The organism is Nonomuraea sp. CA-143628 (assembly GCF_050942315.1).
Taxonomy (GTDB): Bacteria; Actinomycetota; Actinomycetes; order Streptosporangiales; family Streptosporangiaceae; genus Nonomuraea.
The window spans coordinates 166420-222583 of sequence record NZ_CP192072.1; the positions used below are offsets into that span (position 1 = coordinate 166420).

The following is a 56164-nucleotide window of genomic DNA, read 5'->3' on the forward strand; positions in this document are numbered from 1 at the left end:
TGCATGGACCTGGTCAGCGGGCGGGGGATCAGCCGGGATGCGTACGGTGACCACAGGAGGGGGCGGCTGATCGCCTCGGCGATCCTGCTGCTGGGGGACGCGGCGCCCGTCGCGGCGCGTACCCGCTGGCAGGGCATCGTCAAGGGCTGGGCGGTACGTGACACGGTCCAGCCGATGCTCGAAGAGGCCGACCTGGGGTTCCACGCCCGCCTGGCCGCGATCCTGGAGGACGAGACGATCCCCGCCGCGCCGGAACCGGAGGGGCACAGGCTGCTGCCGATGAGCGCCCGCGCCGTCCACCGGGGGCCGGGCTGGTGCGCGGCGCTCAGCATGGCCTCCTACCGGATCGGCCACTACGAGCACGGCAACGGCGAGAACTTACGCGGCTGGCACACCGGCTCGGGAATGCTCTACTGGTGGGCCAAGGGTCACGGCGACCAGTACTCCGACTCCTTCTGGGCCACCGTCGACCCCTACCGGCTGCCGGGCACGACCGTCTCCACCAAGCGGCTGGCCGACGGCGCCGGCGCGGCGTGGGGTGACACCTGCCCGCCGGGCCGCTGGGTGGGCGGCGCCACCGACGGCAGGTACGCGACGGTCGGCCAGCACCTGAACGGCCTCCAGAGCACGATGGAGGCGTTCAAGTCGTGGTTCTTCCTCGACGATGCCGTGGTCTGCATGGGCGCCGGGATCACCGGGCGGGACGGTGTGCCGGTCGAGACCATCGTGGACAATCGCCGGACCGGCGCGCTCCTCACCCTCGACCAGAAGGCGGGCTGGGCGCACCTGGCGGGGCACGGCGGCTACATCTTTCACGGCCTCCTGCGCACGCTGCGCGAGAACCGCGCCACCGACTCGGTGACCCGGAGCTATGTGACCCTCTGGCTCGACCACGGGACCGACCCGGACGCGGCCGGCTACTTCTACGTGCTCCTTCCGGGGGCGACCCCGGCACGGACCCGCGCCCGTGCCACCGATCCGACCTGGTTACGCGTCCTGGCCAACACCGCGCGCCAGCAGGGTGTCCAGGTGCCGTCGCTCGGCCTGACCGCCGTCAACTTCTGGAACGCCGGCGTGGCCGGCGGTCTGACCGCCTCCGCTCCGTGCGCGGTCCTCGTCAAGGAGGGCGGCGACGGCACGGCCACGCTGACGGTGTCGGATCCCCGGCGCGACCTGAGCGAGCTGACCGTGATCTGGGACCGGCCGGTGACCCGGGTGCTGCGCGGCCATCCGCTCCTGGTGAGCGCCACGACGGGCGCGCGGCTCACCCTCCGGTGGGGGCGGCTGTCGGACCGGGGCGGCAGCTCGAAGACGATCACCGTAAGGCTGGGCCAGGCCTAGAGGTCCAGGCGGACGCCGTAGGACTCGAGCCAGACGTTCAGGTCCAGGGCCAGCTCCAGGCTCATCCTCGACATCGTCGTGGTCGTCTTGCCGACCGGGGCCGCGGTGAGCTCCCTGACGGCCGCCGCGTCGAGCAGCGGCAGGATCGGCGCCTTCCCGGCGCGGACGAGGTCGCTCAACGTGTCGCGCAGTGCCTGCTCGTAGGCGACGTCCTGGGTCGCCGGGTACGGGCTCTTGACCCGCCGCAGGATCGACTCGGGCACCAGGTCGCCGGCGGCGGCGCGGAGCAGGCTCTTCTCCCGGCCGTCGAAGGTCTTCATGGCCCACGGCGTGTTGAAGACGTACTCGACCAGCCGGTGGTCGCAGAACGGCACCCGGACCTCCAGGCCGACGGCCATGCTCAACCGGTCCTTGCGGTCCAGCAGGACCGGCAGGAACCGGGTCAGGTGCAGGTAGCAGACCTCCCGCATCCGCCGTTCGAGGGCGTTCTGGCCAGGCAGGTACGGCACCTCGGCCAGAGCGCTCCGGTAGGTGTCGGCGGTGTACGACGCCAGGTCGAGCCGGTCGAACAGCGCCCTGTCGAGCAGATCGGCCGGGTCATGGTCGCGCATCACCATCGCCAGCCACGGGAAGGTGTCGGCCTCGACCGCCTGCGGCGCGTGGAACCACGCGTAGCCACCGAACAGCTCATCGGCCGACTCGCCGGACAGGGCCACGGTGGAGTGCTCGCGGATCGCCCTGAACAGCATGTACAGGGAGCCGTTCATGTCACCGAGGAAGTTGGGGATGTCGAAGGCGCGCACCACCGACGAGCGCAGGCGCGGGTCGGTCAGCTCCGCGGTGTCGAGCATGATGTCGGTGTGGTCGGAGTCGACGTAGCGAGCGAGCTCCTGTACGAACGGCGCGTCCGGATCACCGCGCAGCTCGTCGGGCTGGAACTGCTCGGCGTATCCGGCGAAGTCCACGGCGAAGGACCGGATCTGCCCGTGCTTCCTGGCCAGCGCGGTGATGGTGCTGGAATCCAGGCCGCCCGACAGCAGGCTGCACAGGGGCACGTCCGAGACGAGCTGGCGGCCCACGATGTCTTCGAGCAGGGCGCGGATCGTGCCGACGGTGACGTCGAGGTCGTCGGTGTGCTCGCGCGGCTCCAGCGCCCAGTAGCGGCGGATGGCCAGCCCGTCCCGGCGTACCCGCAGCAGGTGGCCGGGGCGCAGCTCGCGCATGCCCTTGAAGACGGCCCGCTCCGGGCTCCTGCCCAGGGTGAGCAGCTCGCGCAGGCCGTCGGTGTCGACCGCTGGCTCGACCAGTGGGTTGGCGAGGATCGCCTTCGGCTCGGAGCCGAACAGCACGCCGTCGCGCAGCGGGTAGTAGTAGAGCGGCTTGACGCCCAGGCGGTCGCGCACCAGCAGGAGCTCCTGGGCGTGGTCGTCCCAGATGGCGAAGGCGTACATGCCGTTGAGCCGGTCGGCGACGCCCGCACCCCATTCGAGGTAGCCGTGGAGCACCACCTCGGTGTCGCTCCTGGTGCGGAAGTGGTGCCCCTTGGCCGCCAGTTCGGCCCGCAGCTCGACGAAGTTGTAGATCTCCCCGCTGTAGGTGATGACGACCGGGCCCTCGGCCGTCATGGGCATGTGGCCGCCCTCGACGTCGATGACCGCGAGCCGCCGGTTGCCGAGTATGGCGTGCGGTGACAGCCACAGGCCCCGATCGTCCGGGCCGCGGCAGCTCATGGTCTCGGTCATGGCCTGGGCGGTGCCGTTTTCACTGGCCAGGTCGCGGCTGAAGTCCACCCATCCGGCGATTCCGCACATGCGAGAGTCCTCCCAAGAGTTTGGGGGTGTCGTCATATCGGGATACGTGCAACGTATCCGCGCGTAGGCGGTTGGTCTATGGACGGGAACGGAAGGACTCGTACAAATCAGGCGATTAGCCGCTGGAATGGCGGTATCGGGCGGACCTTTCAGTCCTAACTGGATTTGCCGAAATTGATCGACCCGAAAATGTCACCCGCTTGGAGCACCGGGCCGGTGATCCGGGCGTCGCCGCTGATCGTGTTGGACACGTCGTGCTTGATCTGGACGAGCCGGGCCGTCTCCGTGGTCCACGACGTGAGGTTCTGCCCGAATTCAACGTCTTCCTGGGCGCGTTCGACCAGGCTTTTGGCGGTTTCCTCCGGGGTTTGCGCTGTTTCGATGGCGGCCACGGCGTCGTCGCCGAAACGGCGGCGTACGAGGCCCGTCAAAGAGGTCCAGGCATTCTTGCCGGCTTCGCCCGCGGCGCCGCCGACAATCGCCGATATGACCGCCGCCAGAGCGGGAATGACGCTCGGATCCATCGCGCAGCTCTTTTCGTCAAGGACGTTCTCCCAGACTAGCGCTCCGCTTGCCACGATCCAGTGCGACGGGAACACTACTGAACCGTGGCTGGGCCGGAGAGCGGTGAGCAGGCGAACGACGCGGATATACGCAACGAGGTGTCCGGACAGGTGTCCGGCGGGGTGGTGCAGGCCAGGGACATAGGGTCCGTGACCATAGGCGCCACGCCTCCGCCGCCCCCCGTACGCATCCCCCGGCAGCTGCCCGCCGCGCCGCCCGGCTTCGTCAACCGGACCACCGAGCTGGCGCTGCTCGACCGCCTGCTTCTCCTTGAGGAGGGACCCGCGATCGCGGTGGTCAGCGGCCTCAAGGGGGTCGGCAAGAGCGCGGTCATCCGCCGCTGGGCGCACCAGGTGCACGAGCGGTTCAGCGACGGCCAGCTGTACGCCGACTTCGGCGCGCTGCGGCACCGGGGCGGCACCGAGGTCAGCGACGTCCTCGGTGGGTTCCTGCGCGCGTTCGGCGTCCACGAGGAGTGGATCCCGGCGGAACTGCCGGAACGGGCGGCCATGTTCCGCTCCATGACGGCCGACCTGCGGCTGCTCGTGCTGCTGGACGACGCCGAGCACGCCGCCGAGGTGACGCCGCTGTTCCCCGCCTCCGCCGCGAGCGCGGTCGTCGTGACCAGCCACCACCAGCTCGGCGAGCTGCTCGTCGCGGGGGCGCGGCCGGTCAGGGTCGCGCCGCTCCAGGACGAGGAGGGGGTACGACTCCTCTCGGGCATGCTCGGCGAGGACCGGGTCGCCGCCGAGCGGGAGCGGGTGAGCGAGCTCGTACGGCTGTGCGGCGGCCTGCCGATCGCCCTGCGGGTGGCCGGGGCGCGGCTGGTCCAACGGCCGACGTGGACGGTCGAGCGGCTGGTCGGCGAGCTACGGGACGCCGAACGACGGCTGGACCACCTGATGACGGAGGGCAGAGCGATCGTCGAAGCGGTTTTCGACTCCGCGTACACCGGGCTGCCGGAGCGGGCGGCCCGCCTCTACCGCCTGCTGGGCACGCTGCCCGGCCCCGGCTTCTCTGCCGGGGTGGCGCGGGCCGTCCTGGAGAGCGAGCCGGACCACGCGCTGGACCTGCTGCTCGACGCGAGTCTCGTCGAAGAGCTCGACGGCGACACCTACCGCTTCCATGACCTGGTCCGGCTGCACGCGGCCCGGTGCGCGCGGCGCGTGGACCCGCCCGAGGCGCGGGAGGCGGCGCTGCGGCGGGTGGCGGAGTGGTACCTGGGGCAGGTGGCCGCCGCCGATGCCGCCATGGGTCCCCGGTTGCGCCTGGCCGATCATCGGGAGCGGTTGTCGGCCGTCGGCCTGCCGTTCGCCACGCCCGGCGCGGCCCTCGACTGGCTGGAGAAGGAGCGCCCCAACGTGCTCGCGCTGCTGCGCGCGGTGGCGGCACATGAATGGGACGAGCTGGTCTGGCAGCTGGCCGAGGCCCTGTGGCCGCTCTATCACGAGCGCAAGCACTACGCGGACTGGATCGAGACCAACCGGCTGGGCGTGGCCGCGGCGCTCCGCGTCGGCGACCGCGCCGTGGAGGCCAGGATGCGAAACCAGGTGGCCCGCGCCCACCTGGAGCTCGGCGAAACCGACCAGGCCCAGGCCGAGCTGGTCCACGCGCATCAGGCGGCCCGCGAGGCGGCTGACCCGAGGATGGAGGCGGTCGTCCTGGAGTCGCTCGGACAGGTCGCCCTGGCCCGAGCGGTCGCCCTGGGCCCGCTCGGCCAGGCCGCCCACGACCCGCTCGGCCAGGCCGACCTGGAGCCGTCCGGGCAGGCCCGGGACCTGATGGAGGATGCCGCCGCCCGCTTCGCCGCCGCGCTGGCCATCCACGAAGGGTTGGGCAACACGCGGGGGATCGGCCTGCAGAGCTACCACCTCGGGCTGGTCCACAGCCGCGCGGGCCGGAACGAAGCGGCGACCGCCGCCTTCGACCGGGCTCTGGCCCTCATGATCTCGGCCGGTGACCGGCTCAGCCAGGGGAAGATCCACCTCGTCCTTGGCGAGGCCCACCGCGAGCTCGGCCACTCCGCACAGGCGCTGCACTCGGCGCGGATCGCCGCGGACATCATGCGCGAGCGCCGCATTCCGGCCAAGGAGACGCGTGCCCTGGAACTGCTGGCCGACCTCGACCGCAGGGACGCTGGGGACTATCTGCGGCGGGCCATCGCGGTCTGCCTCGCCTCCGGCAACCTGCCCAAGGCCGAAGAACTCCGCGCCCGCCTGGGCGACTGAGACGGCCGCTTCTCGCTCGCCTGAGTGAGGTCGGCGGCTCTTGCTCGCTCGCCTGAGCGGCTAAGCGAGGTCGATGGCCGCTTCCCGGTCGCCGACCCGGACGGTGGTCAAGGGGCCGTCGCCGTTGACCAGCCAGCCGTACACCGCGGACGGCAGGCACCGGGGGTCGAGGTCGCCGCGCGTTCCGGCGGAGGCGGTGACGTCGAACCGTCGCCCGTCCCGCAGCGCCAGACGAACCCGCCGCGCACCGGCCACCTCGGCCGCCATGAGACAGCCGGGGTAGCGCCGCAGGGTCTCCGCCGCCCAGCCGTCGGCCGCGTCGTTCCCACGGACGATGATGGCCGCCGTCTCCAGCCGCCGCCGGTCCGGCTCCTCGGCGTCCACGACGAGATGCGGGTCCCGTACGCGCTTCCCCTCGCAGGGCGCGGGAAAGCGCTGCCCCGCGCCGGTCACAGGGAAGCGGCGCAGGGACACGGTGCCGTCCTGGACCTCGGCTTCGACCAGGAACGACAGCACCTCGCCACGCTCCCCCAAGGGATCGGGCAGCGCGGTGGCGGCGGGCTCGGGCCCGGGTTCGAGGTCCATCAGCCGGTACGCGACGTGCCGTAACAACGTGCCCGCCCGGCCGGACTCGCCCAGCGTCCGCTCGGTGACCTCGTCATAGGCACCCGGCCGGTACGTGTCCATGATCCGCTCGATCTGCCCCAGCAGGTCCCGTCGCGGGTCGAGGCGGGGCAGCGCCCGGGACAGCGCGGCGGTGGGGGAGGCCGGATCGAGTTCTTCGGCCTCACGGCCGGACGAGGCCAGGAGGGTGGGGCGCCCCAGCGCGGCGCCGTAGAAGGTGACCGACCCGTGGTCCCCCACGACCACGTCCGCCGCCAGGAGCGCCGCCTGCCAGCCCTGCCGAGGAGGGAGCAGCACCAGGCCGGCGTCAAGGGCGTCCCCCAGCCACAGCCGGACCTGCAGGCCGCCGTGGCCGTACCAGACGTTCGGATGCGCGGCCAGGACCACCTGGTACTCGTCCACCGGCAACTCGGCCGTCAGCCGCGCGACCAGGTCGTCGTTGGCGCCGAGCAGGGAGTGCTCGCCCCAGGTGGAGCTGATCAGCACCAGCTTGCGGTCACCGGTGCCGAGGGCGCGCCGGTAGCGGTCGCGCCGAGCCGCGTTCGCCAGGATCCGGTCGAAGCACGGATCGCCGGTCACCACGGCCAGCGGCACCGCCTCCGGGCATTCGCCCGCCAACCGGGTCAGCTGCTCGTGGTGCGGCAGGGCGATGGCCGCCGGTACGAGCCGGCCATCGCGCACCAGCTGGCGCCGGGCGAGACCCGAGACGCCGCCCGTGGCGGGAAGCAGCCGGTTGTGCCCGGCGCCGTGCGGAACCAGCAGCAGCGGGGCCCTCAGCCGGTGCAGGTCGCCGTTGGCACTGGCGGAGACGGCCAGGTCGAAGGGAGTGTCCACGGCCTGCGCCCAAGAGACGACACGTGCCTCGACGTCCCGCAGATAGTCGCCGATCCCGTCGTCGAACGCCGAACCCGCGGCGACCGTGAACAGCACCTGGACACGAGGATCCGAACGGAACAGCGGCAGCACGTCCAGCAGCCGGCTCGCCGAGGTGACCGTACGTGCCACCGCGAGGATGTTCCGGCTGGTGCCGACCGTGCGCCAACGGCGAGACCCGGAGCCGATCGGTACACGAAGCCAACCCTCGCCGCTCACCACCACTCCGACCGGCCCGATTCCTCAGTTGAAAGCCCACCATATGACGATGGCCCGTCGTACAGGTACGCGGCCGTCCGATTCTTCGGGCGGTCCCGTCGATGCGGGCGTGCGGGAAGCCGGTCAGCGGGCGCGCTCGTGGTCGAGCACCGGGCAATCACCTTTCCCGTCATTTACCATATTCCTGGTATGTCGTTTAAGAGCTGAGGGAAGCGCCGATCACCTCTCCGGCGATGACGGTGAATTCCCGGTGCGATGCTTTGGGGCGCCTCGCCGCACGCAATCCCGCATTTCCCGACATATCCGGTGCATTCATATTATGTGGTGGCATGTTGTGAAATGAGGCTTTGCCTGTCGCCGGGAGACCGGGCCGCTCGCCGGGATTATGGTGGGAATGTTCATGCCGTATCGGCGTATCCCGGGGAAACCGAATCCGGCGCTCTCATCCGACCCTCAGTCATCAATCGGGGGACCGATCGTCATTCAGGGAGTGATCTCTGGTGCTCAAGCGTCTGCTTCTCACCGCCGCTCTGGCGGCGGCGTCCACCGTAATCGGCACCGGAACGGCCACCACGCAGGCCGCCAGCGCCGCGAGCGTCTGCCCGCCCACCGCCGAGCACGTCACCACGCCGCAGAGCGTGGCCAAGAAGTGCAAGTGGAAGTGGGACAGCCACCACCGCTACTGCAAGTACTGCTGGCACCACGACCACTGGTCCAAGGAGTGGTGCAAGAGCGGCGGCGGCGGTGGCGGCATGGGCGGTCACGGCCACGGTCACGGCCACGGCGATGACTGGTGGAATAACCACTGACCCACCAGCATCGACCCACGCACAACGGTCGCTCCGCGTGGCATCATCGCGCGGAGCGATCCCCCATGTGAAAGGCGCGTTCTTCGGCGCGCTTGGTGGTGAATTCCGGAATATCGCGTCGTCCGGAACCGGGCCCCTGCGGGGGAGTCAGGAAGTCGTGCTCGGGGACGACAAGCCGAGCATCCGGGTGGTGATCCGATGCAGGTGGATACGGAAGCGGTCCACGCTCCTTTCGCCTTCGGAGAAGCTGGAAAGAGGCGTGCTCATCGTGGCGTAGCGCACGAAAATGATGACGGACCAGGCGATCGCTCGCACACAGAGCTCCACGTCGGCCTCGGAGTCCATGAGGCCCGCCTGGGCGGCGCTGTTGAACTTGCTGTAGACCGCATGGACCAACGGCTCGTTGTAGATCTGCTCCAGGTTCTGCAGATCGGCGGCGTCGCCCAGCCAGCGGTGCATCAGCAGCGCGGAGATGTCGGGGTTGTCGAGGCAGAAGTTCAGGTAGTCGTCGACCAGCGCGTGGACGCTCGCCGCCAGCTGTGGCGCGCCCGACTCGTCGAGACGATCGAGGGCCCGCTCCAACAGGGCCTTCTGCGCGGTGTAACCGCGCCCCATCACCGCCAGATAGAGCTCCCGCTTCGACCCGGCGAGCTTCATGACGGTGTCGATGTCCAGGTCGGCGGCCTCGGCGATCTGCACCATCGTCGTCGCGTCGTACCCGAGGGCCGCGAACAAGCGCATCGCGGCCGAGATGATCCTTTCCACGCCGCTCCTTTCCTGAACACCTGCTTCCCGAACGCTGGCTGTCTGAACGGATGCGATTCGCGTCCTGAACGCCCGCGATCCGCGCCTCGGTCCGCGAGGTCGGCTAACCCCGTCCACTCCAACAGATCGGCTGTCAAGCCTCGGCAAAGCGACACGCGGCACGGCGGTCTGGCAGCATGGGATCATGCGGATCGGGACGCTCGGCGCAGCTCGCATCACCCCCATGGCGCTCGTCAAGCCCGCCCGCGCCGTGCCCGAGGTCGAAGTGGCGGCGGTGGCCGCCCGGGATCGGTCGCGGGCCGAGAAGTTCGCGGCCAAGCACGGCATCCCGCTCGTCCACGACTCCTACGAGCAGGTGATCGCCGACCCCTCCCTGGACGCCATCTACAACCCGCTGCCGAACGCCCTGCACGCCGAGTGGACGCTCAAGGCGATCGAGGCGGGCAAGCACGTGCTCGCCGAGAAGCCGTTCACCTCCAACGCCGCCGAGGCGCGGTCCGTCGCGGATGCCGCCGAGAAGTCCGGCGTGGTGGTCATGGAGGCGTTCCACTACCGGTATCACCCGCTGATGGAACGGGCTCTGGAGATCGTCGCCACCGAACTCGGCGAGGTCCGGCATGTCGAGACATGGATGTGCTTTCCACTCCCCAATTTCTCCGACATCCGCTACTCGCTGGAGCTGGGCGGTGGCGCGCTCATGGACGCGGGCTGCTACGCGGTGCACTGCCTGCGTACGCTCGGGCCTGGCGAGCCCTCGGTCGTGGGCGCGGCAGCCCTGCTGCGATCGCCGGGCGTCGACCGGGCGATGGCCGCCGACCTGCGCTTCCCCACCGGCGCGACCGGGCGGATCCACGCCTCCATGTGGTCGGGAAACCTGCTCAAGATCGCCGCGCGGGTCGACGGCGAACGCGGGTCGCTGCGCATCACGAACTTCATCGCCCCGCAGCTCTTCCACCGGATGACCGTGACCGTCGACGGCCGGCGGCGCCGCGAGCGCGTCGCGGGCGACGCGACCTACACCTGCCAGCTGCGCGCCTTCGTGGCGGCGGTGGAGCAGGGCACCCCGCCGCTGACCCCGCCGGCGGACTCCGTCGCCAACATGACGGTCATCGACGACATCTACCGCAAGGCGGGACTTCCCCTCCGCGGCATCCAGTAACCGGGGCCCCCATGGTGAGCATCCCCTGTCTAGTTCCCTACTTGAACGCCCTATATAACTGGTAGGAAATTAGATGTTAGGCGCCGGGATTTGGAGGGATGACCGTGGATATGCCGAACTTCCTGGTCGTAGGGGTCCCGAAGGCGGGAACGACGGCCCTGCACGCCGCTCTCCAGCGGCATCCGCAGCTCTTCCTGCCACAGGTGAAGGAGCCCAAGTACTTCCTCACTGACGGCCCGCCACCGGCCAGGGGCGGGCCCGGCGACGTGGAGACGTACCGGGAGCACGTCTGGAGGCGCCAGGACTACGAGGCGCTGTTCGCCGCGGCGCCCGCCGGGGCGCTGGCCGGCGAGTGCACGCCCTTCTACCTGTACGACCGGGACGCGCAGCGGCGCATCAAGGCGGCCGTCCCGCACGCCAGGCTCATCGTGATCGTGCGGGACCCGGTCGAGCGCGCTCACTCCAACTGGACCCACCTGTGGTCGGTCGGCCTCGAACCGATCGGCGACGTGGTACGCGCCTGCGAGGCGGAGGGCAGGCGGATCGCGGCCGGGTGGGCGCACTTCTGGCACTACGTCGGACTCGGCCGGTACGGCGAGCAGCTGGCCGTCCTGTACGAGCTGTTCCCGCGCGAGCAAGTGCTGCTCTTCCGATACCGGGACCTCGTCGACCGGCCGGCCGACACGCTCGACCGGATCTGTGGCTTCCTCGGGGTGGAGCGGGGGCTGCTGACCGAGATGCCGAGGGAGAACGTGACGGCGCATCCCGACGCGAGCCCCCGGCACGCGGTGCTGTCCTCGGTCCGGCGGCTCCTGCCCGGGACTCTGGCCGATCCCGTCGAGCAGCTGCTCCAGCGGCGGGCCGCCCCGCGCCGCCCGCTGACCTGGGAGCAGCGGCGGCAGCTCATCCCGTACTTCACCGACGACATCCGGCTCCTCCAGCAGGTGACCGGCGAGGACTTCAGCGACTGGCTCAGGCCCAGGGAGCGTTCGGGCGGCCTGGTCGGCAGCCGGCCGCCCGGCCAGCGGCAGTCCAAGAACGGGCGCCCGCACCCGTCCTGACGATCAGCGCAGTTCGGTGCGCAGCTCGTGGGCACCGTCGGCCCGGGTGTACTCGTAGTACAGCCGGATCCGCCCGTCCGGCAGGTCGACGATGTCGAGGTAACGCAGGCCGCCGCCCGCGTGCGGCGACATGGCCGCCGGGGCGGTCCCCACCGGGGTCAGCTCGCCGGGGTCGGTCCCTTCGGCGATCCCGGTGCGCTCCTCGTAGTTCTCGGCCGCGCTGGCCCGCCCGTCGTAGAAGGCCAGCACCCGGTCACCGGCGAAACGTACCGAGCTGATCCGTACGCCCCGCCCGTCCCACAGCCCCGGCCGCCCGCTCAGCGCCGTGCCGTGCCACGTCCACTCCAGGCCGTCGGCGCTGGTGGCGTAGTCGGTCACCATCCGGTCGGCCTCGTCGGAGTCGGCCAGCGGATGGCAGGAGGCCCACAGGTGCCACTTCCCGTCGCGCCGGACGATCACCGAGTCCTTCACGCCGGTCTTGGGGTCGCCGGGCAGGACAGTCTCGCGTGAGCGCGGGTCGAACCCGGCGGGGTCGTCGCTCTCCAGCACCTCCACCCGCCAGTGCTTGGTGCCCGGGGTGGCGCAGCTCAGGTACAGCCGCCAGCGCCCGTCCTCGGTGCGTACCAGGGTGGGCCGTTCCAGTGACTCGGCGGCCATCTCCTCGCGGGTGATCGTCGTCAGGGTCTCGAACCGCTCGCCGTCCACCGAACGGGCCACCACGACCGCGTACCCGCGACCCTCCCCCACGGGGCGGCGCAGCCGGTAGGCGAGATAGATCAGCCCGTCCGCCGCGACCGCGCTGGGACCCCCTGCCCAGTGCCCTTCGCCCGCGATCGGCGGTGCGATCGCGACGGTCGCGCGGTCAGGGTCGGGGAGCAGGGCAGCGGGAACGTCCGTGGGGTTCGACATGGAGTCGAGGCTAGGCCACGACCTGGAGTGGGACACCGCTGGCTCACCGACCCTTTGCATTCCCTTATTCCTACCTAAATAGTATGAATACTAACAGGGCCGCACCCCCGAACGTGCAGGAATCGGTAAGGGAAGTGGCCTGGTAGTCCGCATTCCTCCATCGATGTGGTCACTATGTGCATCGAATGCTTACTCCTTGTCATTGGGGGCGATACCTACGGCATTCCCCCAACTGCCGAGACGGGGGCCGGGTACATGAGCGAAACCACGACGAAAACCGCTGTGGACGAGGTTCACGTGCTGTGGACCTCGGAGGGCATGAGCTGCGACGGCGACACGGTCTCGGTGACGGCGGCCTCCAATCCGAGCCTCGAATCGGTGCTGCTCGGCCTGGTCCCCGGACTGCCGAAGGTGCATCTGCACAACAAGGTGCTGGCGGCGGAGACGGGCAAGGACTTCATGGCCCCCTTCCACCAGGCCGCGGAGGGCCAGCTACGCCCGTTTGTCTTCGTGGTCGAGGGGTCGATCCCCAACGAGAAGATCAACGGCGACGGTTACTGGACGTCGATGGGGAACGACCCGGTCACCGGACAGCCGATCACCGTCAACCAGTGGATCGACCGGCTCGCGCCGCAGGCGTGGGCGGTGGTCGCGATAGGCACCTGCGCGACGTACGGCGGCATCCACGCCATGGCCGGCAACCCGACGGGCAGTATGGGGCTCGGCGACTACCTGGGCCACGACTTCCGCTCGGCCGGCGGGCTGCCCATCATCAACGTGCCGGGCTGCCCGGTGCAGCCCGACAACTTCATGGAGACCCTGACCTGGCTGCTGTACCAGGCCGCGGGGCTGGCTCCCATGATCCCCCTGGACAAGGAGTTGCGACCGACCTGGTTGTTCGGCAAGACGGTGCACGAGGGATGCGACCGCGCCGGCTACTACGAGCAGGGCGACTTCGCCAAGGACTACAACTCCCCCAAATGCCAGGTCAAGGTCGGCTGCTGGGGGCCGGTGGTCAACTGCAACGTCCCCAAACGCGGCTGGATGGGCGGGATCGGCGGCTGCCCCAATGTGGGCGGCATCTGCATCGGCTGCACGATGCCCGGCTTCCCGGACAAGTTCATGCCGTTCATGGACCAGCCACCCGGCGCGCTGGTCTCCTCCACCGCCACCGGAGCGTACGGGTCGTTCATCCGCAAGCTGCGCGGCATCACCAACAGGACGGTCAACAAGGAGCCGAAGTGGCGCCACAACCGGCCTGAGCTGACCAGCGGCTACCAACCGGACCACAGCTAGGGGAGAGGGAACGTCGCGGTGACCATCCGATCCAAGGAGGCTCAGGAGACTCGGCAACTGGTCGAGATGTCCTGGGACCCGATCACCCGCATCATCGGCAACCTGGGGATCTACACGAAGATCGACTTCAACAACAAGGAAGTCGTCGAGTGCAAGAGCACCTCCTCGTTGTTCCGGGGCTACAGCGTGTTCATGCGCGGGAAGGACCCGCGGGACTCGCACTTCATCACCAGCCGCATCTGCGGCATCTGCGGCGACAACCACGCGACCTGCTCGGTCTACGCCCAGAACATGGCCTACGGCGTCAAGACGCCGCCGCTGGGCGAGTGGATCATCAATCTCGGCGAGGCGGCCGAGTACATGTTCGACCACACCCTGTTCCAGGACAACCTGGTCTTCGTCGACTACTGCGAGCAGATCGTCAAGGAGACCAACCCCACCCTGCTGCGCAGGGCGGAGACCACCGAGGCACCGCACGGCGACATCCACGGGTACCGGACGATCGCCGACATCATGCGGGCCTTCAACCCGTTCACCGGCGCGATGTACCGCGAGGCGCTGCAGGTCAGCCGGGTCACCCGGGAGATGTTCTGCCTGATGGAGGGGCGGCACGTACACCCCTCGACGATCTACCCGGGCGGCGTGGGTACGGTGGCGACGCCCCAGCTGTTCACCGACTACCTGTCCCGGCTGCTCAGGGTGCTCGACTTCGTGAAGAAGGTCGTCCCGGTCAACGACGACCTGTTCGACTTCTTCTACGAGGCGATGCCCGGCTACGAGGAGGTCGGCAAGCGGCGGACGATGCTGGGCTGCTGGGGTTCGTTCCAGGACCCGGCCGTGGTCGACTACGACTACCGCAACATGGGCGAGTGGGGCCGGGGCATGTTCGTCACTCCGGGCATCGTCCTGGACGGCGAGCTGCGCACCACGAGCCTGGTGGACATCAACCTCGGCATGCGGATCCTGCTGGGCAGCTCGTTCTACGACGACTGGGTGAACGAGGAGGTCTTCGTCACCCACGACCCGCTGGGCAACCCGGTGGACCGGCGTCATCCGTGGAACCAGACCACGCTGCCGAAGCCGCAGAAGCGCGACCTGGCGGGCGGCAACTACAGCTGGGTCATGAGCCCTCGCTGGTACGACGACCGCACGGGCGACCATCTCGCGCTCGACACCGGCGGCGGGGCCCTCGCGCGGCTTTGGACGACGGCGCTGGCCGGCATCGTCGACACCGGAGGCGTCCGGGCGACCGGCAGCAGCGTGGAGATCAACCTGCCCAAGAGCACGCTCCTGCCGGAGATGCGGTTCGAGTGGAAGATCCCCAAATGGTCGAACACGATCGAGCGCAACCGGGCCCGCATCTACTTCGTCGCCTACTCCGCCGCGATGGCCTTCCACTTCCTGGACCAGGCGATGGCCGAGGTACGCGCCGGCCGGACGCGGGTCTTCGCCGACTTCGACGTGCCCGATGACGCGATCGGCTGCGGGTTCCACGAGGCGGTACGCGGGGTTCTGTCCCACCACATGGTGATCCGCGACGGAAAGATCGCCAACTATCACCCGTACCCGCCCACGCCGTGGAACGCCAGCCCACGGGACGTCTACGGCACCCCCGGTCCGTACGAGGACGCGGTCCAGGGCATGCACATCTTCGAGGAGAACGGCCCGGAGAACTTCAAGGGCATCGACATCATGCGTACGGTCCGCAGCTTCGACCCCTGCCTGCCGTGCGGCGTCCACATGTACCTCGGCGACGGGAAGGTGCTCAAACAGGTGCACTCCCCGACGCTCGGCACGAGCATCTCCGGTTAGGGGCGGATCATGTCACTGACCGACCGCGAGGTGGCCGACCGGCTGGCCCGAGTGGACGCGTTGCTGGACGGCGTCGATTCGCTGCCCGACCCGGAGTCCACCATCGAGGTGCTCCAGGCGCTGCTCGACCTGTACGGAGAGGCGCTCGCCCGGATCGTCGCGATTGGCGGGGAACGGCTCGGGCCGGCGCTCGTGCGGGACGAACTGGTCTCCTACCTGCTGGTGCTGCACGACCTGCACCCGCTGGACGTGTCCGCCCGGGTCGAGCAGGCCGTGAGCGGTGTACGGTCCCGGCTCGGCGGCGCGGCCGTGGAGGAGGTGGCCGTGGCCGACGGGGTGGCGAGCGTACGGCTCCTGCGTGGTCGCGGCGGCTGCGGCGGCCGTGGCGGCACCGGCGGCTGTGGTTGTGGCACCGGCGGTGGCGGCACAGCAGGTGGCGGCGCGGCCGATCGGGCGGCCCTGCTGGAGCAGGCGATCCGCGACGCGGCCCCGGAGGTCGACCGGGTGGAGGTCGCGGAGATCGGCCCGCCACCCGTCATGATCACCATCGACGGCCTGCGTCGCGACCCCGGCGCACGGACGTCGTGAGGGAGCGCGGAATGGTGGAAGGGGGTCTGCGCGGCCTCATCGACCGGACGGCCGAGCGGCGCGCGGCTGACCGGCGCGCGGCTAACCCGTCCGGGGCCGACCGGTCTGGGGCTGACCCGTCCGGGGCTGACCGGTCTGGGGCCGACCATGACGGCAACCCCTGCCGGTGCGAGCTGTGTGCCGCGCCCATCCCCGCCGACCACCGGCACCTGCTCGAACCGGCGGTCCGCGAACCGCGCTGTGCCTGCCGCCCGTGCGCGCTGCTCTTCGAGCATCCACCGGCCGAAGGGGACCGCTACCGCCTGGTGCCCGACCGCCGGTGGTACCTGCCGGACTTCGTCCTTGACGACGCCACCTGGGCGAGCCTGGACATTCCCGTCCAGATGGCCTTCGCCTGTCATGACTCGGCCGAGGGCCGGACCGTGATCCGATACCCCGGCCCGGCCGGCGCGGTCGAGGCCGCGGTCGAGCCGGCCGCCTGGGCCGCGGTGGAGGCGGCCAACCCCGTGCTGCGGCGGCTGGCCCCCGACGTGGAGGCGCTGCTGGTCGACCGGACGCGCGACGCGCGAGACCACTGGCTGGTGCCCATCGACGACTGCTTCGCCCTCGTCGCCGTGCTCAGGTCTCACTGGAAGGGCCTTGCCGGCGGCCAGGACGTCTGGAACGAGGTCGGCGCCTTCTTCACCGAGCTACGGCGCCGAGCCAAGCCCATGCCCGTGGGCATGTCGAAAGGAGTTCCACGATGACCGGCTCCATCAAGGTGGGCCGCCCCGATGTGCGGCCCGACATGACCGCGCACCTGAAGGGCGTCCACGAGGGCAATTCGGTCGGCAACTACGAGCAGCAACCCGGCCACCTTCCCGACGGCCGCTCGACGGCGGCGCGATCCACCGGGATCAACTCGAAGGACCGCGACCCGATCGACCCGGCCATGCCCAACCTGTCCCCGGCATGAAGCCGGACTCCGCCTTCGCCACGCGGGAGGACGCGCCGCCGCCGGCGCTCAGGTTCGTGATCGAGAGCGCCGAGGCGGTGGAGCTCGCCGCGGTGCCGACGGTGCGGTTCACGCTGCGGATCGACGGCGCCGGCCCGTCGCCGATCCGCAGCGTCGCGCTGGACACCCACATCCGCATCGACGCCGCCCGGCGCCAGTACGACCCGCCCACCCGGCGGCGGCTCACCGAGTTGTTCGGCGCGCCCGAGGACTGGGGCCGGACGTCGAGGAGCCTGCTGTGGACGCGGGCGGTGACGCAGGTGCCCGGCTTCGACGGGCATACGGTGGCGAGCATCGACGTGGCCTGCACCTACGACTTCGAGGTGGCGGTCGCCAAGTACTTCCACTGCCTGCCGGACGGTGAGGTCCCGCTGACCTTCCTGTTCAGCGGGACGATCTTCTACCTCGACGCCGGCTTGCTGCGAGTGGCCCGGATCCCGTGGGACACCGACGTCACGTTCCGGATGCCGGTCCAGGTCTGGAAGGACGTCATGGAGCACTACTTCCCGCGCGGCGCCTGGCTCCGGTTGGACCGCGACGCCTTCGACCAGCTGTACGACTACAAGGTCCGGCACACGCTGGCGACCTGGGACGACGTCGTGGCGGCGCTGCTGGTGGGCGAACAGGACAGGGGCTGAGCGATGGACCAGGTGACAAAGGTCGCGCGCGCGGTGCTGTACGAGGGCTACCTGCTGTGGCCCTACCGCCCCTCGGCGCTCAAGAACGCGCAGCGCTGGACCCTGGGCGGCGTCTACCCGGAGCGGTGCGCCGAGACGGGCGACTCCTCGCTGATGCGCACCCAGGTGCTGATCGAGGCGGACCCGGCCGACACCATCGACGTCCGGGTCTGCTTCCTGCACTCCGTCGCCCGCCAGGTCGCGCGCGGCACCGATGAGGAGCTCGTGCCGGTCGCGGAGTTGACGGCCGGGGGCGAGCGCCACGTGGCCAGGGACGAGGCGACCGAGCGGGAGATCGCCGCGCTCGGGCTCGACCTCACGGGTCTCGTCCAGCGGGCCGCCGTGGTGGACATCGACATACCCGAGGGCGGGGACGTCGAATGGCTGATCGGCCCGGACGGACGCGGGGTCGGGGCGCTTTCGCGCAGCTGGCGGGCGCTGCGCGGGCGGGTCGAGATCAGCGCGGAACGCCCGGTGCCCGGCCTCTTCCGGATCACCGTCGAGGTCGCCAACACGACCGGCTGGGCGGGCGGCAGCCGTACTGAGGGGCTGAAACAGGCGTTCCTCTCCGCGCACACGGTCCTGCACGCGCCGCGCGGGCGGTTCGTCTCCCTGACCGACCCGCCGGAGGAGCTGCGGCCGCTCGCGGAAGGCTGCGACAACGCCGGCGCCTGGCCGGTCCTGGTGGGCGAGGAGGGCGAGCGGCACACCATGCTGTCGGCGCCGATCATCCTGTACGACTACCCCCGGATCGCGCCGGAGAGCCCGGGTGACCTCTTCGACGCCACCGAGATCGACCAGTTGCTCACCCTGAGCGTGCTCGCCCTGACCGAGGAGGAGCGGCGGGAGATCCGCGACGGCGATCCCCGGGCCAGGGAGATTCTCGACCGATGCGCCTCGCTCACACCCGAGCGGCTCATGCGGTTGCACGGCACGGTACGCGAGATCCGTCCGCTGATCGAACAGGAGCCGGTACATGACCGCGACGGATGACTTCTGGGCCCGGATGGAACGACGGGGCCCGGACACGGTGATCGTGGACGGCGTGACACTCGGCGCGGGCAGCCGGGTGCGGCTGCGCCCACGATCGCGGGCGGACGTCTTCGACCTCGCCCTCGGCGGCCGGGTGGCCGTCGTCGAGAGCGTCGAACAGGACGAGGCGGGCGCCCTCCACCTGGCCGTCACCCTTGAGGAGGACCCCGGCCGCGACCTGGGAGAGGCGAAGCTGCCCGGACACCGGTTCTTCTACTCCGCCGAGGAGATCGAGCCGATCGTGGAGGAGAGCCGGCCCGCCCGCGTCCTGGTCGCGGGCATCGGCAACATCTTCCTGGGCGACGACGGCTTCGGCGTCGAGGTGGCGCGGCTGCTGGCGGCCGAGGACCTGCCGCCCGGAGTGGACGTCGTGGACTTCGGGATCCGCGGCATGGACCTGGCCTACGCCCTGCAACGCGACTACGACACGGTGATCTTCGTGGACGCCGCGCCTCGTGGGGAGGCTCCCGGGACGCTGACCGTACTCGAACCGGCCGAGCCGGAGGCGGGCGTACCCATGGAGACCCACGGCATGGATCCGGTACGCGTGCTCCGGCTGGCCGCCGAGCTGGGCCGGATACCGCGCCGGGTGCTCGTCGTCGCCTGCGAACCGGAGACCGTGATGACCGGGGCGCCGGACGAAGACGTGCTGGTCGAACTGAGTGAGCCGGTACGCGCGGCCCTCGGTCCGGCGCTCAAGACGGTCCGATCCCTTGTCGAGACTTGATCGAAGCCATCGATGGACCGGGGTTACCGAAAACCGAGGAGGTGGAACCGGATGAGGAAGGGGCCTGTGGTGGCTCTGGTGACGCTGTGCGCGGCCGTCGCGATGATCGCCGCGCAATGGCCGGAGATCAAGCGCTACCTGAACATGAGAAGGATGTAGGCACTTCATGCATGAGCTAGGAATGTGCGAGGGCCTGGTCGACCTGGTCCGGCAGCAGGCGGACGGCCGGCGGGTCACCGGGCTGCGGGTCCGGATCGGCGCCCGCCACGCGGTCGTGGGCGAGGCGTTCGACCATGCCTTCGCGCTCGCCGCCGAGGGCAGCGCCGCCGAGGGGGCGGCGCTCGACCTCGTCGTCACGCCCGTCACCGTGGACTGCGGGGCCTGCGGTCACCAGTCGGAGTCCGTCGACGTGCTCGCGGTCTGCGCGCGGTGCGGCGACGACGACGTGGACGTCAGCGGCGGCGACGAGCTGGTCCTGGAATCGGTCCAGTTCAAGGATGGATCGGTCCAGTTTGAGGAGGAAGCGGATGTGCCTCGGGATCCCCGGTGAGCTGGTGGGGGACGTCGAGGAGCACACCGACCTCGCCATGGTGGACGTCAGCGGGGTACGCCGCCGCATCAACATGGGGCTGCTCGCCGACGACCATCTCAAGCCCGGCGACTGGGTGCTCGTCCACGTGGGGTTCGCTCTGTCGAAGATCTCCGAGGCCGAGGCCAAGGCCGTGATGGACATGCTGCACGGCCTCGGGCAGGCGTACACCGACGAGATCGACGCGCTCAAGGAATCGGACATCTCATGATGCGCTTCGTCGACGAGTTCCGCGACGCGGACGCGGCCCGGGCGCTGGCCGCGCGGATAGCCGCCCGGTGCGAGCCGGGACGCCGGTACAAGTTCATGGAGGTGTGCGGCGGACACACGCACACCATCTACAAGCACGGCATCGAGGACTATTTGCCGGAGGCCGTGACGCTGGTGCACGGGCCGGGCTGTCCCGTCTGCGTCATCCCCATGGGCCGGGTGGACGACGCCGTCCACATCGCCCGGCAGCCCGATGTGATCATGACGTCGTTCGGAGACATGATGCGGGTGCCCGGGGGAGCGGCCACGTTCCTGGACGCCAAGGCCCAGGGCGCCGACATCCGGATGGTCTACTCGCCCCTCGACGCGCTCAAGATCGCCCGGGACAATCCGGACCGGCGGGTCGTGTTCATGGCGATCGGCTTCGAGACCACGGCGCCGTCGACGGCGGTGACCGTGCTGCGCGCGGCGGAGGAGGGCATCGACAACTTCTCCGTCTTCTGCAACCACGTCCTGATCATCCCGGCCGTCAAGGCCATCCTCGACTCGCCCGACCTGCGGCTCGACGGCTTCATCGGTCCCGGCCACGTCTCGACGATCATCGGCTGCCGGCCGTACGAGTTCATCGCGCGCGACTACCGGCAGCCGTTCGTGGTCGCCGGGTTCGAGCCGCTCGACATCCTCCACGCGGTCGACCTGCTGCTCGGCCAGCTGGCCGAGGGTCGTGGCGAGGTGGAGAACCAGTACTCGCGGGTGGTCCCGTGGGAGGGCAACCGGATCGCCATGGAGGCGATCGGGACGGTCATGCGCGTGCGCCCGCACTTCGAGTGGCGGGGGCTCGGCTTCATCTCGCACTCGGCGCTGGGAATGGCCGAGGAGTACGCCGCCTTCGACGCGGAGCGGATCTTCGACATCCCCGGTACGCGCATCGCCGATCCCATGGCCTGCCAGTGCGGCGAGGTGCTCAAGGGAGTGCTCAAGCCGTGGGAGTGCAAGGTGTTCGGCACCGCGTGCACCCCGGAGACGCCGATCGGGACCTGCATGGTCTCGTCGGAGGGAGCGTGCGCGGCGTACTACAACTTCGGCCGGTTCAGCCGGGAACGAGTGCGGGAGGCGACCCGGGCGTGACCACCGAGAAGCAGGTCCTCGACCGGATCGAGCGCGTACGGCGCCGCCGCGCGGTGGTCCGGGAAGAACGCATCACCCTGGCTCACGGCTCCGGCGGCAAAGCGACCCGGACCCTGATCGACGCGGTCTTCCTGGAGGCGTTCCGCAATCCGCTGCTCGCCCCGCTGGAGGACGGGGCCACGCTGGCGCTGGACGGTGCCCGCGCGGTGTTCACCACGGACGCGTTCGTGGTCTCCCCGCTGTTCTTCCCCGGCGGTGACATCGGCGACCTGGCGGTCAACGGCACCGTGAACGACCTCGCGGTGTGCGGGGCCCGCCCGCTGTACCTGTCCGCCGGGTTCATCCTCGAAGAGGGGTTCCCGGTCGGCGACCTGCGGCGGATCGTCGCCTCGATGGCGGCCGCGGCGGAGGCGGCGGGCGTCACGATCGTCACCGGCGACACCAAGGTGGTCCAGCGGGGCAAGGCCGACGGCTGCTACATCACCACCGCCGGGGTCGGCGTCGTCGAGCGCCCGGCCACGCCGTCCATCTCCGCGGCCCGGCCCGGCGACGCGGTCATCGTGTCCGGGCCGATCGGCGAGCACGGCGTCGCCATCATGCTGGCCCGTGGCGAGCTCGGCATCGAGGCGGACACGGTCTCGGACACCGCTCCGTTGAACGGTCTGGTGGCCGAACTGCTGGACGCCCTCCCCACCCAGGTGCGGACGTTGCGGGACGCCACTCGTGGCGGGGTTGCCACGGTGCTGAACGAGGTGGCGAGCGCCTCGGGCGTCTCCGTGGTGATGGACGAGGAGTCCGTACCGGTTCAGCCAGCCGTTACCGGGATGTGCGAGCTGCTCGGGATCGACCCGCTTTACGTCGCCTGCGAAGGGCGGTTGGTCGCCGTCGTCGATGGCGAGCATGCCGAGCGGGCGGTGGACATCATGCGCGGCCATCCGGTCGGCGCCGGGGCCGCGATCATCGGGTGGGTCGGGGAGGACCCGCCCGGCCTGGTGCTGCTTCGGACCGCCTTCGGCGGGACTCGCATCGTGGACCTGCTGGTCGGCGACCCGCTGCCGCGCATCTGCTGACGCCCTGCGTTGTGGTCAGCGGTTCGCTCGGTCGCGAGCTGCCGGTGTCGTTGGTCAGCGGGCCGCTTGGTCCCTAGCTCCCGGCGTCGTGTTCAGCGGGTGGCCCGATCCCGAGCGCCCGCCACCACGGCCTGCCCGAGGCTGATGCCGCCGTCGTTGCAGGGGACGCGCCGGTGCAGCAGGACGCGCAGGCCGTGGCGGCGCAGCCCGTCGACCACGGCGCCGAGGAGGAGGGTGTTGCAGAACACCCCGCCGGACAACGCCGCCACCTCCAGCCCGTTGGCGGCCGCGACCCGCGTCGTGGCCGTCACCACCGCCTCGGCCAGCCCATGGTGGAAGCGCGCCGCGATCACCTCCGACGCCTCGCCCCGGCGAAGGTCGCCGACGACCGCGCGGATCAGGTCCGTGCTGTGGATGACCGTTCCGGCGACGTCGACCGGATAGCCGCCACGGACGCTCGGGTCAGCCCGCTGCTCCAGCTCCACCGCCGCCTGTCCGTCGTAGGTGACCGTGTCCCGGATCCCGAGGAGCGCGGACACCGCGTCGAACAGCCGCCCGGCGCTCGACGTCACCCGCTGCGCCGGGCCGTGCGCCACGAGCGCCGCCACGGCCGGCCACCGGTCCTGGTTGCGGCGGACCACGTCGAGGTCGTCGAAGTTCTCGGGGCCGTACGCGCTGTGCAGGAAGGCCGCGGCCATCCGCCAGGGCTGCCGGATCGCCGTCACGCCGCCGGGCATCGGCACCGGCTCCAGGTGCCCGGCCCGCTCGAAGCCCGCCAGGTCGGCGACGAGCAGCTCGCCGCCCCAGATCGTGCCGTCCGTGCCGTACCCCGTGCCGTCGAGGGCCACGCCGACGACCGGGCCGCTCTCGCCGTTGTCGGCCAGGCAGGAGGCGATGTGGGCGTGGTGGTGTTGCACGCCGAGCGGCTGGACGCCGTCGAGGGTGAGGGCGTACTTGGTGGACAGGTATTCCGGGTGGAGATCGTGCGCCACCACCTCCGGTTCGATCCCGAACAGCCGCCGGAAGTGGGCGACGCCGCCGGCGAAGGCCTGCATCGTCGCGTAGTTCTCCAGGTCGCCGAGGTGCTGGGAGACGAACGCGTGGCTGCCCGTCGCCAGGCAGAAGGTGCTCTTGAGCTGCGCTCCGCAGGCGAGAACCGGGCGAGGGAACGCCCAGGGGAGCGCGAGCGGCGCGGGAGCGTGCCCACGGGCTCGCCGTACCGGAACCTCCGTGTCGCGGAACACCCGGACCACCGAGTCGTCGAGGCCCACGTGAATCGGCCGATCGTGGCTGAGGAAGGCGTCGGCGGCCAGCCGCCGCGCGTCCTCGTCGCGGTGCGCGATGGGCTCGCCCGACAGGTTTCCGCTGGTCAGTACGAAGGGGCGGCCCAGTTCGCGGGCCAGCAAGTGGTGCAGCGGCGTGTACGGCAGGAGCACGCCGATGTCCCGGTTGCCGGGCGCCACCGAGACGGCGATGGGCGAGCCCGGGCGTCGTGGCAGCAGCACGATCGGGCGACGCGCGCCGGTGAGGGCGGCGACCGCCCCGCTCGCCTCACCGTCCAGCACACACAGCTCGCGTACGGCGGCCAGGTCCGGCGCCATCACGGCGAACGCCTTGTCCCCACGGTGTTTGCGGGCCCGCAGCGCCGCCACCGCGTCCTCGTCGGTGGCGTCCACGGCGAGATGATGGCCGCCGAGTCCCTTCACCGCGAGGACGGAACCACCGCGGAGCAGCGCCGCCGCCTCGGACACCGGATCGCCCGCGACCATCGCGCCGTCGGGGGTGTGCAGGACGAGGGTCGGACCGCAGGCGGGGCAGCACACCGGCTGGGCGTGGAAGCGACGATCGCGGGGATCGCGATACTCCACCGCGCATGCCGTACACATGGCGAAGCCGCGCATGGTGGTCGCGGCGCGGTCGTACGGGATGGCCGTGATGATCGTGAACCTGGGGCCGCAGTTGGTGCAGTTGACGAAGGGGTAGCGGTAGCGGCGGTCGGCCGGATCGAACAGCTCGGCCAGGCAGTCGTCACAGGTCGCCGCGTCCGGCGACACATGCGCGCGTGGGACGCCGCCGATCACGCCCGGTCCGCCGATCACGCTCATCTCGCTCGGTACGCACGTCCCGCCCGGTCTACCCGTCTTGCTCGGTACGCACGTCCCGCCCGGTCTACCCATCTCGCTCGGTTCGCCCGTATTGCTCGGGACGATGCGAAAGCCGCGGGCGCCTGTGGGCGGCACCGATTCCACGCCCACCCGGTCCACGACCGCCAGTGCGGGCGCGTTCCACCGGACCGCCTCGACCAGCGCGTTCACCGCTCCCGCTGGGCCCTCGACCTCGATGAACACCCCGAAGCCGTCGTTGCCGACCGTGCCCGACAGGCCGTACTGGACGGCCAGGCCGTGGACGAACGGCCGGAACCCCACACCCTGGACGATGCCCTCGACCCGAATCCGGGAGCGCACGATCGGGTCCAACGGTCAGTCCGCCTCGTCCAGCGCCCGCCGAACCGACTCCCACAGCACATGGCACACGGTGGCCTGCGCCTCCTGGATCCGATGCACGGAGGAGGACGGGATGACCAGCAGATGATCGACGGCACCACACTCGGCCAGTTGGCCGCCTCCCGAGCCGGCGAGCCCGACGGTCACCATGCCGAGGCGTTTGGCCTCCTGGAGCCCACGCACGACGTTCAGCGAGCCGCCGCTCGTCGAGATGCCCATCGCGATGTCCGTACCGGTGCCCAGGGCGGCGAGCTGCCGGGCGAAGACCGCCTCGAAGCCGATGTCGTTGGTGAGCGCGGTCAGCAGCGCGACATCGGCCATCAGCGACATCGCGGGCAGCCCTCTATGTCCGGGTCCGGGAGCGAGGAACAGGTGGGCCACGGCCTGCGCGTCGGTGCTGCTGCCCCCGTTCCCGAAGGTGAACAGCCGACCGCCGTCGGCGAAGGCCGCGGCGAGCGCCCCGGCGCACGCGGCGATCCGGGGGCCGAGCAGGGTGAGCACCTCTCGCCGCAGCGCGACGATCTCCCTGGCCTTCTCCGCCGTGGACCGGGTCACCGTGGCCAGCAGCGCTTCGACATCGCCCGCCGCAGGGGAGAGAAAGGGGTAGAGGGCGTCACTCACGGCCTTCTCCCCAGCACCGCTCTCCCCAGCACCGCTCACTCCGGCACCGTTCTTTCCGGCGCTGTTCTCTCCAGCACCGCGATGGCCTCTTTCGCGTGCACCAGGACCACGTCTCCGGCCCGCGCGTCGACCAGCCGCACGCTGATCTCCTCCGCACCGACGGCGGTGTCGGCCAGTGCGAGGTGGCCGGGCAGCAGGGCGACGATCCGAACAGGCACGGCCGTGTCCGAGCAGGTCACACACACCTCATCGGGACACTCCGCACTCGACCGACCCGAACCTCCCCGCGAATTCACGGGACTCGACCGGCCCGAATCTCCCGGCGAATTCACCGAACTCGGCTGGTCCGGATCTCGCGGCGAGGTCATCGGGAGACCTCCGTCGCCGCGAGCCGAGGGTCGTTCAAGAACACATGCACCAACTCCCACAGCACGTGATATGTCGTCATTTGGAGCTCGCGGGCGACCCGCGGATCACGGCTGCGTGCCGTGAGAAGGTGATCCACCATCGCGCCGTCGAGCCCGCCCGCCTTGGTCAGCGCCAGCGTCGTCATGCCCATCTCGCGCGCCACGGCGAGCCCCGCCGCCACCTCGTCACAGTCGTCGTCGACCGTGATGCCCACCGCGACGTCCCCGGTGCGCCCGAGCAGCCGCAGCTGGGTCGCGAACACTCCCGCGCGGGCGAGCCCGCTCATCGCCGACGCGTCATTGGCCAGCGAGAAGGCCGGCAGGGCGCGCTTCCCCACGATCACCGGATGGACGAACTCCACCGCGAGATGCGCCGCGTCGGCCGCCGACTGGCCGGTGCCGAAACTCAGCAGCCGACCGCCCCGATGGAAGCACAGGGCCACGGCATGACACGCGCGGGCGAGCCGCTCGGCATCCTCCGCCAGCGCGAGGCCGGCTTCGTCGCGTTCCTGGAGAGATGTGCCGAGAACGAGTGTCATGGATGATCCTTTCCTCGGCTCTCGATTCTCAGTTCCCCCGGGAGAAAGGCTGGCAATCGCGTTTTACGGGAGGTTGGAGTTTCGTTTCCTTTTAGCAGCGACAATGTAGACAAATGGCTGTACCAGTACAGAGAAAAGACCTCAACTGGCGCTGATCCGGTGGCGAAAGACCCAATAAGTCCAGCTCTGATAGAGCACCACCAGCGGCAGAAAAATCGCCGCGATCCTGGTCATGATGCCGAGCGTCTTCGGCGTCGAGGCCGCGTTCTGGATGGTCAGGCTGTAGGCCGGGTTGACCGTCGAAGGCAGGACATTGGGATACAGGACCGCGAACAGGCAGATCACGGTCACGCCGACGGCGATGGCGGACAGCAGGAACGCCCACCCCTGACGGCCCTTGGCGACGGCCCCGAGCGCGGCCACGAAGGAAAGAGCGGCGAGAGCGGCCAGGATCACCGTGCCGGGCCCGCCGCCGTGGAACTGCGTCCAGACCAGGAAGGTCACCGCGAGCACGGCCGCGACACCGCCGCTCTGCAGCGCCATTGTGGTCGCGCGCCGGCTAATCTCGCCGCTGGTCTTCAACGCCACGAAGACGGCGCCGTGCGTGACGAACAGAAGCAGCGTGGTCAGCCCGCCGAGCAGCGCGTACGGATTGAGCAGATCTCCGGCCGTACCGACGTAGTCGTGATGGGAGTCGAGCTTCACGCCCCGCACGATGTTCGCGAACGCGACCCCCCACAGCAGCGCGGGCACGAACGAGCCGATCGCGATGCCCGCGTCGCACCACCGCCGCCACGTCAAGGAGCTCCGCTTGCCGCGATACTCGATGGCTACCCCGCGCACGATCAGCGCCAGCAGGATGAGCAGCAGCGGGACGTAGAACCCGCTGAACAGCGAGGCGTACCACTCGGGGAAGGCGGCGAACGTGGCGCCGCCCGCGGTGATCAGCCACACCTCGTTGCCGTCCCAGACGGGGCCGATCGTGTCGAGCATCGCCTCGCGTTCGGCGTCGTTCCGCGCCATGACGTGCAGCAGCATGCCGACGCCGAAGTCAAACCCCTCCAGGACGAAGTATCCGACCCACAGGATGGTGATCGCCACGAACCAGATCTCGGTGAGTTCCACTACCCGATCCCCCTAGTAGGCGAAGGACGTCTCGCCGCCGTCCTGCGGCTCGGCACCGTCGGCGGGCGGCGGGGCCGCTCTGCCGTACTTGATCATGAGACCGACCTCCACCAGGGCCAGCGCGCCGTACAGGGCGGTGAAGACGATCAGCGAGGTGAGTACGGTTCCCGCGCCGACGCTCGGTGAGACGCCACGCGCGGTCTTCATCTGGCTGAAGACGATCCACGGCTGCCTGGCCATCTCGGTGAAGATCCACCCGAAACTGTTCGCGAGGAAGGGCAGCACGACCGACCAGACGGCGGCCTTCCAGACCCAGTCCTTGCCGTGGATCCGTCGTCCACGGGTCATCCAGAGCAGGACGAGCGCCACCAGCGCGGCGAGCATGCCGAAGCCGATCATCAGCCGGAAACCCCAGTAGGCGACCGGGATGTAGGGCCGGTAGTCGCCAGGTCCGAACCGGCGCTCGTACTCCGCCTGGATGTTGTTGATGCCCTGGACCTTGCCGCTGAACGAGCCGGTGGCCAGTTGGGACAGCAGGCCCGGGATCTCGAGCCGGTAGATCGGCTTGGTGCCGTCCAGGGTCCCGATGGTGAGCAGGGAGAACGGCGCCGGCTGCCGCGTCTCGTAGAGCGCCTCGGCAGCGGCCATCTTCATCGGCTGGGTCTGCGTCATGATCTTGCCGAGCAGATCCCCGGACACGAGGGTGCCGAGCGCGCCCAGCAGCACCGCCACGATGCCCAGCCGAAGCGACGGACGAAAGACGTCAATATCCCGCTTTCTAGCCAGATGCCAGGCGGAAACCGCCATGAAGATCACACCACCGGCCAGCCAGCACCCGAAGATCGTGTGCGGAAAGGCGACCAGGAGGACCTTGTTGCTCAAGACGGCCCCGAAGTCGACCAGCTCGGCCCGCCCGTCGACCCGGAAGCCCACCGGCCACTGCATGAACGAATTGGCGGCCAGAATGAAGTAGGCGGACAGCACCGTGCCGAACGCGACAATCCAGATACACGCGAGATGCACCTTCTGCGGCAACCGCTCCCAGCCGAAGAGCCACAGCCCCAGAAATGTCGACTCCAGGAAGAACGCCAGCAGCGCCTCCAGCGCGAGCGGCGCCCCGAAGATGTCGCCGACGAACCTGGAATAGCTACTCCAGTTCATCCCGAACTGGAATTCCTGCACAATCCCCGTCACCACGCCCATGGCGAAGTTGATCAGGAAGAGCGTCCCGAAGAACTTGGTGGCGCGAAGGTAGGCCGCCTTGCCGGTCCGCACCCAGGCCGTGTTCAGGATCGCCACCAGCAGTGACATCCCTATCGTGACGGGCACGAACAGGAAGTGGTACACCGTAGTAACCCCGAACTGCCAACGCGCGAGATCCAAGGCGTTCATGGTCGCTACTGTACGTATCCAAGCATAGCCAGCGTGTCATGACACACTGCGCCGTCACCACCGCCTACCTGTGCTGGCGAAGCGCTGGAGGTGTGATCACCGCTGTCAGACGTCAGCCTTCGTCCGAACCCTCCCGGGAGCAGTCGATCCACAGCGCTCCGGCTTGTGCCGTATCCCCGAACGTTCGCCGGGTATCCATTCTTCCGCTCCCCCAAGGGGGTTGCTCCTCCTAGGACCCCAGTCACGACTCCCCCGAAGGGGTTGCTCCTCCCAGGACCCCTGCCACGACGGACCGTCACCGGGGTTGAGACGGTCGTGTGACGAACCATCCGGGGGAACCAGTGCGGACACCGCGAGCTCGTGGGCGATCGTCTTCGCGGCACAAAACGGGCGTCACACACGTGCGACACTCGGTGTGACACTCCGTGTGACAGGTCCGCCGAGCCGTCCCGGCGGCGGCAGCTGGACGTGGGAGGCAGCAGCGTGCAGCGTTCGCAGCCGTTCCGGCACTTTGACGCGGCCCTGATCCGCGCCGCCGCGCACGCAGCCGAACCGAACGTCCCGCCCTGGCCCGAACCGGGCTTCCCGCCGCTTCCCGAGCCGGATGTCGTGCCGTGGTCCGAACCGCATGTCCTGCTGTCGCGCGAGCCGGATGACGAGGCAGCCGATGTCGAGCGGTGGTGCGAGTGGCTTGTACAGATCTGGGCGCGGGAATCCGTGGCAGCGGCCGTCTCGCTGGCCAGCCCGGTCCTGGCGGCCCAGATCGAGGCAGTCCGCGCGGGCCGTCGGCCCCGGCCCGGTCGCCTCCGGCGCATGGCGCTGTCGCTGGCCCGGTATCTGGTGCGGATGCGCGGCCGAGCCACGCCTTTCGGGACGTTCGCGGGCGTGGCCCCGCTCCGCTTCGGCGCGGCACCGGAGCACCCCGCCGGAGCCCCGCGTACGCGGACGACCGCGGACGGCGTGTGGCTCGCCGCGGTGATCGCCCGCCTGGAATCGGACCCGGAGCTGCGGCATCGCCTCCCGGTCATGGTGAACGATCTCGCGTTCGTACGAGGAGAACGCCTCGTGGTGCCCTGGCAGCCGCATGCCGGAGACCCGGCGCGCAGCGAGCTGACGCAGCTGTCGGTACGGCACAGCGCGGCCGTCCGCACGGTCATGGAGCTGGCCCAGGCACCCGTTCGGGCCGGTGACCTGGTCGACGGGCTGGCCGCCGCGTTCCCCGGCGCCAGGGTCCCGGCGATCGAGGCGATGGTCGCGGAGCTGGTCACGTGCGGGGTGCTGATCACCAGCCTGCGCCCTCCTTCGACCAGCGTCGACGGGCTCGCGTACGTGCTCGACCAGCTGCGGGACGCGGCGGCGAACTCGCTCGGCACCACGCCGCAGGACCAAGTACGAGAGGCCGTCCCGCAGGACCAGGAGCAAGAGGCCCCGCAGGACCAGGTAGAAGCACTCCCGCAGGGTCAGGTACAAGAGGCCACCCTGCCGGGCCGGGAGGCCGAGGTTGGCTCGCTGGGCCGGGGGTCCGAGGTGGCTCGGCTGGTTCGGGAACTGCGGGCGATCCACGTGGGGCTGCGGGTGGCCGACCGCGCGACCGGCGAGACCGGCAAGACCGGCGCGACCAGCGAGGCCGCCGTACGGGCCAGGCGGGCGGTCGGGGCGCGGATGCGGGACGTGGTGCCGGTCGAGGTCGCCCAGCCTCTCACGGTGGACCTGCGGCTGGGCGGCAGCGTCGTACTTCCCCGGGAGGTGGCTGCCGAGGCCGAGTCCGCCGCCGGGGCGTTATGGCGGCTGACACCGGACCCGGCTGGTCATCCGGCCTGGCGGGAGTACCACGTCATGTTCCTGGACCGGTACGGGGTCGGTGGTGTCGTACCGATCGAGCAGCTCGTCGATCCCACGGCGGGGCTGGGGTTCCCCTCCCATTACGACGGGCCGGCCGTTTCCGCGCCCCTGTCGCGCAGGGATCAGCGCCTGCTGGCCCTGGCGCAGCAGGCGGCCCTGGACGGCGCGCGGGAGATCGTGCTGGACGACGCCGCGATCGAGGCTCTGGCCGCGGACGGGATGGACGGGGCGCGACCGGTCCCGTACATGGAGCTGGTCGCCGAAGTCTGCGCGCCCACCACAGACGCGCTGGCCGCCGGAGCCTTCACCATGACGGTCCTCGCCGTCGACGGCACGGCCGCCGGCCTGGCGGGCCGGTTCACCGACCTCCTGAGCGACGGGCAGGACGGCGACCGGCGTGACGGCCTCCCACGCGGCCGTGACCAGCAGGGCGGCGGTTGGCAGGACGGTGGCCGGAGTCAGATGGTCGGCCTCTACGGTCGGCTGCCCGTCGCGGTGGACGGTGCCGTGCCCGCCCAGTTGTCGTTCCCCGCCCGGCACCCGCGCGCCCAGGACGTCGCCCGTACCCCGCTCCTGCTGCCGGAGCTGATCTCCCTGGCCGAGCACCGTGCCGGCCAAGATGGGCGGATCTCCTGGCGCGATCTGGCGGTCACGGCGGACAACGACCGGCTCTACCTGCTGTCGCCCTCACGGCGACAGGTGGTGGAGCCGGTGCTGAGCAGTGCGGTGGCGCGGCATGCGATGCCGCCGATCGCGCGCCTGCTGTTCGAGATCCCGCGTGCTCGAGCGGCTGTGGTGTCGCCGTTCTCCTGGGGGGTGGCGGCGTGTCTGCCGTTCCTGCCGCGGGTCCGCTACGGCCGCAGCGTGCTCGCGCCCGCCCGGTGGCGCGTCCCCACTGAGGTCCTGCCCGGGCCGGACGCCGCGTGGCGGGAGTGGGTGCGGGCCATGACAGAACTGCGCGCCCGCCTGCGGCTGCCCGCCGCCGTGTCCGTGGGTACGGCGGACCGCCGGCTGCGCCTGGATCTCGACGAGCCCATGAGCCTGGCGCTGCTCCGCGCCCACCTGGACGGCGCCGGCGAGGCCGCCGTCGTGTCGGAGGCGGCGGGACCGGCGGACCACGGCTGGTTCGGCCGCCGCGCGCACGAGGTCGTCATCTCGCTGGCCGCCACCGCACCGCCCGCCCGTGCCCCCGCCGCCGTGACGGTGCCGGGTCCGTTGCCGCTGGTCGGGCGGGAGGACGGGGTTCTGCCTGGGGCGCGAGTCCTGTACGCCAAGTTGTACGGGGATCCCGGTGTGGTCGACACGATCCTCACCAGGCACCTGCCCGACCTGCTTGAGACCTGGGACGAGCCGCCGATGTGGTGGTTCGTGCGTTACCGCGACCCTCGTCCGCACTTGCGGCTGCGGCTGCACCTGGTCGGCGAGCACGACTACGGCCCGTTCGCCGCCCGGGTCGGGGCGTGGGCCGCCGAGCTGCGTGGTCGTGGTCTGGTGGGTGACCTGGTCCTGGATACGTACCACCCGGAAACCGCACGATATGGATCGGGAGAGGTCATGGCCGGGGCGGAGGCCGTCTTCGCGGCCGACTCCGCCGCGGTGGTCGCCCAGCTCACGGCGCTGTCGGCGGCTCGCCACGTACACCCGCACGCGCTCACCGCGGCGAGCCTGGTCGATCTGACGGCCGCCCTGATGAGAGGGCGGGCGGCGGGGGCGCGTTGGCAGATCGAGCACCCTCCGGCCGGGCACGCTGCCCCGAATGACCGCGAGGTCGTCCGCCAGTCGGTCGCCCTGGCGGACCCAGACGCGGACCGGGCGGCGCCGGTGGCTCTCCCGGGCGAGGATCGGGCGGCGCCGGTGGCTCTCCCGGGCGAGGATCGGGCGGCGCCGGTGGCTCTCCCCGGCGGGGACCGAGCGACGCTCGCGGCTCTCCCCGGCGGCTCGCGGGTCGTCACGGCGTGGGAGGAGCGGCGGCGAGCCGTGGCCGCCTACATGGACCGCCTGCGCGGTGCGCCACATCTGACCGAATCGTCGGTCGTGGCGTCGTTCCTGCACATGCACCACATACGGGCGCTCGGGATCGACCGCGACGTCGAACGCCGGTGCCGCAAACTGGCCCGCGCCGTCGCGCTGACCTTCGCCGCCCGCGACGACACTTCACTTGGTGTCGACGAGTGACGCTGCCTACGACGACTCCTCGCCTGGCATCGGTGACTGACGGCGTCCGCGACGACGCCGCACCAGCCCCCAGGCCACGGCCCCCAGCCCGCAGCGGGCCGTGGCCTGGGGGCTGCGGCTGAAATCGCTCGGCGCCCGTGTCCTGACTGATCGCCTGGCGCGGTGGTAGGTATGGACTGTGGCCCCTTTTTTCCGGACCAACAGCCTGGAATTCGACTTCCCGCCGTTCGCCGGACTTCCGCCGACCCGCTATGTCCTGGCCGCGGCGCCGCGCTCCGGCAGCAATATGCTCGTCCGTACGCTCTGGCACACCGGGCTGGCCGGTTTCGCCGACGGGTATCTGGCGGACACCCATGTTCTCGACTATTTCGAGCGCTGGGGGTTCGACAGCGACGATCCGGAAGGCCGGGTGAAAGGCTATGTCGGTCGGTTAATGACCTGCCGGACCAGTCCGAACGGAGTTTTCGGCATAAAGGTGCATGGCGAGCACTTACAGGGACTCGAAGTCGATCTGGACGAGCTTCTCATGTCGCCCCAATACATCTGGCTAAGGCGCAGGGACCGGATCCGGCAGGCCATCTCGTACGTCCTGGCGAAGCAGACCGGCGTCTGGATCGTGGACGGGATCTACCTGTCGACCAGCCGGGCGCGGTCCGAGCCCCACTACGACTACGCCGAGATCCGCCGCCACCTGCAACACCTCGACGACGAGACGAGGGCGTGGCAGCAGTATTTCGACCGCCGCGAACGCGTCCCGCACGTCGTCTACTACGAGGACATGCTCGCCGACTACCCGGAAACCGTCCTCGGCTGCCTGCGGCACCTGGGCGTCGACCCGCCCGAATCCCTCCCCGAGCCCGGCATAAAGCGCCAGGCGGGTGCGGTCACCGAACGATGGGTGGAGATGTTCGAGCGGGACAGCGCCCAGGACGGAAACGAAGCACTGACCCTTAGGGGATCGTCGAGCTGAGCGGCCAGCGTCTGATCCGGTACGGCGTCCACCACACGTACCGCCCCACCTGATGCAGCAGGTCCGCCCGCAGATACCGCTCCGTCACCGTCGGCGCCAGGCTCGCCGCCCGCACCCCCCGCAGCAGCGGCGCGATCGCCTCCTCGCGGTTCGGGTTGCGGATGACGAGGCGCCTGAACGAGCCCGTCCGGCGGTCGCGGATCTCGATGAAGCCGGGGCCGAGCCGGTAGCCGCACTTCGCGATGTGGAAGGTGTCGCGCCACTCGGCCGCGATGCCGTCCCCGGCGGACCCCGCGTACACGGCCGCCGGAGGGTGCAGGTGGCTGAGCGGCCGCCAGCCGTCCGGGCCGACCGACATGCGGAGGGTCCAGTCGACCGCGATGCCGTGGCTGGTCAGCTCGCGGATGACGGCGAGGGCGGCCACCGCCGCCGCGCCGCCCGGGTCGTCCAGATCGACCATGTCGTCCAGCTGGGCGAGCTGGACGCCGTCCGCCGCCAGCCGGGACGCGGTCGCGAGGGGGTCGCCGGTGACGTTCACGCGGCCCGCGTACATGCCCCGGACGCGCATGGCCGCCGGGTCGCGATCCTTCCACAGCGTCATCGGTACGTGCGCCGGGAGTGTGGCGTCGGTGCTCATCGGGGTGTCCCCACTGGTACCGCGGCCTCCGAGAGTGCTGGTACGAGCGGTTCGCCGCGACTGAGATTCTCGCCGTCGAGCCGCATCAGGTCCTGGTTGGCGACGGCCGGCGCGACGTGGACCGCCTGGCCGGCGTCGCAGAAGATCAGGCCGAGTTCGCGCCAGCGCGCGAGCAGCTCGTCGATCCGCTCCTCGGTCACGTCGTCGTGCCGGGCCGCGGCCTTGCGTACGAGCGCCGCCGGGCTGTGCGGCGTGTCGAGCAGGCGGAACACGGTCAGCTCCAGCGGTTCGGTGAGGTCGAGCAGGTGCCAGGAGAAGCCGGGCCGGGTGTCGACGAGGACGATGTGGTCGCCCAGGTCGCAGTGGGTCAGGCGGCTGCGCGGGTAGGCGTCCGTCCAGGCGGCGACGGCCGCGCGCAGGCGGTCTAGGCAGTCCGCGTCGATGCCGCGGCGCGGGGAGTCGAAGACGTAGACGAGGTCGGTGAGCTCGGCTTCGGGCAGATCGTAGATGTGCCGGTACTGCGCGGCCGGGCGGAGCTCCCCGAAACCCAGCTCGGGCCGGTCGAAGTAAGGGCTGAAGCGCTCGACCTTCAGCCGGGTGGCGTTCGACGGCGGCATGAGGTGGACCAGGGCGGGCACCTGGTCGATCACGCTGTCGTAGTCGGCCTCGGACTCCTCCGGGAAGCCGTAGAGGTAGTTCCAGTTCAGGTTGATGCCGACGGTCTCCGCGTCACGCAGCAGCCGGACGTTCAGGCAGCCAGTCACTCCCTTGTCCATCAGGGTGAGCACCCGGCTGCTGAGGTTCTCCACGCCGGGCTGCATGTAGTCGATGCCGGCCGCGCGCAGGATCTCCAGCTGGTCGCGGCGCAGATTCGACTTGATCTCGTAGCCGATCCGCAGGTCGTAGCCGGACTCCTGGAGGCGCGGCGCCATCGACGTCAGGTAGGCCATGTCGAGGATGTTGTCGGTCACCCACACGTCGAGGACCCGATGCCGTTCGACCAGGCTGAGGATCTCCGCCACGAACCGGCCTGGGTCCTTGCTGCGGAACTGCATGAGCGAGCCGTTCAGTCCGCAGAACGTACAGTGGTGCTTCTCGCCCCACCAGCAGCCGCGCGAGCCTTCGACGGTGAGCCGCGGTTCCACCCAGGTGCCCGCGAGGGACCTGGCGTGCTGTTCGAAGTAGTCGCCGAAGTCGGGCGGGACCAGTGCGTCGGGCGGTAGCGGCCGGGCCTCCACCGCGTTCACGACCGACTCGCCGCTCGGTCCGCGCCAGCACAGTCCGGCGATCTCGCTGACATCGCCCCCGTCCCCGCCGTCGGCGCAGATCGCGGAGAGCAGCTGCGGGAAGGCCAGCTCGCCCTCGCCGCGTACGACGAAATCGATGAACGGGAAATTGCGGTGCATCGCCGCGCCTTGCGGACCCTCGCAGTTCGCGCCCCCGAACACCGTGACGGCATCCGGCGCCTGCCTCTTGACCGCGCGCGCCGCCGCGAGGGCCGCGGCGTTCTGGGCGAAGGTGGCGGTGAAGCCGACCACGTCCGGCGTCATGGCCGCGATCCGGGCGGCGGTCTCCTCGATGAACAGCGGCGCCAGCTCATGGAGCTGCGTCGCCTTGGCGAGCATCGGCTCCGGCACGCTGCCCCCGAGGAACTCGGCGAACTCCGCCACCTTCCACCGAGGCCGCTCGTTCAGCGCCGCCGAGAAGATCCACTCGCTGTGACCGGAGAAGTAGGAGCTCACGAAGGTGTCGTACTCCTCGAACGTGAAGCCCACGTGCTCGTCCACCCAGTCGATGTAGTCGAGCTTGGCATGGACGACGTCCACATCGGCGTCCGGGAACACGTCGAGGACCCGGCGCTTGAGCACACCGAGCGAGAGCGACGGCGCGTCGATCGACGACCACGGCATGTCCACCAACACGATGTGCATGGGTTTGTCCCTCATCTCCAGGTCGTACGTCTTGCCGGGTCACCACAGGCCGCGCCGGGACAGCGCGCGACGTGCCGCGTCGCTCTCGGCCGTCTGGGTGGCCGCGAATGCCGCGGCCACGCGCTCGGAGATCACGCCGCGAGTGACCCCGGCGGGCGTGGCGAAGTACGCGTACGGCACGCCACCCGCTTGGCCGACGCTCGGGGTGGCCTCGCCCCAGAACGCGAGGGAGACCGGTGCGTACCGGCGCAGGGCGGCGTGACCGCGGCCGGTCTCGACGATCCCCTCGCTCTCGATGACGAACGACAGCGGCTGCTCGCACGCCAGCGCCGCGAACAGGGCGATCATCAGCTCGTGGCCCACGGTCTCCCGCAGGATCGTGGCGTCAGCAATCCGCTCCTCCGCCAGGTCGAGCAGGAATGCGGCGAACGCCTCCTCCACCGACACCCCGGCCCCCGAGTACGGGACAAGCCGGAATCTGGTGAAACGCGGCGACCCGAGGAAGCCGTCGAGCAACTCCGCGTCGCCGATGCCATCCGCGGCCAAGGCGGACACGCTGCGCGGGAACGCCGACGCCAGGCTGCCACCCGCACCGAGCCGCCAGATGGTCGAGCGGAACCGGCGGGCGGCGGCGTCGAGCTCGTCCAGGTCGATGGTCTCCAGGCACTCCAGCTCGCCCGCGTCCGCCGCCACGGCCGCGGCGCCGTCGGCGGCGAGCCGCTCCCGCAGCCGGCTGTCGAGCAGCAGCCGCATGATCAGGTCGGCGAGCTGCTCACCGTCGAGTGACCGCACGACCGGAGTACTCATCGCGCCGCCCCATCCGGCCGCGTCGATCCTTCCGAGTGCGCCGCCCCATCCGGCCGCGTCGATCCTTCCGAGTGCGCCGCCCCGTTCGGCCGCGTCGACCTCTCCGAGTGCGTCGCCTCATCCCGCCAAGCGCCCACCAGCGCCTTCAGGCGGCCGTAGTTCCGCCGCGACTTCTCGACCAGCCGGCCGTCGTCGCGGAACATCGGGTCCTCATAGGTCACGCCGAGCAGGTTGGGGCAGCGCGGCAGCAGGTAGTCGGTGAGTTCGAGCTGCTCGTCCAGCAGCACCCCGTGATGCAGGTCGCGGAACTTGCCCTTCACGATCTGGCAGCCGGACAGGTGCAGCTCGCGGCAGCGTTCGAGCGGCAGCGCCTCGATGTCGTCGACCATGTGGCGGCCGGTCCGCCCGCGCAGCCACTGGTAGCTGAGCAGGTGGCCCACATCCAGCGTGACGTGCACGTCGGCGTCGTCGGCGAGCCGCCTGAAGTACGCGAAAGCGTCGAGGTGCCCGAGAACGAACGACCCGCCTTCGGTGAACCCGGGGAACTCGACGTGCAGCGGCAGCTCCAGGAGGCGAGCCGTCTCGGCCACGTTCCGCGTGGCGATCTCCAGGCCCGGCTCGGTCAGTGGCGGCGGCAGCGGGTACGGCAGCGGACAGCCCCGGAGGTTCCAGATGCCGAGGTCCTCGACCACCCAGCGGAAACCGTAGCGAGCGGCGAGTTCGTTGGTGAACTCGGCCGCGGGTCGCCGGTCGTAGCGCTCGGGCGTGCCCATGTTGAACTCGGTCTGATGGAAGGCCCGGCCGAGCCCGGCGGGCAGCGCCTGGAAGAAGCGGTCATAGGTGCGGATGTAGTCGGCCGCTCGCGGGATCGCGCGTGAGCGGGGCTGGTAGGCGAAGGCGGCGTAGGCGAAGTCGTCGCCATGGCGCTCGGCGAAGGTCCGCACGCGCGGCGTGATGTCCCCGCCGTCGTCCGTCTCCACGAACCCGACGCCCCGCCGGCCGAGCGACCCGCCGCCCCACGGCATGTCCATGAGGAGGCCGAATCCCAGCCTGGCTGGGCCGGTCTCGCCGGCCCGCATGGTCCCGGTCGTGATGTCGGTCGTCATGTCGGCCTCCTGACGGGCTCGCCGCTCGCGACCACCGGCGGAGCCTCCCGATGCTCCTCATCCGCGCGTTCTGTGTCCGCGTGTTCCGCGTCCGTGTGTTCTGTGCCTGCCGTCGCCTCGACCAGGCGGGCCAGCAACCGCCCTCCCTGGGGGGTGCGCGCCACGAGTACGCCGTCGGCGCGCTGCTCGACGTCACGCCGCGGCAGCGCGTAGAACCGCTCCCAGACCAGGTCGGCCACCAAGATCCGGCGGTACGTGTCCGCTTCGCGCTTCGCCCCCGTGAACCCGGCCGCGTCGACGTCCGCCGGCACCGTCCGTACCCATGGATACGGCCTGACGGCCGCGACGGTGGCTCGGGCCCCGGCGCGGCGGGGCAGGATCGCGCTCACCTTGCCCGGTTTGACCGTGTGGAAGACGCGCATCAGGCGGTCGAGCGCCTCCGCCCGAGTGGGCCCGCCAGGCACCGTCAGGGGATGCCCGACCCGCCCGGAAAGGTAGCTCAGCTCCGGATTGCCGGAGAGCGCGCCCGAGGTGTCCAGCGACAGGCCGAAGCCGTCCGGGTCCCCCGCCAGCCTGCTGCCGGGCTCGGACACCATGAGCTCCAGCGCGTCGATGCCGATGCGCTCCTGGTTCGCCGCGAGGAAGCGCAGGGACTCCTCGAACTCGGCGGGCGTCTCGTCGAAGACGTACCCCATCACCGAGAACCGCAGGACGATGCCCGCCGCCGCGACGTTCTCGACGATCCGCTGGTAGTCGTCCGCCCGCACACCCCGGTCCATCAGGTCGAGCAGCCGCTGGGAGGTCCCTTCGTAGCCGACCGACATCAGCTCGCACCCCACCTCGGCGAGGCTCCGGCAGAACTCGGGGTCGGCCAGGGTGGCGTCCAGCCTGCTGCGTACGCCGAATCCCACGTTGAGGCCGCGCTCGCGCACCTCGCGCATGGCCTTCACGATGAGCCGTAGGTTGGTGTTCTCATCGGAGATCGACACGAAGGCCGCGCCCGTGTCGCGGACCACGCTCTCCACGGCGTCGGCGATCTGGCGCACCGTCCCCTGCTGGTAGGCGCCCGGTGCGAGGGACCGGTTGCCGTACGAGCAGAACGCGCACCGCCCCCAGTAGCAGCCGACGCACGAGATGATCGCGACCTCCATGGTCTCGTTGAGGTACGACCGGACCGGCAGCCCGGCGAAGTCGGGCGGCCCGAGGTCGTGGAAGCGCAGCGTGACCGGCTGGTGGGCGGGTGTGCCGTGCGGCAGCCAGGTCATGCCGGGGACCGTGTCCGCCGGGATGTTCCCGTCCAGCGCGTCCAGCCAGCGTTCGAGGGGCTGCTCGCCGGCGGTCCAGCACAGCGCGTCCACCACGGCTTGTACGCCGGGCAGCCGCGCCAGCTCCTCGTGCCGGAGCATCACCTGCTGGCCACCGAGGCAGATCTTGGCCTCCGGCCGCAGCCGCCTGATCCAGGCGGCGATGAGCAGCGCGGGGGCGAGCTGGCTGAAGAACGCCACGGACAGGCCGACCACGCGCGGCAGGTGCCGGGCCAGCAGCGCCTCGACCATGAGATGCAGCCGCTCAAGCGGTATCCCCGACGCGGCGGGCGGTAACCGGGCGGACCGCCGCGCCGCGTCGTCGAGCTGGGCCAGATCCTGCCACGTCCGGACCAGGAACGTATCGCGCACCAGCAGCTCGATCGCGTGATGGGCGAGCCTGACCGCACGAGCGGGGCCCAGCTCTCCGGCCGGCTCCTTTCGCAGGACATGCGCACGGAGCTCGTCGACGTATCGGGCCACGACGTCGGCCATCGCCCCTCGGTACCAGGTGCCCGCCCCCTCGTCCGGCTGCTCGCGCACCACGTCGCCCAGCAGTTCCGGATGCTCCAGCAGGTCGTGCAGGAGGGCGATGTTCAGATCGGCCTGGTGGACCCGCCGCCCGTGCCGCCGTAGATGACCGGTGAGATAAGGCAGGCTCAAATAGGGAAAGAACCTGGCTTCGGTCTGCGGCGGAAACAGGAGCAGAACGTCGGCGTCGCGCGATTCCACCGGACCGGCCGACAGCCTCGTCAGCCCTTGGGTAGGTCGCCGGTGTCCTCCGCCGCCTTGTAGGTGTAGGAGTGGTATGACCCGCTGAGCTTGAGCTCGCTGGATTCGATCACCTCAAGCTGGTCCAGCTCGGTGAATTCGTCGTCGATGACCATTTCGGGTTTCACCGCGGTCACGGCGCCTCCTCGTGGGAATCTGCCAGGCAGTCTGGCGGTCCCGGCGGCAGTCAGCGCATGGACCGCACCCTTCTTAACCTGTTCAACGATAGCTACGTCATTCCGCACGTCAATAGCCGTCGAAAGCAGCCAAGGAGATGCATCTATTCCGGCCGGACATTAAATCGGGCGGGCCGATTCCAGAATGAAGAGTATTCGTCACCCGGCGGTGTGGGTCGAGGTGCTGTGGTAGTCGGTATAGGTATACGGATTATCGAGGATGGTCGTCTCGGGAATGTCAGGGTTCATCCCCTTCTGCCACGCCTCCTCGCCCATTGTTGAGCGCAGATACTCCACCGTCCGGTCGGTCGCACGGCGGGCCGCGGCGAGGTCGACGCCGACCAGGCGGTGCTCGTGCTTCACCACCCGGCCGTTGACCAGAACCGTGTGCACGTCCCCGCGCTGGGCCTGGAACGCGACGTGCCCGTACGGGTTGAGCAACGGGAACGACACCGGCGAAGCCTCGTTCTTGATGAGAACCAGGTCGGCCTTCTTTCCGGCGGCGATGACGCCGAGATCGTCGCGGCCGATGGCGCGGGCGCCGCCGCGAGTCGCCCACTCCACGACCTGGTCGGCACGCAGGCTGCAGTGCGTGACGGTGTCGCCCTTGGCGTGCGCCTCCAGATGCCGGCGAGAGCGGTCGGCGCCGAGGGTGGCGCGCATGGCGGAGAACAGGTCGCCGCTCCACCAGACGCTGGTGTCCATCGACAGCGACACCGGGATGCCGTGGGCGCGGATGGTCCAGGTGGGCGGGTAGCCCTGGCCCGCGCTCTGCTCGCTCTCGGTGGAGACCGAGATGGAGCCGCCGGTGGCGGCGATGCGGTGGTAGGAATCGGCCGACAGCGACGCGGCATGCACGTACACGGTCTCGGGCGTCATGAAGCCGTGCTCGTGCATGAGCCGGATGCCGTCGTCGCCGGTGGCGCCCCACACTCCGGCATGCGTGGTGACCGGGACGCCGAGTTCGCGGGCGACCTCGAAGGCCGGCCGCTCGGGAAAGGCGGGGTCGCCCAGGACGTCGAAGGCGAGCTGGAAGCCGAGCAGGTCGTCACCGGTGATCCGGCGCCGCACGAAGTCGCGGAACTCCGGCGTGCCCGTCCACTCCGCGGGCGGCTGCTGGATGTTGCCGTACGCGAGGACGTACCGGCCGGGCGCCGACCGGAGCGCGTCCACGGCCGCGTCGGCGTGGTCGACCGTCTGGAGACCGTGCGACCAGTCGACGACGGTCGTGACCCCGGCGTCCACGGCTTCGAGCGCGGCCAGCAGGTTGCCCGCGTGCACGTCCTCGGGCCGGAACAGCTTCCCGTGCTCCAGGTAGTACCAGACGAAGTACTGCGTCAGGGTCCAGTCCGCGCCGTAGCCGCGCATGGCGGTCTGCCACATGTGCCGATGGGTGTCGATCATCCCGGGCATGACGATGCCGTCGCTCGCGTCGATCTCGACGGCATTGTCCGGCGCCTGCAGATCTGGCCCCACGGCCGCGATCCGGTCGCCGGCGACGAGGACGTCCGTGCGGGGGAGCACCTGCCGCCCTTCGTCCATCGGGAGCACGGTGCCGCCACGCAGCACCACGGGCCGTCCGTCCATCGACTCCATCGCCCTCTCCTTACCGCCTCGCGCCGCATTGGCGAACGACTGTCCGCTGTACGGTCAGCGCAACTCTAGAAGCGCGGGAGAGGATGTCAAGCAGAGGATTTCCCGGTTAGAGTGCAACGGACCAATGTCCGTTCAACGGACGACGGAGGGTGAGTCAATGAGTGATGGGCCGCTGTCAGGAGTCCTGGTGGCCGACTTCTCCCGGATCCTGGCCGGTCCGTACGCCACGATGCTGCTCGCGGACATGGGCGCCGACGTGGTCAAGGTCGAGGGCCCGCAGGGGGACGACACGCGTACGTGGATGCCGCCGGTGCGCGAGGGCGTGTCGACTTACTATCTCGGCGTCAACCGCGGCAAACGGTCGATCGCGCTGGACCTGCGCGACCCGGCCGACGCGGCGGTGGCCAGGGAGCTGGCCCGCCGCGCCGACGTGCTGATCGAGAACTTCAAGCCGGGCGGGCTGGCCAAGTTCGGCCTCGACTTCGCGTCCGTACGGGCCGCCAACCCGGGCGTCGTGTACGCCTCGATCACCGGCTTCGGCTCGGGCGCCGGGCGCGACGTGCCGGGCTACGACCTGATGGTCCAGGCCATCTCCGGCCTGATGAGCCTCACCGGCGACGCGGACGGGCCGCCGTACCGGGCCGGGATCTCGGTCTTCGACGTCATGGCGGGCAACCACGCCGTCATCGGCATCCTGGCCGCGCTGCGGCACCGCGACGCCGTGGGGCAGGGGCAGTTGGTCGAGGTCAACCTGCTGTCGTCGGCGCTCACCGGGCTGGTCAACCACAGCTCGGCTTACGTGGCGGGCGGCACCGTGCCGTACCGGATGGGCAACGCGCATCCGAGCGTGTTCCCGTACGAGCCGCTGCCGACCGCGGACAACGACCTGATCATCGCCGCGCCCAACGACGGGTCGTTCCGCCGGCTCTGTGAGGTTCTCGGCATCCCGGACGTCCCCAGCGACCCACGGTTCGCGCGCAACGTCGACCGGGTGGCGCACCGCGAGGAGCTGCGGCCCATCCTCGTCGAGCGGCTGGTCAAACGGGGCGCGGTCGAGTGGTTCCAGCTCCTCGTCGAGGCGGGGGTGCCGAGCGGGCCGATCAACACGATCGACGGGGGCTTCGCGATGGCCGAGCGCTTCGGGCTCGACCCGGTCGTGGCCGCCGGGGAGGGGGAGCGCGCGATGCCGACGACGCGGCATCCGATCAGGTTCTCCGAGACTCCGGTGAGCTACCGGCTGCCGCCGCCCGACCTCGACGAGCACGGCGAGGAGCTGCGCGAATGGCTGACCTCGTGAACGGTCACCCCACGACCTGGAGCCGCGCGCATGGCTGACTCCGTGAACGGTTATCCCACGGCGCTCGGCGCGTCGACGCCGACGTCGATCACGCTCCTCGGCCACAACCTGGCCGAGGAGGTCATGGGCAAGGTCGGCTTCGGCGAGCTGGCCTTCTGGCTGGCCACCCAGCGGCGGCCGACGCCGGGCGAGACCCGCGTGTTCGAAGCCGTGCTCGCCGCGCTGGCCGACCACGGGTTCACGCCCACGGCGATCGTGACCCGGCTGACGTACCTGTCCGCGCCCGACTCCGTACAGGGCGCGCTGGCGGCCGGGCTGCTCGGCGGCGGCTCCCGCTTTCTCGGGGTCACCGAGGACAGCGGCCGCTTCCTGCACGACGTGCTGACCTCGCTCGACGGCCCGCCGCCGGACGACGACGCCGGGTGGGACGCCGTCGCCCTGGACGTCGTGTCGGCCCAGCGTACGGCGGCGCGGCGCATCCCCGGCCTCGGCCACCACGTGCACAAGGAGGTCGACCCCCGGACGCCCCGGCTGTTCCAGATCGCCGAAGAGGAGGGGCTTCTCGGGCCGCATCTGTCGCTGTTCGCCGCGATCGGCCGCGTTCATCCGCGAGTGCTGGGCCGTACGTTGCCGCTCAACGGGGCCGGGGTCTGCGGCGCGGCGCTCGCCGACCTGGGGCTGCCGCTGGAGCTGCTGCGTGGGTTCGCGTTGCTGGCCAGGACGGCGGGGTTGATCGGGCAGCTGGCCGAGGAGCTGCGCCGCCCGGTGGCCAACGAGATCTTCCTGTCGGTCGACCTGAACCACCGCTCCGTCTCACCCGAGCCACATCCCCCAGGAGGTTCGCATGGCTGAACTGGTCGCGGTGATCGCGTCCACCCACCATCCCTTCTTCTACCGGGCCAGCACCGCCACCGGGGAGGACCGTCCGCCGTTCGCGGACGAGTGGGTACGCAAGGTGGAGGCGTTCCGGGAGACGCTGACCCGGGCCCGCCCGGACGTGTTGGTGATGGTCGGCTCGGACCACTTCCACCAGCTGTGGCTGGACAACATGCCGCAGTTCCTGGTCGGCAAGGCCCCCTTCTACGACGCGAACTTCTACAACGAGGAGCGCGAGTTCGGCCTGCCGAGGATGCTGTTCAAGGGCCAGGAGGACCTGTCGGCGTACGTGCTGCGCGAAGGCATGGATGCCGGGTTCGACCTGGCGTTCTCCAACGAGCTGCGGATCGACCACTCGATCACGTGCCCGATCATCACGCTCCGGCCGCAGAACGACCTGCCGATCGTGCCGATCTACACCAACATCTTCGCGCCGCCGTTACCGCGCCCGGCCAGGTTCGTCCAGCTCGGGCGGACGATCCGGCAACTGGTCGAAGCGTGGCCGGCCGACAAGAGGGTGGCGGTCATCGGCACCGGGCACCTGTCGCTCGAACTCGGCGGGCCCCGCCAGTTCGGCCCGCACGGGCCGGACCCGGAGTTCGACCAGAAGGCCGTCGGCTGGATCGCGTCCGGGGACATCGAGGGCTGCCTGGCCGAGGTGACGCTGGACAGCCTGTGGACGCCGGGCAACGCCACCCACGGGTTCATGGACTTCATGTTGATGATGGGCGTCGCGGGCGAGGGCAGGAAGGCCGACTACGTCGACACGTACGACCTGTTCCACACCATGGAGGCCTACTTCACCTGGTATCCGACCGGAGGCGGCTCATGAGCAAGTATCTGCTCGACAAGTTCCTGTTCACCGTCGACCGCGATCCCGAGCTCGTCGAGCGCTACCGCGAGGACCCGCGCGGCACGGTGGCGATGTGGGAGGCCGACTATGCCAACCGCATCCTCAACTGCCACGACGGCGAGTCTTCCACCTGGCTGCGGTTCGACGACGTCGAGCGCGAGGCGCTGGCCACGCATGACTATCCGGCGCTGTTCGGGCTGGGGGCGCACCCCTTCCTCACGCTCACGTTGTTCATCGCGATGTTCGAGCGGGACCACGAGCCTCTGGGATTCCAGCTTGAGTACGCCCAGCGGCTCGCGCATTTCGCCATGCCCTATCCCGACATAGCAACCTGATTCATCACGAGGCGGTGACTTCGGGCACCGTCTCATATTGCGCCCAGTCGGCACTGATCGCGCCGGCCGTGGTGAGCAGCAGCGGCAGGTATTCCTGGGTCAGTTTCCGTACGGAGGTCTCGGCGGCGTGCACGTTGACGTTGACGGACGCGATGACCTCGCCGAGCCCGTTGCGCAGGGGCGCGGCCACCGACCGGATGCCCAGCGAGAGCTCCTCGTCCGTGAGCGCCCAGCCCTTGGCGCGCACCACCCGCAGCGCGGCGTCGCGCTCCTCCGCGTCCGGCTCCCAGCGCGGCTGGATGCCCGAGCGGCTCGGCTCGGCCAGGACCCGGCTCACCTCGGCGGGCGGCAGCGCGGCGAGCAGCACCTTGCCGAGCGAGGTCTGCAGGGCCGGGAACCGCGTCCCGATCTGCACCCGAAGGGCGACGATCTTCGGCACGGCCACCCGTGCGACGTACACGATGTCCGACCCGTCGAGCTGGGCGATCGAGGAGGACTCGTTGGTCTGCTCGACCAGCCGCTCCAGATGCGGCCGGGCGACCTCCCACAGGCCCATCGAGCGCACGTACGACATGCCGAGCTCCAGCACACGCGGGGTGAGGGCGAAGCCGCCCTGCTCGGCCCGCGCGTATCCCAGCTCCTGCAGGGTCAGCAGAATGCGCCGGGCCGTCGGACGGGCCAGCCCGGCCGCGGTGGCCACCTCGGTCAGCGACATGCTCGCCCGTCCCGGCTGGAACACTCTGATGACATCGAGGCCACGGGCCAGCGCCTCGATGAAATCGGGTCCGGTCTCGGCGCGCGCCATGGGAGGTCTTCCTCTGCTCGGTTGTCCGCATGGCGGCGGCGTCCCGGCCGTGGCACCTGCGGCGAATCGCCTGATTATACCAGCGGGCGACCGCCAGCCGGACACTTGTCCGAGCAGGTCAGCTGATCACCGTCACCGTGTAGTTGACCTCGCATCCGACGTCCTGGAAGCGGAAGTTGGTCGCGTTCGCGTACGGGCCGTCCAAGGTGGCGTTGAACCCGAGATTGAAGGTCGTGCCCCAGGGGATCGACGGGTGGTAGACGGGGTTGGCGACCGTGACGGAGCCATCTCCTGGCACCGACCAGTTGCCGTTCCAGGTCTCGGTGATCCGCTGGCCATTGGGGAGGTCGAACTCCAGGTACCACGGGGGCCCCAGCGCGACCACCTTGAAATTGTGCAGGGCCATGTCGACCGAGACGCCGGTGTCCCAGGTCGTGGCGTTGTAGTCCACCGCGCAGGGGAAGCTCAGGGACGTGGCTCGGGCCGGACCACCGAGGAGCGTGGTCAGGAGGAGAGCGGTCATCCCGGCACCCAATAATCGCCTTGTCGAGCGCATGGTTCGGCCTTTCTGGGACGAGGGGGTCGCCTTGCAGGGAGATCGTCAGCCGCGGCTCAATCAATGTCAACAACCGCGCCGACCAACCCGAAGACGGCGATGAAGACCGCGTAGCAGAGCACGATCACGACGGCGCCCACCACGTTCGCGCGGGCGGAACGGCCGGGTACGAGCCATGCCGCGAAGACCCTGTTCACCAGCGGCATGGCCAGCCACGTCAGGACGGTGACACTCAACACGTTGCTGAGGAACATGGCGAGATATCCCGGCAGGTGCGCCATCGTGAACCCACGGACCGCTGTCAGGCTGAGGATCATCACCGTGGGATAGAGAACGAGCAGCACGGTCATGGCCTGTTTCCAGCTCGGCGGGGCGCCGTCTCCCGCTTCGCGGCCGAACTGGAACCAGCCGCTGAACGCCGACTGGACCTTCCGCACGTCGTAGTCGACGAAGTAGTCGCGACCCTCCTCCAGCAGTCTCGCGCGGCTGTCGGACCCGAGCCATTCGTCCAGATGCTCACGCGTGTCGTAGCGCAGCAGCACGACCCAGCGATCCTGGACACCACTCACGGGCTCGAACTCCTCGGTGCCCATGAAGCCCGCGAACCTCTCCTGCGCTTTACGGACCTTCTCCTGCCAGCGCACGAAGTCGGCCTCGCGTCCCGGCCGCACATTGTGCGAGATCACCGCCGTGACGGCTTCCCGGACCGCAGTCCCCCCGGCGAGAACCTCCTGCGAAGCGGGCTCCTCCAGCATCGGGCGAACCTCGTCGAGCAGTTTCCGCCGCACCTCGGAATCAAGCCATGCGGTCAATTGCCTGATGCTGGAGAAGCGAAATACGACGACCCATGAATTCTGCTCGCCGGCGATCGGCGGATAAAGCTCGGTGCCCTCGAACCCGGGGAAACCACGGGCGATCTCGGTCGTCTTTTCCTGCCACCGCTCATAATCATTGTCGCGGCCTTGGCGAACTGTCGAGGAAATAACCACGGTCGCGCCCTGACTGTCGGGACTGTGGCCACCACCAGGCTTCATAGGGCCGAGTGTAGTGCAGCAGCGCCCGGGGAAGGAGCAGGATGCGGCGGTTGACCAGGTCGGCGAAGGGCCGAAACTTCAACCGCTTTTTACGGATCGGAGGGTTCGGAATGGACTCCAAGGATTTCATGGCGGAAGCGGTACGGCTCGCTATCGAGTCCGTAGAGAACGGTTGGGGCGGCCCTTTCGGTGCGGTGCTCACCAACGACGGAGAAATCATCGCCCGCGGACAGAATCGCGTCCTTCTCACGGGCGACCCCACGGCCCATGCCGAAGTGGAGACCATCCGCAAGGCCATTCAGATCTTGAATTCCCGGGCCCCCTCCATACCGGAGAGCCGGCAGAACGAATCGACACTGGAGCTCGTGCCGCGTCCTGAGGGATCCCCCGATCTCATGCCGGAGCGGGCCCGGATGCTCATGGGATACACGCTCTACAGCAGTGGCGCCCCCTGCCCGATGTGCATGAGCGCCATCTACTGGTCACGTATCGACAGGGTCTACTTCGCCTTCGACCTGGCGGCGACGAAGAAGATCGGCTTCGACGACGAGTTCCAGTATCAGGACTTCACCCGGCCTCTCGACGAGCGAAGGATCCTGATCCAGCAGGCTCAGCCCGAACTCGGCGCCAAGGCCTGTGCGGCGTGGATGAACAAGCCCGACCGGCACCCGTACTGACCGGGTTGTTCAGGTGATGGTGATGCGGCCGCTCCAGGTCGCGGCCGCGGCGCGGAAGATCAGGTACAGCCCGGTGTCGAAGTACGGGGAGACTCCCGTGTCGTAACGGCCGTCGCCGTCGGTGTCGGAGACACCGGTCGTAATACCGTTGAGGTAGCCGAGGCCCTGGTCGTCGCTGTAGGTCTGGAGCCAGGAGGAGCCGAGGGCGCCTTCGCCGGTGAACGGCGAGTCGACGCCGACGGGCTGGTCGGCGGGCGGGTCGGAGAGCCTCATGACGAAGGTCTGCCCGGTGGACCGCTCAAGGGTCGCGCCGGTGTAGGGCCGAGTCCCGTCGGGATTGGGGCCGGCGGGATAGCCGAAGACGTCGACGGTCGGCGTCGTCGTCTGGTCGATCGGCTGATTGAAGGCGAGGCCCTGCGCGCCGACGATGTCCGCCAGCCTCCCGTTGCTGGTCAGCGCTCCGGAGGCGGAGGGGACGACGCCGTAGTAGACGTTCACGAAGGCGAAGTCGCGGTCCTGGTCCTTGTACTGGGTGAAGTCGTAGTGGGTGAACGCCTGCTTGCCGACGTACAGACCGAACGGGGTGGTGCCTTCGGTGTATCCGGGCACGAAGGCCCACTTGTCGACCGTGGCCGGGGCGCCCTCCATGTCGTACACGCAGTGCGCGTCGGTGGCGACGAGGTTGCGGTATTGCGACTGCACGGCGGTGCCCGAACACCAATGCGGCTGACCGTCGGCGCCGACGAAGAACACCTTCCCCGAGGTCTGGGGCAGTTGCCCTTCCGCCTCTGGAGCCACCGGCACCACCAGACCGGGCTTACCGGACGGAACGACGGCGTCGGAGGTGCGCTCCCCGTGGACTTCGGTCGTCGGGGCATAGGGCGTGGCGCTCTTGAGGTTGGCGCCTCCGTCGGCGAGCCAGAACGTCGCGACCTGCTGCCCGTTCGCCATGCTGGCCAGCGGGGCCGACACCACGTCCGCGGCCTGAGCGGGTGTGGCGACGGCGGTGGCGCCCAGCAGTCCTACGCCGACACCTAGCGCGAGCAGCCTGCGTCGGATCATCGATCATCCCCGTTTCGTTGTGGCGCGTCCAGGACGGCCTCATCAGCATGGAAGCCGGTCTGGATCGACCAGCACCAAGATCGTAATCCGCGCGGGTCGCCTGGGGAAGACCTAATGCGAACTTATGTTCTACATCGCATGAACTTGGCGGCCGCCTGCGGAGCTGCCCCGAGCGGCCTGGCGTGCGGTCTTCGGGTCAGACTCGACGTGACTTCCTGGCGTCGTAGTCCAGTCGGGCCTGTTCGACCTTGTCCAGGTTGACCGACCAGTTGGCCAGCGTCTCGAACAGGGGTGCCAGGCTGCGTCCCAGTTCGCTGATCTCGTACTCCACCCGTGGCGGAACCTCGGGGTGGTAGGTGCGCACCACGAGCCCGTCGCGCTCCAGTTGCCGCAGTCGTTCGGTCAGCACCTTGGGGGTGATGGTCGTGATGCGGCGTTCCAGCTCCACGAACCGATGCCGCCCGAATTCGTTGAGCACCCACAGGATCGGTGTGGTCCAGCGGCTGAAGACGATGTCGACCACCGGAGTGATCGGGCACGCCTGCTCCGGGGGGACATCGGCAGAAGCCGGCCAAGGTGTGCTGTTGGTCACAATGAGCCTTCCTCGCCAATACTTTCCTCTAGGTACCTACTATTACAGCGCTAGTAGCTTCCATCGAGTCCACAGAGGACATCGGCCAACGGGAGTGAACATGATTGTGGTGACTGGGGCCACGGGCAACGTCGGGCAGCCGCTCGTGCGGGCGCTCGTCGCGGCCGGCGAGCAGGTGACGGCGGTGGCACGCGGGATCTCAGAGCTGGACGTATCGCAGGGGGTACGGCACCAGCGAGCCGACCTGGCCGAACCGGAGAGCCTCAAGCCCGCCCTGCATGAAGCCGAAGCGCTGTTCCTGCTGACTTCCCCCGACTTCATGGCGAACGGCGATCTCAGTGGCGCCATGAACGTCGTACGAGCATCCGACGTCCAACGGGTTGTGTTGCTGTCCTCCCATGGCGTGGGCACGCAACGCCACCCATCGCATCTGGAAGACGCCGTCAAGCAGTCGGGCCTGGAGTGGACGATGCTGCGGCCGGGCAACTTCGCCTCCAACACGGTCCAATGGGCCGGCTTGGTGCGTACGCGACGGGTGGTCACGGCGCCGTTCGGCGACGTCGCGGTGCCGGCCATCGACCCGGCCGACATCGCCGAGGTCGCCGCCGCCACACTGCGCGGGACAGGGCACGAGGGCAAGATTTACACGCTGACCGGACCGGCACCGATCTCACCCCGGCAGCAGGCCGCGGCGATCGGGGCCGCTCTCGGCGAGTCGGTACGGTTCGTTGAGCAGAGCCGCGCGGAGGCGCGGAACCAGATGCTGGAGTACATGCCCGAGCCGGTCGTGGAGGCCACCCTCGGTGCCCTCGGTAGCCCGTCCGCCGCAGAGCAGCGCGTCAGCCCCGACGTCGAGCGGCTCCTCGGGCGCCCGCCCCGCACCTTCGCCGAGTGGGCGGAGCGCAACATCGCGGCCTTCAAATAGCAGACCCAGGTCGCTTCTCGTGCGGCCGAGCCACCCCGCGGACTTGAGGCGGCTGGTGCTTTGGCGGGGGTTCGCGTGGGATAGACATGGATCATGTCCGGGCGATCCTCCCGGCCGAGAGCGGCGTGTCCGTGGGAGGCAGCAGGTGTTCGAGAGCCCGCGTCCACTGGTCGGCAGAACCGCCGAACTGGCCCACCTGTCGGGTCTCCTGGACGCCCGGAGGCAGTGGGTCTTCGTGTTGCTGACCGGTGAGCCGGGCATCGGCAAGACCCGGATGCTGGGCGCGTTCGCCGACCACGCGCGCGAACGGGGCATCATGACCATCGCCGGACGGGCCACCGAGTTCGAGCGCAGCGCGCCGTACGGGATCGTGCAGGACGCGCTCGCCGACGCCCACCAGCATCCTGACCTGGCCGGACACCTCGATGGGCTGCGCGCGCTGCTGTCGCGGGAGAGCGGGACGGGTGACCTGGCCGGTCTGGACCGTCACCGCCGCTTCCGCGAGATGCGTCAGGGCGTGGAGCGAATGGGCGAGTCGGGCACGCTGGTGGTCCTGATGGACGACGTGCAGTGGGCCGACGACGCCTCGGTGGAGGTGATCGACTATCACATCAGACATCCGCCGAACACGAACGCCGTGATCGTGCTCGCCTGCCGTACCGGCGAGCTGCCCAAAGGGCTGGCGCGGTCGCTGACCTCGGCGAACGTCGTCAACTTGCCGATCGGCCCGCTCTCGGCGGCCGAGGCCGACATCATGCTCACCGGGCAGCTGTCCCCTCCGGGGAGGCGGCAGCTGTCCCGTCCGGGAAGGCGGCGGCTGTACGAGCGCAGCGGCGGCAACCCGCTGTTCCTGGAGATCCTGGCCACGTTGCCGGATACCCCGGCCGCCGACCTCGCGGACGTGACCGAGACCGGTGCTCTCTCGGAGGTCACCAGGACCGATGCCCTTGACCGGTTGATCGTGGCCGAACTCGCCGGGCTGGACCCGGATCGGCAACTGGTGGCCCAGGCGGCGGCCGTCGCCGGTGACGACTTGGATGTGGCGTCCGTGGCGGCCGTGTCCGGGCTGGACCCCCGTACCGTCGAGCCGGCGCTGGACGAACTGGTGCGCCGCAGGGTGCTCGGCACGGCCGGGCGGGCGCTGGTGTTCAGGCATCCGCTGGTCCGCGCGGCCGCGTACCAGCTGGCCGGGCCCTCCTGGAGGAGGGCGGCGCATCGCCGGGCGGCGGAGCACCTGCTCTCGCGGGGCGCCTCGGACGTCCGCCGCGCGGTCCACATGGAGCACGCGATAGGCGTGGGCGACACGGACGGGGCCGCGCTGCTCGTCTCGGCGGCGGGGGCGGTGTCGGTCAACGCGCCCGCGACGGCGGCGCGATGGTTCCGCGCCGCCCTGGAGGCGTCGCCCGCTGACGCGACGCCGGAGCTGCGGATGTCGCTCGCCGCGGCGCTCGCCGTGTCCGGGCGGTTGGAGGAGGCCCGGGGGCTGTTGGACGAGCTCGTACGGGAAGGCGACGGCAGCAGGGACCAGGCGGTGGGGCTGCTGTCCGCGATGCAACGGTCACTGGGACGGCTGGAAGAGGCCAGGGCGCTGCTGACCGGCGAGCTGGCCCGGGTGGACGACTCCGTGGGCAGGCCGCCCCTCCTGGTGGAGCTGGCGGCTATCGACCTCTTGCAGGGCCAGTGGGACTCGGCGGCGGACAACGCCTCACAGGCCCTGGACCAAATCCTGGATCAGGCGAATCAAGCAAGCACCCGGTCTGGAACATCGGCCTCGGCCGTCACGCTGCTCGCTGTCGCCGAGCTGTACCGATGCCACTTCCCCGACGGCTATCGCCTGCTCGCCCGCGCCAAGACGCTCATGGACGCGCTGACCGACCGCGAGCTGTGCGACGACCTCGGCTTCGTGGCACCTCTGGCGTGGGGCGAGTTCATCGTCGACCACCACGACGACGCGCTGCGGCACCTGGCCCGCGGGTTGCAGGTCGCCCGTGACCACGGCCGCGACAACGTCGTCCCCCTGTTGCACGCGGCGCGGGCCATGGTCCGTTCCGCGCTGGGCGAGATCGAGGCGGCGCTGGCCGACGCCGAGGAGGCGGAGGAGATCGCGCGTCATCTCGGCAGCGCCGAGATGCTCGCGTTCGCGCACGTGGTCAAGTCCCGGCCGCTGCTGTGGCGGGCAGGTCCCGAGGCCGCCGTGCCGCTGGTGGAGGAGGTGCTGCACGGTCCGGGAATGCGCTCGGCGTGGTGGCGGACCATCGCCGACGACGTGGTGTCGGAGGTGCTGCTGTCGGTCGGCCGTCCGGAGGACTGCCGGCGCTTCCTGGCCGCCCGCGTCGGCGGTGATCCGTCGGGGCTCGGGCCCGGCGCGGCGAGTGTCTTCGCCCGACGCGCGCGGGCGGAGGCGGCCTGCGGCGACTTGACGGCGGCCGGGCAGTGGTACGAGCGGGCCGTCGCGGTCGTGTCGTCGGGAGCGCCGCCCGCCCGGTCCGCCGACGTCGAGACGGCCCACGCGACGCTGGCGATGGCCGCGGACCGCCCGCACGAGGCGGAAACGGCGGCTCGCGAGGCCGTGGAGTGTCTCGTCACGGCCAGGCTGCCCGTCGGCGAAGGCTTCGCCCGGATGCTGCTGGCGGAGGTGAGCGCGGACGCGGGCGACGTCCGCACGGCGCAGGAGCAGCTCGGTCAGGCCAAGGCCCTGTTCACCCGGGTCGGTGCTCCGTGGCCGGCGGCGCAGGCCGGGCGCAGGCAGCGCGGCGCCGCGGCCCATGGGGCGGGCGGGCGGCTGTCGGAACGCGAACGCGAGGTCGTCGAACTGGTCGGCGAGGGCCTGACGAACCGGCAGATCGGCGAGCGGCTGTACCTGAGCCCGCGCACGGTCGAGACGCACCTGGCCCGCGTCTTCCGCAAGCTCGGCGTCAACACCCGCGCGGCCCTGGTCCGCCGGTCGGCGGGTCAAGCGTGAGGTCACCTGGACATGGTGGATGGGCGGGCCCGGCCGCAGGATCCGTTGAACGACGTACCCCCTGATGGACCGGCATCCGTGAAATGACGGACCTTTCCGATTACGGGGCGATGGCTCTTCGCCGGTGAATGGCCACGTGGTGAGAATTCGGACGGACCAACCGAGCACCACGAACGGAAAGGCTTCCATGGGCACCCCCAGAAGACTGCTCACCGGATTACTCAGCGCCCTCATCGTCCTGACCGGCTTCGTCGTCGCGTCTGCGCCGGCCAGCGCCGACGTACTGATCTCCGAGGCGTCGCTCCACTCCTGGCACGCCAACAACCAGAACAAGACCATCGACACCAACGTCAAGGTCTACGCCAGCGGCAACGTCTACGGGGTCTCGACGGTCGAGTCGGGCGTCTACCTCACCGGCGTCCGGCTGTGCGCCAAGGCTCTGCTCCTCAACGTCGACGGCATGGTCATCGGTGAGGTCGGCGGCGACTGCTGGGGCGTCAACGGCACCATGCTCGGCTACTCCAAGCGCACGGAGAACTGGTCCGGGCAGGTCTCACCGGACATCGCCCAGCAGACGTACGCGGTGTCGATCGTGCACTGGAACAACGGCATCGACTGGGGTCAGGTCCTCGGCTTCGCCAAGTTCATCTGGACCGTGTACAAGACGCTCAGCACCGACGGCTCCGACGCCTCGGCCAACACCGTGGTCCTGCCCAACTACCAGCCCATCCAGTTCGCCGGCAACAACGGCAGCAGCGGTGGAGGTGGCGGCGGCAGCCCGCACAACCCCAAGCCGAACGATCCCTGACCGGAACCTCTTGGGGTGGCGCGACGACACACTCGCGCCACCCCTCCGGGCGTCATGTTGCTCCCCAGTCAGGTCAACCCATGTCCCGCGCCGACAACTTCTTGAAGACCATCAAGCACCCGGGGGAATGCCGATCGAACGACACCGACTCATCCTTCAGCTCCACCACCGGGGTGAACCCCACCAGTTCCCACCCATCCGCGCCGAGTTCGTCGCACTGCCGCTGCAATTCGCTGCGGCTGACCTTGCCGCCGAGTTGCTTCATCTTGTACTCCCACACCATGGTGCCTGCCTCTCGCGCGATCACCCGTCCAGGTAACCCCGGATCGCCGCGTGACGCTACCGCGCGGCCGCCGTCCAAGGTCGGAGCTTCTCCGGGTTGCGGACCGCCCAGATGCGCTTGATCCGGCCGTCTTCGACGTCGAACGCCGCCACCGTCACGGCGACGTCGTTCTGCTGAGCCACCAGACCGGGTTGACCGTTGACCGTACGCTCCAGGATGGTCAGGTCGGGCGCCCGGCCGGCGAGGGCGAGGATGTAGCGGGCGATCCGCTCACTGCCTTCGATCGGGTGGAGTCCGGCGCTGACCAGGCCGCCGCCGTCGATGATCGCCGTGGCGTCGGGGTCGAGCAGGCCGATGAGGGCGTCGATGTCCTTGGCTTCCCATGCCTGCTTGAAGTCCCTGACGATGCCGGCCTGCCGGGCTGCCGGAGCAGAGGGCGTGGCGCGAATGCGGCGGCGGGCCGAGGAGGCCAGCTGGCGACAGGCCCCCGGCGTACGGCCGACTATCTCGGCCACCTCGGCGAAGGAGTAGCGGAAGACGTCGTGCAGGACGAGCGCGACGCGCTCGGCGGGGGTCATCGAGTCGAGCACGATCAGGAAGGCCATCGTGATCGACTCGTCGAGGGTGACACGGTCCACCGGGTCGGCCGACCGGCCGGTGATCCACTCCGTGGGGTCGGGCAGTGGCTCGGGGATCCATTCGCCGACGTA

Annotated in this window: 53 protein-coding genes (2 of these 53 running past the window's edge); 28 read left to right on the forward strand and 25 right to left on the reverse strand. The window is 70.0% G+C overall.

The features are described 5' to 3' along the window. Nucleotides 1-1341: the 3' portion of a polysaccharide lyase 8 family protein gene (locus tag ACQP2T_RS00865; protein WP_433514282.1), read on the forward strand. 900 nt of this gene lie to the left of the window's left edge; 1341 of the gene's 2241 nt are visible here — the last part of the coding sequence; the start codon falls outside the window, past its left edge; it ends in the stop codon at nt 1339-1341. Here the strand turns inward: ACQP2T_RS00865 and asnB are convergent. Together asnB and ACQP2T_RS00875 are read right to left on the reverse strand one after the other, a co-directional pair. Then, the gene (gene asnB, locus ACQP2T_RS00870; RefSeq protein ID WP_433514283.1) at nt 1338-3152 is read right to left on the reverse strand and encodes an asparagine synthase (glutamine-hydrolyzing); all 1815 of its coding nucleotides are present in this window, start codon (nt 3150-3152) and stop codon (nt 1338-1340) included. The two genes, ACQP2T_RS00865 and asnB, sit on opposite strands and share 4 nt — an antisense overlap. 155 nt (nt 3153-3307) lie before the next feature. Next, nucleotides 3308-3676 (reverse strand): hypothetical protein, encoded by a 369-nt coding sequence (locus ACQP2T_RS00875; RefSeq protein ID WP_433514284.1) that lies wholly within the window; start codon nt 3674-3676, stop codon nt 3308-3310. A gap of 84 nt (nt 3677-3760) precedes the next feature. Here ACQP2T_RS00875 and ACQP2T_RS00880 point away from each other — a divergent pair, with 84 nt between their 5' ends. Next, the gene (locus tag ACQP2T_RS00880) at nt 3761-5944 is read left to right on the forward strand and encodes an NB-ARC domain-containing protein (RefSeq protein WP_433514285.1); all 2184 of its coding nucleotides are present in this window, start codon (nt 3761-3763) and stop codon (nt 5942-5944) included. A gap of 60 nt (nt 5945-6004) precedes the next feature. On the opposite strand, the gene ACQP2T_RS00885 is transcribed toward ACQP2T_RS00880, so the two are convergent. Further along, on the reverse strand, nt 6005-7573 hold the full coding sequence (locus tag ACQP2T_RS00885) for a hypothetical protein (RefSeq protein ID WP_433514286.1): 1569 nt from the start codon (nt 7571-7573) through the stop codon (nt 6005-6007). A gap of 587 nt (nt 7574-8160) precedes the next feature. Here ACQP2T_RS00885 and ACQP2T_RS00890 point away from each other — a divergent pair. Next, the gene (locus ACQP2T_RS00890; protein WP_433514287.1) at nt 8161-8469 is read left to right on the forward strand and encodes a hypothetical protein; all 309 of its coding nucleotides are present in this window, start codon (nt 8161-8163) and stop codon (nt 8467-8469) included. Between the two features lie 147 nt (nt 8470-8616). On the opposite strand, the gene ACQP2T_RS00895 is transcribed toward ACQP2T_RS00890, so the two are convergent. Continuing rightward, a complete protein-coding gene (locus ACQP2T_RS00895; RefSeq protein ID WP_433514288.1) occupies nt 8617-9234 on the reverse strand; it encodes a TetR/AcrR family transcriptional regulator in 618 nt (205 codons plus the stop codon). A 184-nt stretch (nt 9235-9418) separates the two neighbouring features. Between ACQP2T_RS00895 and ACQP2T_RS00900 the strand changes: the two genes are divergently transcribed. Together ACQP2T_RS00900 and ACQP2T_RS00905 are read left to right on the forward strand one after the other, a co-directional pair. Further along, entirely contained in the window at nt 9419-10393 is a 975-nt protein-coding gene (locus ACQP2T_RS00900) for a Gfo/Idh/MocA family protein (RefSeq protein ID WP_433514289.1), read from the forward strand. Nucleotides 10394-10491: 98 nt separating this feature from the next. Further along, a complete protein-coding gene (locus ACQP2T_RS00905; protein WP_433514290.1) occupies nt 10492-11454 on the forward strand; it encodes a sulfotransferase family protein in 963 nt (320 codons plus the stop codon). 3 nt (nt 11455-11457) lie between these two features. Here the strand turns inward: ACQP2T_RS00905 and ACQP2T_RS00910 are convergent, their stop codons facing one another. Continuing rightward, a complete protein-coding gene (locus tag ACQP2T_RS00910) occupies nt 11458-12363 on the reverse strand; it encodes a hypothetical protein (protein ID WP_433514291.1) in 906 nt (301 codons plus the stop codon). Nucleotides 12364-12618: 255 nt separating this feature from the next. Between ACQP2T_RS00910 and ACQP2T_RS00915 the strand changes: the two genes are divergently transcribed. The 13 genes from ACQP2T_RS00915 to hypE are packed head-to-tail and all read left to right on the forward strand — an operon-like array spanning nt 12619 to nt 22486. Further along, nucleotides 12619-13659, forward strand: coding sequence for a hydrogenase expression protein HypE (locus ACQP2T_RS00915; protein WP_433514292.1), 1041 nt, complete (start codon nt 12619-12621; stop codon nt 13657-13659). A gap of 18 nt (nt 13660-13677) precedes the next feature. After that, nucleotides 13678-15471 carry a nickel-dependent hydrogenase large subunit gene (locus ACQP2T_RS00920; RefSeq protein WP_433514293.1) on the forward strand — a complete coding sequence of 598 codons (1794 nt, stop codon included), beginning with the start codon at nt 13678-13680 and terminating at the stop codon, nt 15469-15471. A 9-nt stretch (nt 15472-15480) separates the two neighbouring features. After that, a complete protein-coding gene (locus tag ACQP2T_RS00925) occupies nt 15481-16059 on the forward strand; it encodes a hypothetical protein (RefSeq protein ID WP_433514294.1) in 579 nt (192 codons plus the stop codon). 11 nt (nt 16060-16070) lie between these two features. After that, on the forward strand, nt 16071-16805 hold the full coding sequence (locus tag ACQP2T_RS00930; protein ID WP_433514295.1) for a DUF5947 family protein: 735 nt from the start codon (nt 16071-16073) through the stop codon (nt 16803-16805). Next, nucleotides 16802-17014, forward strand: coding sequence for a hypothetical protein (locus tag ACQP2T_RS00935; RefSeq protein WP_433514296.1), 213 nt, complete (start codon nt 16802-16804; stop codon nt 17012-17014). The genes ACQP2T_RS00930 and ACQP2T_RS00935 overlap by 4 nt, the downstream gene beginning before the upstream one ends. Further along, nucleotides 17011-17691: a DUF6084 family protein gene (locus ACQP2T_RS00940; RefSeq protein WP_433514297.1), complete on the forward strand. Its 681-nt coding sequence runs from the start codon at nt 17011-17013 to the stop codon at nt 17689-17691. The genes ACQP2T_RS00935 and ACQP2T_RS00940 overlap by 4 nt, the downstream gene beginning before the upstream one ends. Nucleotides 17692-17694: 3 nt before the next feature. After that, the gene (locus ACQP2T_RS00945) at nt 17695-18723 is read left to right on the forward strand and encodes a hypothetical protein (RefSeq protein ID WP_433514298.1); all 1029 of its coding nucleotides are present in this window, start codon (nt 17695-17697) and stop codon (nt 18721-18723) included. Next, nucleotides 18707-19489: a hydrogenase maturation protease gene (locus ACQP2T_RS00950; RefSeq protein WP_433514299.1), complete on the forward strand. Its 783-nt coding sequence runs from the start codon at nt 18707-18709 to the stop codon at nt 19487-19489. Before ACQP2T_RS00945 ends, ACQP2T_RS00950 begins: the two co-directional genes overlap by 17 nt. A gap of 51 nt (nt 19490-19540) precedes the next feature. Further along, nucleotides 19541-19648, forward strand: coding sequence for a DUF6893 family small protein (locus ACQP2T_RS00955; RefSeq protein ID WP_372470685.1), 108 nt, complete (start codon nt 19541-19543; stop codon nt 19646-19648). 7 nt (nt 19649-19655) lie between these two features. Continuing rightward, the gene (locus ACQP2T_RS00960; RefSeq protein ID WP_433514300.1) at nt 19656-20039 is read left to right on the forward strand and encodes a hydrogenase maturation nickel metallochaperone HypA; all 384 of its coding nucleotides are present in this window, start codon (nt 19656-19658) and stop codon (nt 20037-20039) included. Further along, nucleotides 20017-20289, forward strand: coding sequence for a HypC/HybG/HupF family hydrogenase formation chaperone (locus ACQP2T_RS00965; protein ID WP_357938464.1), 273 nt, complete (start codon nt 20017-20019; stop codon nt 20287-20289). Before ACQP2T_RS00960 ends, ACQP2T_RS00965 begins: the two co-directional genes overlap by 23 nt. Continuing rightward, the gene (hypD, locus tag ACQP2T_RS00970) at nt 20286-21416 is read left to right on the forward strand and encodes a hydrogenase formation protein HypD (RefSeq protein ID WP_433514301.1); all 1131 of its coding nucleotides are present in this window, start codon (nt 20286-20288) and stop codon (nt 21414-21416) included. Before ACQP2T_RS00965 ends, hypD begins: the two co-directional genes overlap by 4 nt. Further along, complete coding sequence (hypE, locus tag ACQP2T_RS00975; RefSeq protein ID WP_433514302.1) at nt 21413-22486, forward strand: hydrogenase expression/formation protein HypE; 1074 nt, start codon at nt 21413-21415, stop codon at nt 22484-22486. The genes hypD and hypE overlap by 4 nt, the downstream gene beginning before the upstream one ends. 92 nt (nt 22487-22578) lie before the next feature. Here the strand turns inward: hypE and hypF are convergent, their stop codons facing one another. The 6 genes from hypF to ACQP2T_RS01005 form a co-directional block, all read right to left on the reverse strand. Next, nucleotides 22579-24951 (reverse strand): carbamoyltransferase HypF, encoded by a 2373-nt coding sequence (gene hypF, locus ACQP2T_RS00980; RefSeq protein WP_433514303.1) that lies wholly within the window; start codon nt 24949-24951, stop codon nt 22579-22581. Between the two features lie 15 nt (nt 24952-24966). Then, entirely contained in the window at nt 24967-25611 is a 645-nt protein-coding gene (locus ACQP2T_RS00985) for a D-sedoheptulose-7-phosphate isomerase (RefSeq protein WP_433514304.1), read from the reverse strand. Nucleotides 25612-25646: 35 nt separating this feature from the next. Continuing rightward, nucleotides 25647-25829, reverse strand: coding sequence for a HypC/HybG/HupF family hydrogenase formation chaperone (locus tag ACQP2T_RS00990; protein ID WP_433514305.1), 183 nt, complete (start codon nt 25827-25829; stop codon nt 25647-25649). Between the two features lie 146 nt (nt 25830-25975). Further along, nucleotides 25976-26557, reverse strand: coding sequence for a D-sedoheptulose-7-phosphate isomerase (locus ACQP2T_RS00995; protein ID WP_433514306.1), 582 nt, complete (start codon nt 26555-26557; stop codon nt 25976-25978). A 141-nt stretch (nt 26558-26698) separates the two neighbouring features. Next, nucleotides 26699-27682 carry a cytochrome d ubiquinol oxidase subunit II gene (cydB, locus tag ACQP2T_RS01000; RefSeq protein WP_433514307.1) on the reverse strand — a complete coding sequence of 328 codons (984 nt, stop codon included), beginning with the start codon at nt 27680-27682 and terminating at the stop codon, nt 26699-26701. A 12-nt stretch (nt 27683-27694) separates the two neighbouring features. Then, on the reverse strand, nt 27695-29074 hold the full coding sequence (locus ACQP2T_RS01005; protein WP_433514308.1) for a cytochrome ubiquinol oxidase subunit I: 1380 nt from the start codon (nt 29072-29074) through the stop codon (nt 27695-27697). A gap of 483 nt (nt 29075-29557) precedes the next feature. Between ACQP2T_RS01005 and ACQP2T_RS01010 the strand changes: the two genes are divergently transcribed. Both ACQP2T_RS01010 and ACQP2T_RS01015 read left to right on the forward strand, forming a co-directional pair. Beyond that, on the forward strand, nt 29558-33091 hold the full coding sequence (locus ACQP2T_RS01010) for a lantibiotic dehydratase (RefSeq protein ID WP_433514309.1): 3534 nt from the start codon (nt 29558-29560) through the stop codon (nt 33089-33091). A gap of 178 nt (nt 33092-33269) precedes the next feature. After that, nucleotides 33270-34061 (forward strand): Stf0 family sulfotransferase, encoded by a 792-nt coding sequence (locus ACQP2T_RS01015; RefSeq protein WP_433514310.1) that lies wholly within the window; start codon nt 33270-33272, stop codon nt 34059-34061. On the opposite strand, the gene ACQP2T_RS01020 is transcribed toward ACQP2T_RS01015, so the two are convergent. The 7 genes from ACQP2T_RS01020 to ACQP2T_RS01050 all read right to left on the reverse strand — a co-directional run bounded on the left by ACQP2T_RS01020 (nt 34042) and on the right by ACQP2T_RS01050 (nt 42389). Next, the gene (locus ACQP2T_RS01020; RefSeq protein WP_433514311.1) at nt 34042-34698 is read right to left on the reverse strand and encodes a DUF5825 family protein; all 657 of its coding nucleotides are present in this window, start codon (nt 34696-34698) and stop codon (nt 34042-34044) included. The genes ACQP2T_RS01015 and ACQP2T_RS01020 overlap by 20 nt on opposite strands. Beyond that, on the reverse strand, nt 34695-36629 hold the full coding sequence (locus ACQP2T_RS01025) for a RiPP maturation radical SAM C-methyltransferase (protein WP_433514312.1): 1935 nt from the start codon (nt 36627-36629) through the stop codon (nt 34695-34697). Before ACQP2T_RS01025 ends, ACQP2T_RS01020 begins: the two co-directional genes overlap by 4 nt. Before the next feature lie 39 nt (nt 36630-36668). Next, nucleotides 36669-37436, reverse strand: coding sequence for a hypothetical protein (locus tag ACQP2T_RS01030; RefSeq protein WP_433514313.1), 768 nt, complete (start codon nt 37434-37436; stop codon nt 36669-36671). Next, entirely contained in the window at nt 37433-38542 is a 1110-nt protein-coding gene (locus ACQP2T_RS01035; RefSeq protein WP_433514314.1) for a multinuclear nonheme iron-dependent oxidase, read from the reverse strand. Before ACQP2T_RS01035 ends, ACQP2T_RS01030 begins: the two co-directional genes overlap by 4 nt. Further along, nucleotides 38539-40509 (reverse strand): B12-binding domain-containing radical SAM protein, encoded by a 1971-nt coding sequence (locus ACQP2T_RS01040; protein WP_433514315.1) that lies wholly within the window; start codon nt 40507-40509, stop codon nt 38539-38541. Before ACQP2T_RS01040 ends, ACQP2T_RS01035 begins: the two co-directional genes overlap by 4 nt. A gap of 89 nt (nt 40510-40598) precedes the next feature. After that, nucleotides 40599-40754, reverse strand: a complete 156-nt coding sequence (locus tag ACQP2T_RS01045; RefSeq protein ID WP_433514316.1) for a hypothetical protein — start codon at nt 40752-40754, stop codon at nt 40599-40601. A gap of 198 nt (nt 40755-40952) precedes the next feature. Beyond that, nucleotides 40953-42389 (reverse strand): amidohydrolase family protein, encoded by a 1437-nt coding sequence (locus ACQP2T_RS01050; protein WP_433514317.1) that lies wholly within the window; start codon nt 42387-42389, stop codon nt 40953-40955. A gap of 157 nt (nt 42390-42546) precedes the next feature. Between ACQP2T_RS01050 and ACQP2T_RS01055 the strand changes: the two genes are divergently transcribed. Genes ACQP2T_RS01055 through ACQP2T_RS01070 form a run of 4 tightly spaced genes read left to right on the forward strand, consistent with a single transcriptional unit; the run spans nt 42547 to nt 45750 of the window. Then, complete coding sequence (locus tag ACQP2T_RS01055; protein WP_433514318.1) at nt 42547-43686, forward strand: CaiB/BaiF CoA transferase family protein; 1140 nt, start codon at nt 42547-42549, stop codon at nt 43684-43686. A 30-nt stretch (nt 43687-43716) separates the two neighbouring features. Continuing rightward, nucleotides 43717-44538 carry a citryl-CoA lyase gene (locus ACQP2T_RS01060; protein ID WP_433514319.1) on the forward strand — a complete coding sequence of 274 codons (822 nt, stop codon included), beginning with the start codon at nt 43717-43719 and terminating at the stop codon, nt 44536-44538. After that, a complete protein-coding gene (locus ACQP2T_RS01065; protein ID WP_433514320.1) occupies nt 44531-45394 on the forward strand; it encodes an extradiol ring-cleavage dioxygenase in 864 nt (287 codons plus the stop codon). Before ACQP2T_RS01060 ends, ACQP2T_RS01065 begins: the two co-directional genes overlap by 8 nt. Further along, nucleotides 45391-45750 (forward strand): hypothetical protein, encoded by a 360-nt coding sequence (locus tag ACQP2T_RS01070; protein ID WP_433514321.1) that lies wholly within the window; start codon nt 45391-45393, stop codon nt 45748-45750. The genes ACQP2T_RS01065 and ACQP2T_RS01070 overlap by 4 nt, the downstream gene beginning before the upstream one ends. A gap of 4 nt (nt 45751-45754) precedes the next feature. Here ACQP2T_RS01070 and ACQP2T_RS01075 read toward each other — a convergent pair whose 3' ends face one another. From ACQP2T_RS01075 to ACQP2T_RS01085, 3 genes are all read right to left on the reverse strand, one after another. Then, nucleotides 45755-46555: an IclR family transcriptional regulator domain-containing protein gene (locus ACQP2T_RS01075; protein WP_433514322.1), complete on the reverse strand. Its 801-nt coding sequence runs from the start codon at nt 46553-46555 to the stop codon at nt 45755-45757. Between the two features lie 118 nt (nt 46556-46673). Next, nucleotides 46674-47078, reverse strand: coding sequence for a cellulose binding domain-containing protein (locus ACQP2T_RS01080; RefSeq protein WP_433514323.1), 405 nt, complete (start codon nt 47076-47078; stop codon nt 46674-46676). 89 nt (nt 47079-47167) lie between these two features. After that, complete coding sequence (locus tag ACQP2T_RS01085) at nt 47168-48145, reverse strand: antibiotic biosynthesis monooxygenase (protein WP_433514324.1); 978 nt, start codon at nt 48143-48145, stop codon at nt 47168-47170. 41 nt (nt 48146-48186) lie between these two features. Between ACQP2T_RS01085 and ACQP2T_RS01090 the strand changes: the two genes are divergently transcribed. Beyond that, the gene (locus ACQP2T_RS01090; RefSeq protein ID WP_433514325.1) at nt 48187-48822 is read left to right on the forward strand and encodes a nucleoside deaminase; all 636 of its coding nucleotides are present in this window, start codon (nt 48187-48189) and stop codon (nt 48820-48822) included. 9 nt (nt 48823-48831) lie between these two features. Here the strand turns inward: ACQP2T_RS01090 and ACQP2T_RS01095 are convergent, their stop codons facing one another. Both ACQP2T_RS01095 and ACQP2T_RS01100 read right to left on the reverse strand, forming a co-directional pair. Beyond that, nucleotides 48832-49884 (reverse strand): trypsin-like serine peptidase, encoded by a 1053-nt coding sequence (locus ACQP2T_RS01095; protein ID WP_433514326.1) that lies wholly within the window; start codon nt 49882-49884, stop codon nt 48832-48834. A 196-nt stretch (nt 49885-50080) separates the two neighbouring features. Beyond that, nucleotides 50081-50476 carry a winged helix-turn-helix transcriptional regulator gene (locus ACQP2T_RS01100; RefSeq protein ID WP_433514327.1) on the reverse strand — a complete coding sequence of 132 codons (396 nt, stop codon included), beginning with the start codon at nt 50474-50476 and terminating at the stop codon, nt 50081-50083. A gap of 100 nt (nt 50477-50576) precedes the next feature. On the opposite strand from ACQP2T_RS01100, the gene ACQP2T_RS01105 reads away from it, so the two are divergent. From ACQP2T_RS01105 to ACQP2T_RS01115, 3 genes are all read left to right on the forward strand, one after another. Next, nucleotides 50577-51401 carry an NAD(P)H-binding protein gene (locus tag ACQP2T_RS01105; protein ID WP_433514328.1) on the forward strand — a complete coding sequence of 275 codons (825 nt, stop codon included), beginning with the start codon at nt 50577-50579 and terminating at the stop codon, nt 51399-51401. A gap of 145 nt (nt 51402-51546) precedes the next feature. Next, complete coding sequence (locus ACQP2T_RS01110) at nt 51547-54363, forward strand: ATP-binding protein (protein ID WP_433514329.1); 2817 nt, start codon at nt 51547-51549, stop codon at nt 54361-54363. A gap of 187 nt (nt 54364-54550) precedes the next feature. Next, nucleotides 54551-55171: a hypothetical protein gene (locus ACQP2T_RS01115; RefSeq protein WP_433514330.1), complete on the forward strand. Its 621-nt coding sequence runs from the start codon at nt 54551-54553 to the stop codon at nt 55169-55171. A gap of 73 nt (nt 55172-55244) precedes the next feature. Here ACQP2T_RS01115 and ACQP2T_RS01120 read toward each other — a convergent pair whose 3' ends face one another. After that, nucleotides 55245-55478, reverse strand: a complete 234-nt coding sequence (locus ACQP2T_RS01120; protein WP_433514331.1) for a hypothetical protein — start codon at nt 55476-55478, stop codon at nt 55245-55247. A 32-nt stretch (nt 55479-55510) separates the two neighbouring features. Further along, nucleotides 55511-56164, reverse strand: partial view of an RNA polymerase sigma factor SigJ gene (sigJ, locus tag ACQP2T_RS01125; RefSeq protein ID WP_433514332.1) — the 3' portion only. The gene runs 249 nt beyond the window's last position; the window shows 654 of its 903 coding nt (coding positions 250-903); the start codon falls outside the window, past its right edge; the stop codon is at nt 55511-55513.

What these genes read in the sequence shown, in the direction of transcription:
- ACQP2T_RS01105 (WP_433514328.1), top strand. Translation starts at nt 50,577, where the DNA reads ATGATTGTGGTGACTGGGGCCACGGGCAACGTCGGGCAGCCGCTCGTG.
- ACQP2T_RS01025 (WP_433514312.1), bottom strand. Translation starts at nt 36,629, where the DNA reads ATGCACATCGTGTTGGTGGACATGCCGTGGTCGTCGATCGACGCGCCG.
- ACQP2T_RS01035 (WP_433514314.1), bottom strand. Translation starts at nt 38,542, where the DNA reads ATGACGACCGACATCACGACCGGGACCATGCGGGCCGGCGAGACCGGC.
- ACQP2T_RS00995 (WP_433514306.1), bottom strand. Translation starts at nt 26,557, where the DNA reads ATGACACTCGTTCTCGGCACATCTCTCCAGGAACGCGACGAAGCCGGC.
- ACQP2T_RS01090 (WP_433514325.1), top strand. Translation starts at nt 48,187, where the DNA reads ATGCGGCGGTTGACCAGGTCGGCGAAGGGCCGAAACTTCAACCGCTTT.
- ACQP2T_RS00910 (WP_433514291.1), bottom strand. Translation starts at nt 12,363, where the DNA reads ATGTCGAACCCCACGGACGTTCCCGCTGCCCTGCTCCCCGACCCTGAC.
- ACQP2T_RS00965 (WP_357938464.1), top strand. Translation starts at nt 20,017, where the DNA reads ATGTGCCTCGGGATCCCCGGTGAGCTGGTGGGGGACGTCGAGGAGCAC.
- ACQP2T_RS00875 (WP_433514284.1), bottom strand. Translation starts at nt 3,676, where the DNA reads ATGGATCCGAGCGTCATTCCCGCTCTGGCGGCGGTCATATCGGCGATT.
- ACQP2T_RS00960 (WP_433514300.1), top strand. Translation starts at nt 19,656, where the DNA reads ATGCATGAGCTAGGAATGTGCGAGGGCCTGGTCGACCTGGTCCGGCAG.
- ACQP2T_RS01020 (WP_433514311.1), bottom strand. Translation starts at nt 34,698, where the DNA reads ATGAGCACCGACGCCACACTCCCGGCGCACGTACCGATGACGCTGTGG.
- ACQP2T_RS01060 (WP_433514319.1), top strand. Translation starts at nt 43,717, where the DNA reads ATGGCTGACTCCGTGAACGGTTATCCCACGGCGCTCGGCGCGTCGACG.
- hypD (WP_433514301.1), top strand. Translation starts at nt 20,286, where the DNA reads ATGATGCGCTTCGTCGACGAGTTCCGCGACGCGGACGCGGCCCGGGCG.
- ACQP2T_RS00905 (WP_433514290.1), top strand. Translation starts at nt 10,492, where the DNA reads ATGACCGTGGATATGCCGAACTTCCTGGTCGTAGGGGTCCCGAAGGCG.
- ACQP2T_RS00955 (WP_372470685.1), top strand. Translation starts at nt 19,541, where the DNA reads ATGAGGAAGGGGCCTGTGGTGGCTCTGGTGACGCTGTGCGCGGCCGTC.
- ACQP2T_RS00900 (WP_433514289.1), top strand. Translation starts at nt 9,419, where the DNA reads ATGCGGATCGGGACGCTCGGCGCAGCTCGCATCACCCCCATGGCGCTC.
- ACQP2T_RS00930 (WP_433514295.1), top strand. Translation starts at nt 16,071, where the DNA reads ATGGTGGAAGGGGGTCTGCGCGGCCTCATCGACCGGACGGCCGAGCGG.
- ACQP2T_RS00950 (WP_433514299.1), top strand. Translation starts at nt 18,707, where the DNA reads ATGACCGCGACGGATGACTTCTGGGCCCGGATGGAACGACGGGGCCCG.
- ACQP2T_RS01055 (WP_433514318.1), top strand. Translation starts at nt 42,547, where the DNA reads ATGAGTGATGGGCCGCTGTCAGGAGTCCTGGTGGCCGACTTCTCCCGG.
- asnB (WP_433514283.1), bottom strand. Translation starts at nt 3,152, where the DNA reads ATGTGCGGAATCGCCGGATGGGTGGACTTCAGCCGCGACCTGGCCAGT.
- ACQP2T_RS00925 (WP_433514294.1), top strand. Translation starts at nt 15,481, where the DNA reads ATGTCACTGACCGACCGCGAGGTGGCCGACCGGCTGGCCCGAGTGGAC.
- ACQP2T_RS00945 (WP_433514298.1), top strand. Translation starts at nt 17,695, where the DNA reads ATGGACCAGGTGACAAAGGTCGCGCGCGCGGTGCTGTACGAGGGCTAC.
- ACQP2T_RS01080 (WP_433514323.1), bottom strand. Translation starts at nt 47,078, where the DNA reads ATGACCGCTCTCCTCCTGACCACGCTCCTCGGTGGTCCGGCCCGAGCC.
- ACQP2T_RS01075 (WP_433514322.1), bottom strand. Translation starts at nt 46,555, where the DNA reads ATGGCGCGCGCCGAGACCGGACCCGATTTCATCGAGGCGCTGGCCCGT.
- ACQP2T_RS01070 (WP_433514321.1), top strand. Translation starts at nt 45,391, where the DNA reads ATGAGCAAGTATCTGCTCGACAAGTTCCTGTTCACCGTCGACCGCGAT.
- ACQP2T_RS01005 (WP_433514308.1), bottom strand. Translation starts at nt 29,074, where the DNA reads ATGAACGCCTTGGATCTCGCGCGTTGGCAGTTCGGGGTTACTACGGTG.
- ACQP2T_RS01050 (WP_433514317.1), bottom strand. Translation starts at nt 42,389, where the DNA reads ATGGAGTCGATGGACGGACGGCCCGTGGTGCTGCGTGGCGGCACCGTG.
- ACQP2T_RS00935 (WP_433514296.1), top strand. Translation starts at nt 16,802, where the DNA reads ATGACCGGCTCCATCAAGGTGGGCCGCCCCGATGTGCGGCCCGACATG.
- ACQP2T_RS00940 (WP_433514297.1), top strand. Translation starts at nt 17,011, where the DNA reads ATGAAGCCGGACTCCGCCTTCGCCACGCGGGAGGACGCGCCGCCGCCG.
- ACQP2T_RS01065 (WP_433514320.1), top strand. Translation starts at nt 44,531, where the DNA reads ATGGCTGAACTGGTCGCGGTGATCGCGTCCACCCACCATCCCTTCTTC.
- ACQP2T_RS01115 (WP_433514330.1), top strand. Translation starts at nt 54,551, where the DNA reads ATGGGCACCCCCAGAAGACTGCTCACCGGATTACTCAGCGCCCTCATC.
- ACQP2T_RS01095 (WP_433514326.1), bottom strand. Translation starts at nt 49,884, where the DNA reads ATGATCCGACGCAGGCTGCTCGCGCTAGGTGTCGGCGTAGGACTGCTG.
- ACQP2T_RS00915 (WP_433514292.1), top strand. Translation starts at nt 12,619, where the DNA reads ATGAGCGAAACCACGACGAAAACCGCTGTGGACGAGGTTCACGTGCTG.
- ACQP2T_RS01030 (WP_433514313.1), bottom strand. Translation starts at nt 37,436, where the DNA reads ATGAGTACTCCGGTCGTGCGGTCACTCGACGGTGAGCAGCTCGCCGAC.
- ACQP2T_RS01085 (WP_433514324.1), bottom strand. Translation starts at nt 48,145, where the DNA reads ATGAAGCCTGGTGGTGGCCACAGTCCCGACAGTCAGGGCGCGACCGTG.